The organism is Microcystis sp. M015S2 (genome assembly GCF_020245945.1).
Taxonomy (GTDB): Bacteria; Cyanobacteriota; Cyanobacteriia; order Cyanobacteriales; family Microcystaceae; genus Microcystis.
The window spans coordinates 1-56,274 of sequence record NZ_JADBTX010000096.1; the positions used below are offsets into that span (position 1 = coordinate 1).

Sequence of the window (56,274 nt, forward strand, 5' to 3'; positions counted from 1 at the left end):
AGACATGGCTTTTTTTCTCCCCTCGCTCTACGGCACTCACTGCTTTCTGTCTTAAATCATCACTATAGGGTGCTGCCATGAAAGCTTCTCCTCATTTCTTTTTCTCTATTATGTCCTAACTATCCCGCTCTTTGCTATAGAAGCGATCAATCTTTGTGTCCTCTGTGTCTGGAGTGGTTCCTTCCACTCCCTCGCCAGCAGGACTGTATCTTAGAATACATTTTACCCACCAAACCTAAGAGAGCAATAATAATCCCCCTTTTATCTGAAAAAGAGGGATTTATTTAGTCCAAATTGGTTAGATTGTCAGGAAAGTTTTCACCCTTCTTAGTCTAAAGACAAGAGGTTTTCTGCTGATGTCTTCCCACTACCAAAGTCCGCGGATAGGAGATACACTAGGATCGGGAGCGGGTTGGGGAGCAACTTCAGTAAAAGTTCTGGTTTCCGGGGGTAAAGCGGGAAGTCCCCAAGCGGGTTGTTTTTCGTTGATTTCTCTTAAAAGTTGCGAGCGAGTGGTACTGACGGCGATTTCTGATTTTAGTTTCAAGCGGGAAACCCAATAGGGATGAGCTTTACCCACATAAATTAACTTGCCATCTACCACTTGCAATAGTACATCGTCGCCACCAGTGCCATCCCCAGTAATACGAGCGGTGGTTCCGTCAGCAAAGTCGCCGTTGAAAATTTCTTTGCCATCCACTGTTACAAGTCTAATCAATTGGATGGACATAATGCCACCCACGGTTCCCCGGACGCGACCGAGTATATAGTCACCGGGGTTGAGTTGCGGCTCACCTCTGTAGGTCTCATGGCCGCGCAGTTGACTGATCAGGATTTCGTTATTTTGCGGTTCTGCTTGTACGGGTACAGCACCAACGGTAGTTAGGGCAACTAAACCGGCAAAACCAGCGACAAGGGAAATTTTGTTAAACACAATTACCTCAAGCAAAAAGTTAGTAAATCATCTATAGACGTTTTAGATTATAACTTAGTTCCTGATTTTGTCCATATTGCGAAATATTTGTTTAATAATTTCTCGATCGAGGGGTTGGAGGTTGGGGTTTTAGAGTGTTGGGGTTTTAGGGTGTTAGTTGAAATTCCCCCATTCTCCCGCTCCCTACCTCCCTACCTCCCTACCTCCCCACTTCCCCTGAAAACTGGATTAAGCTAGGCTCTAAGACCGCTCGACATTGCTGAATAATTGAGGATCGAGGGTGGGTAGTTCGATATCTTTTTCTGCTGGGGAAGAGGCCAACTGGAAGCGGTTTAAGGTTTGTTGAACGCGATCAAAAATGGTGATTTTTTGCTCGCTATTGTTCTGGGGTTCGGGAATAGGTTCCACTTCTAGCGGAGGCTGAATACCGGGGGCAGGTTCGTTAATCTCCTTTGTCTCTGGTATGGTGGTTAGGGGAGATTCGATCGCTTCAGGGGTTTCCTCTACCTTTTCGATTGTTTCTGTCTCTACTGGTTTTTCTTCCACGATTGGGCTTTCTGGCTCAATAACGGGTTTTTCTTCTACGATTGGGCTTTCTGGCTCAATAACAGGAGTTTCTTCCACTATTGGGCTTTCTGGCTCAATAACAGGAGTTTCTTCCACTATTGGGCTTTCTGGCTCAATAACAGGAGTTTCTTCCACTATTGGGCTTTCTGGCTCAATAACGGGGGTCTCTTCCACTATAGGGGTTTCTGGCTCAATAACAGGAGTTTCTTCCACTATTGGGCTTTCTGGCTCAATAACGGGAGTTTCTTCCTCTAGACTGGGAATGGTTTTATAGTTGGGATCAACAATGCTACGGGCAATTGTAGGGGATAAATCGCCACGGACTAATTGACTGAGGCCGTCTTGGTAAGAGGGATCAAAGCTAATCACGCGCACGCTGGTATTAAACTCGTTTTCGACTTTATTTCCCTTACCATCGATGAATTCTAGTTGTACCCAGTTATTGCCCTTGGCAAAACCCTTGAGATAGATTGGTTCCCAAGTATCAAGCAGAAAACTTTCACCGTTGACAGTGACACGAATGCGCCAATCTTGAAGATTATTATCCCCGTTGGCAGTATTGGACAGACGTAGAGGAGCATTACTCAGATAAAAATCGAGCAGGATCGGTTCTGCACCGTAGATTCCTTGCGGACTACTGTAGGTTAACAGGGGTAAGTTATGATCAGGGGCATTTTTGCCTGTTTTTGTCAGAATATGAAAGGTTGTTTCAGCAAATGCCCCATCATTTTTAAAACTTTCCTGCCAAGGACGCAGGGCCAAGACGCGCAGGGTATGAGTACCGGGGGCAAGATTTTCTAGGATAATCGGTTGCTTGAGGTCGTAAATGGCTGCTGCTGGTTCATTATCGACAATTAGACTCAAGTGGGGTCCTAATTTCAGGGTATCGTCTTGGAAAATTGGCAGATCTGACACTTGTAGTTTAACTGTCACCTGAGTGTCATCGAAAACTTGTTCGGCCAGAGGACTGAGAATCGTTACTTGGGGAGCGTAACGCTCTAAACTGGGGCGCAGTTCCTGAATTAGGACCGGGGGGGCAACCTCAGAAATGCGGCCCTGGACGACGGGAAGATTAGAGGTTTCGGAAGTGGGGAGATTGGTGGCTGTCAAGCGATCGCCACAGGCAGTTAACAGGGTGGTCAGTAAACCGATCACAAGACATATATGAAGGGTTTTGACTGGGATTAATTTATGTAGTAGGGATAGCACGTTCCTCCTAGAGCCAAGGCCAAAATCTATACAAACCATTGATTTTTGCTAGAGTCATTGAATGCTCTGGTGTCAGCAAAAGCGCGAGAAGATCAGGTTATGGCCTCAATTTTACAGAATTGTTTGATTGTTTTTTGAGAATCTATCTATTGAATTTTCTATATGGTCTGGTGGGGGAGAAAAGGGGGAAATTGGCTTCTGGAGCGACAATTAATAAACTTTTGTAAAGAAAAATCACCGGTCTGAGGCTGACTAAGACCGTCCATAGCAGAAAATGTCTCTCCTATCAAGGATTGAGAGAATTTTAATTATTGTTAAGCATAACGAACAGACAAGAGAACAAAGACTTATCATCTACTATTGATGCTTTCGACTGGAATCTCACCCAAGAGGAAAGTCAAGCGACATTAACAAAAGGTGGGTCAGATTTCAACTTGCCTTTTTTAGGTTAAAAAATCTATCCTCAAATAAAACGCTAAGTCTATTGTCGAGAGAGGAGAATCCTCATGGCACTCCCCCCCAAAGAGGCGGTAGCTAAAGTGATTGTAGATAAAGACCCAGTACCTACTTCCTTTGAGAAGTGGGGTCAACCGGGGCATTTTGATCGCACTTTAGCCAAAGGACCCAAAACCACTACCTGGATTTGGAACCTACACGCCAACGTCCACGATTTTGATAGTCAAACCAGCGATCTCGAAGATATTTCTCGGAAAATCTTCAGCGCCCACTTCGGACATCTCGCCGTTGTCTTCGTTTGGCTGAGTGGAATGTACTTCCACGGCGCGAAATTTTCTAACTATGAAGCTTGGTTAACCAACCCGCTCGCCATCAAACCCAGCGCCCAAGTGGTCTGGCCGATCGTCGGTCAAGGCATCCTCAACGGCGATGTGGGCGGTGGTTTCCACGGTATTCAGATCACCTCTGGTCTGTTCTACCTCTGGCGCGCCTCCGGGTTCACCAACAGCTATCAGCTATACTGCACCGCTATCGGTGGTTTAGTTATGGCGGGTCTGATGCTGTTTGCCGGTTGGTTCCATTACCACAAAAGCGCACCGAAACTGGAATGGTTCCAAAACGTGGAATCGATGATGAACCACCACTTGGCGGGTTTACTCGGCTTAGGTTCCCTAGGTTGGGCTGGTCATCAGATTCACGTTTCTTTACCGGTGAACAAACTCCTCGATGCTGGAGTCGCTCCCCAAGACATCCCCTTGCCCCACGAGTTCATCCTCGAACCGAGCAAGATGGCGGAGTTATATCCCAGTTTCGCCCAGGGTTTGACCCCCTTCTTTACCCTTAACTGGGGTGCTTACTCGGATTTCCTCACCTTCAAAGGTGGCTTGAACCCCGTCACCGGTGGTCTCTGGCTTTCCGATACCGCTCACCATCACTTGGCGATCGCTGTATTATTCATCATTGCTGGTCATATGTACCGTACCAACTGGGGTATCGGTCACAGCATGAAGGAAATCCTCGAAAACCACAAAGGTCCCTTCACCGGTCAAGGTCACAAAGGACTGTACGAAATCCTGACCACCTCTTGGCACGCCCAGTTAGCGATTAACCTTGCTCTCTTAGGTTCGCTAACCATCATCGTGGCCCACCATATGTACGCCATGCCGCCCTATCCCTATCAGGCGACTGACTACGCCACCCAACTATCCTTGTTTACTCACCACACTTGGATCGGTGGCTTCTTAATCGTCGGTGCGGGAGCGCACGGAGCGATCTTCATGGTACGCGACTACGATCCGGCCAAAAACGTGGATAACCTGCTCGATCGGATGATCCGTCATCGCGACGCAATTATCTCCCACCTGAACTGGGTATGTATTTTCCTCGGCTTCCATAGCTTCGGTTTATACATTCACAACGACACCATGCGGGCTTTTGGTCGTCCCCAAGATATGTTCTCGGATACGGGAATTCAACTACAACCCATCTTTGCCCAATGGGTACAAAGTCTCCACACCCTAGCCCCCGGCAACACCGCTCCTAACGCTCTCACTACCGCTAGTTATGCTTTCGGTGGCGACGTAGTAGCAGTGGGTGGCAAAGTGGCCATGATGCCGATCACTCTCGGTACTGCCGATTTCCTCGTGCATCACATCCACGCCTTCACCATCCATGTCACCGTGTTGATTCTCCTCAAAGGGGTTCTCTACGCTCGCGGTTCTCGTCTGATTCCCGATAAAGCGAATCTCGGTTTCCGTTTCCCCTGCGATGGTCCCGGTCGCGGCGGTACCTGCCAAGTTTCGGGTTGGGATCACGTCTTCCTCGGCCTGTTCTGGATGTACAACTCCATCTCGGTCGTAATCTTCCACTTTAGCTGGAAAATGCAGTCCGATGTCTGGGGAACCGTCGCCCCTGATGGCACTGTCACCCACGTTACCCTCGGTAACTTCGCCCAAAGTGCCATCACCATCAACGGTTGGTTACGCGATTTCCTCTGGGCGCAAGCAGCGCAAGTCATTAATTCCTATGGCTCTGCCCTGTCTGCCTATGGAATCATGTTCCTAGCCGGTCACTTCGTCTTCGCGTTTAGCTTGATGTTCCTGTTCAGTGGTCGCGGCTACTGGCAAGAATTAATCGAGTCGATCGTCTGGGCGCACAACAAGTTAAGAGTTGCCCCCGCTATCCAACCTCGCGCCCTGAGCATCATTCAAGGTCGTGCCGTTGGTGTGGCTCACTACCTCTTAGGCGGTATTGTCACCACTTGGGCATTCTTCTTGGCCAGAAGTCTCTCGATTGGCTAAACTTGCCTATAAGGGCTTGCCAGTCCCCCGGGGATTGGCAAGACTAGGCTGAACCAGCGTCGATTGACCGATACCTCTGTAAGCGTTTCCTATTACAGTGGGTGAATTTAAAAAAGGAAATAACCAGCACTCGTGTAAGAGCCTCAGTTATTTAGAGAGGAGAATTTCCTAAACAGCTATGGCAACTAAATTCCCTAAATTTAGCCAAGATCTAGCCCAAGATCCGACCACCCGTCGGATTTGGTACGGGATCGCCACAGCCCACGACTTTGAAAGTCATGATGGCATGACGGAAGAGAATCTCTACCAAAAGATTTTCGCGTCGCACTTCGGCCACATTGCAATCATTTTCCTGTGGACTTCCGGCACTATATTCCACGTCGCTTGGCAAGGTAACTTCGAGCAGTGGATCAAAGATCCCTTAAACATCCGTCCCATCGCCCATGCGATTTGGGATCCCCAGTTCGGTAAAGGCGCGGTAGATGCCTTCACCCAAGCTGGTGCTTCTAATCCGGTTAACATCGCCTATTCCGGGGTTTACCACTGGTTCTACACCATCGGTATGACCTCCAACCAAGACCTATACCAAGGTGCGGTGTTCCTGCTGATTCTCTCGGCGATTTTCCTCTTTGCTGGCTGGTTACACTTACAACCTAAGTTCCGTCCTAGCCTCGCTTGGTTCAAAAACGCTGAATCTCGCCTGAACCACCACCTCGCCGCTCTGTTCGGTGTTAGCTCCTTAGCTTGGACCGGACACCTCGTTCACGTTGCTATCCCCGAATCCCGCGGTCAGCACGTTGGTTGGGACAACTTCCTCTCCACTCCCCCCCACCCGGCGGGTTTACTACCCTTCTTCACCGGTGACTGGGGTGTGTATGCGGAAAACCCCGACACTGCTAACCACATTTTCGGTACTGCCCAAGGCGCGGGAACTGCGATTCTCACCTTCTTAGGTGGTTTCCATCCCCAAACCGAGTCCCTCTGGTTAACCGATATGGCTCACCACCACTTGGCGATCGCTGTGATCTTCATTGTGGCTGGTCATATGTACCGCACCAACTGGGGCATCGGTCACAGCATTAAGGACATCCTCAATGCACACAGACCCCCCAGTGGTAAGTTAGGAGCCGGTCACAAAAATCTTTATGACACGGTTAACAACTCTCTCCACTTCCAACTCGGTTTGGCTCTCGCTTCTTTAGGCGTGATCACCTCTCTGGTGGCGCAGCATATGTACGCGCTACCCCCTTATGCCTTTATCGCTAAGGACTACACTACCCAAGCGGCTCTTTATACCCACCACCAATACATCGCTGGTTTCCTAGCGGTGGGTGCTTTCGCTCACGGTGCTATCTTCTTCGTGCGTGACTATGATCCCGAAGCGAACAAAGATAACGTGCTGGCGCGGATGCTGGAGCATAAAGAAGCGATCATCTCTCACCTAAGCTGGGTTTCCCTTTTCTTAGGTTTCCACACCCTCGGCCTCTACGTTCATAACGATGTCGTCGTCGCTTTCGGTACTCCCGAAAAACAAATCCTGATCGAACCTGTGTTCGCTCAATTCGTGCAAGCAGCTTCGGGTAAAACCCTGTACGGCATGAACGTACTGTTGTCTAACCCCGATAGTATCGCTTACACCGCCTATCCTAACTACGGTGATGTTTGGTTACCCGGTTGGCTAGACGCGATCAATAGCGGCACTAACTCCCTATTCTTAACCATCGGTCCTGGCGACTTCCTCGTTCACCATGCGATCGCTCTTGGTTTACACACCACCGTTCTAATCCTGGTTAAAGGTGCTTTAGACGCTCGTGGTTCCAAATTAATGCCCGATAAAAAAGACTTCGGGTATTCCTTCCCTTGCGACGGTCCCGGCCGTGGCGGTACTTGCGACATCTCTGCTTGGGATTCCTTCTATCTAGCCATGTTCTGGATGTTGAACACCCTGGGTTGGTTAACCTTCTACTGGCACTGGAAACACCTCGGTGTCTGGTCGGGTAACGTGGCTCAGTTTAACGAAAACTCCACCTACCTGATGGGCTGGTTCCGCGATTACCTCTGGGCTAACTCGGCTCAGTTAATCAACGGTTACAACCCCTACGGTGTTAATAACCTTTCTGTCTGGGCCTGGATGTTCCTCTTTGGACACCTCGTTTGGGCAACCGGTTTCATGTTCCTGATCTCTTGGCGTGGTTACTGGCAAGAGTTGATCGAAACTATCGTTTGGGCCCACGAACGTACTCCTCTGGCGAACCTCGTTCGTTGGAAAGACAAACCCGTGGCTCTCTCGATCGTTCAGGCTCGTTTGGTTGGTTTAGCTCACTTCACCGTTGGCTATATCTTCACCTACGCCGCCTTCTTGATCGCCTCCACTGCTGGCAAGTTCGGCTAAACCTTGAATTAGGTGACTAAAAAACCCCCCGCCCATTGGTGGGGGGTTTTGTTGATGATTGATCATAAAAACACGGCTCAATCCCAAAAATCTATGCAGGTGGAAGAATTAAAACAACTTTATGATCAGGACTTTGTTTTGTGGATTGAGCGAACCACCGAACAAATTCGACGCGGGGAGATGAAAAATTTAGATTGGGAACATCTTTTAACGGAGATAGAAGATTTGGGGAGAGAACAAAGAAACCAAGTGGAAAGCTATCTAATTCAAACCGTTAAACATTTATTGATGTATCAGTATTGGCTGACTGAAAAAGGCAATTGTGGCTGGGGATGGGCCGATAAAATCGATAATTTTCGTCTAGAACTAGAAATTTTATTCCAGTCAAAAACCCTCTACAATTATGGGGCTTCTAGGTTAGATATAATTTATGATAAAGCCAAGCGATCGGTGATCAAAAAAACTGGTTTATCTGTTGATACGTTTCCGCAAGTTTGTCCTTATACCTTTGCGGAAATTATAGATTTTGATTTTTTGCCAGTTTAGAACACGAGAATTAAAGGCAAGAAAAAAAATTATCGTTATAATGAAGTTGTGGCTTATTCTTGAATCAGCTTATTCTGTCAGCGATAGAGTATTATGGGTCAAAAATCTTACGAAGTTTTCCAAGCAGTGGAAAATAAAGCTAACCTTCTAGCGGGTTATTGGGGTGACTTCAAAACGGAGATTATTCAGCATTTGCCTGAATCCTATCATGGTGAAATCCACGAACTTTCTAGTAACCTAGAGAAAGCTTTAGAAGTGTTAATCAATGAATTGCGCCATCCTAGCCTGATTTTAGCGACGACTGGCACGACGAGCAGTGGGAAGAGTACCCTAGTGAATTTCCTCTGTGGTGCTAATATTGTACCGATGGCACAGCGAGAAATGAGTGCAGGAACAGTTACCATTGAGTATAGCGAAGAAAAGACTTTAATTATTGAAGAAACGCCAGGGGCGTTGTGGGAATGCGGGAAATGGGAAAAGATTAGCGATGAAGATATTTATAGTCGCTTAAAACAGTTAATGAAGGCTTATATTAAAGCCAGAAAAAAACAACCTGATTTAGCTTACCCTCGCTCTATTATTTATTATCCTTTTAGACTGGTTAAAGATGAAAGTTTCTTAGAATTGCCTAAAGGGTTTAGAGTTAAATTATTAGATTTACCCGGGTTATCTTATGTAGGAGATGAGGGAAATCTTGGGATTATCAAACAATGTCGTGAAGCTTTATGTTTAGTAACATATAACAGCGCAGAAACAGATGCTTATAAAGTTGATAAACTGTTATCAGAAGTTGTTGATCAAGTTAAAGATTTAGGCGGCTCTCCTGCAAGAATGCTATTTATTTTAAATCGAATTGATATATTCAGATCAGATGATGATTGGCAAGAAAGTGAAAGTGAGTTTGTTGAAGAAACGACTGAAAACATTAAGGAAAAACTGATCGAGAATTTAAGAGAATATACAAAAGATATTGAAAATTTGAGAATTGTAAAACTGAGTACATGGCCAGCCTTATTAGCTTTACAAATTCAGGATAATAAGAAATTGCTTCAGGATCTGTTAGAGGAATTACCTACAAGAGAGGAAAATTGGTCAGAGCATGATCAAACCAGACTTGAGAAAGTATTAAAACCCTATGAGCAAGCCAGAGATAACTTTCAAGTTTTAATTAAGGAAATCATGAAGCGAGGAAACTTAAGTCTTGATCCTAAACAATGGACTATCTCTCAACAAGAACAAATTGCCAAAGAGTTATTCAAACAATCCTATGCAGAAGAATTTGAAAAGAAACTAAGCAAGCATATAGCAGAACATTTTCCTAAATTAGTTATTCCCCAAGCTATAGAAAAATTTAATGTAGCGGCAGGAAATAGTATTGCACAATGGGCAGTACAAACTACCACGGCAATTCTAAATAGTTCGGAAGAAAATTATCAACAGGAAATAGAAAAAATCTCATGGATTAAATCTTCCTTAGATCAATTTCTGCAAGTGAGTGATGCTAATTTACGAAAGCCTTTTGAAAAAATTAATCAAACCTGTAAGGAGTATATAAACCAACAAACAGAAGATGATCCCCTTTCTATATTAACAGAAGCTATTACCGATCTTCAATTTACTGAACCTTATAATGAAATTGAAGAAAAATTAGTCCCTCTCTATGATTGGAGAAATGCTCTGGGGAGAGGAGTTGACCAGATTTTAGAAGCAGTAGCAGAATCTTTAGAAAATGGCAGAGTTACCCTAGATCATCCTAATTTTAAAAAAGCTAATATTGTCAATGTTAACTTGCTAGAGGGTAATCTGAGAAGATTAATCCAACTGGGCTATAGTCATTATTTCGCCAAAAATGGACAAAATGTGGTGGCAAAAACTCAGGAAGAAAAAGAGAAGCTTAAGCAAACAAATGATGCACTTAACGAACTGTCTATTCATCTTAGTCTGATTATAGCGCAAGTGTTGGATAAAATTTCTACCCAAGAGATTCAGCGAATGTATGAAGCGGTAAATGAATTATTCATCTGTCATCTTGCTTATTTAGAAAAAGGTTCTAATGAACGCGCTCCTGATATTGTGATTAGATTTCCAGAATCAGAGTTAAACAAAGTTACAGATAATCTAAAATTTGATTTTGTTAAGTTTGACTCGGACTTTGAAATTAAAAAAGAAAAATATATTGAAGAATATAGAACTTGGAAACATTGGTTATGGATAATTCCCAAAAAGGAAAAACGCTTTAGCGATAATGCAAAAATTCCAAGTATAGGAGAAATTTTAGCCGACTGGAAAAAACAGTTAAAAGAAGTTGAACCTGAGATGTTAAAGCAAGTAATAGAATGGCTATTAGCACAAATTGACGATTTAAAAAAAAGTGTAGATAAAACTCAAAATGATATTTTTGATCAGTATCGGGATAGACTAGAAAAGGCTAGACAGGAGATTACTTTTGATTATGAAAAACAGCAAAATGTGTGGCAACCTATGCAACAAAGAGCGAAAAGATTAGAGGAAGAATTTTCTCGACTAGGTAATTTTGAAAAGGAGGCTGATTCCAGTGGTAGTTGAATACTTTGAAACCAGATATAAGCAAATTTTTGAACAAGTTTTTCCTCACATTAAAAGACAGGAAGTAGGTACTTTAAGTTCTGTCATTTATTTGATTTTAGATACAAGCCAAGCCCAGGAACTTTGTCAAGAATATGGTGTTAAAAAAAATGCTTCTTTAGATGATGATTTAGATTTATCTGATGATATTATATATACAATTTCTATCAATAAACAAAAACCTGTTAAAGAATCCCCTATCCTTAAAACGGGGGGAGAAATTTTTAAAAATGTCTCCAGACCATTTCGCAAATCCCTAGATGATAATGAGGACAAAATGGAATTAATTGTACTCGCTGCTGTTATCTTAATCGGAATATATTCTACTCAAAAATTGTTAAGGAAGTCCCACGAACAAAACACACGTCCTCCTGTACCTCCTAGCCAACCTATTCCTACAGCGATTTGTCTAGCTGTTCCTGCATCAGCAGTTTATGACTTAATTGTAGGAATGCGGATAAATAGAGAGAAAATCATTCAACTAATTGAATCTGCTCCAGAATTTTTATGTATTAGAAAAGAGGAAGCTGATGAAAAAATTATAGAGACAATTGTTCAAGAAATTTCACCAGACAGTCAACTTAAATTTTATATTAGGATTGACATACCCAATGGACAAGATATCATTGGTGCAGAAACTAAATATGTTATTAAAAGGGATATACCTAAGAATACAGAGGGTGAAATTATCGATCTAGGTCGCTTGAAAGATGCGTCTGTTCTCAGAAAATTCAACCGTATTTAAGGAGTTAACTGAATGGATTGGAAATCTGCCTCATCCTACTATGAAACCCGTCTCAGTGATGTCTTAAATATCCAACATTTTGCCGTTGACTTAGCTAAACTTCCCCAAGCTGAAGTTCCTTCTCAATTAACAGAAATCCTCATGCAAGAGGCAATACCTGCTAACCGTCAACTCGAAAGACTGAGAAAAAGAGAATTTCGCATTGCTGTGGTTGGCTTAGAAAAGGCAGGAAAAAGTACCTTTATTAACGCATGGTTAGAATGTGATTTACTTCCTGCCAAAGGAGGAAGATGTACCTTTACCACCACTCAAATTTATTCCGTTAAAAGCGAATCTGAACAAAGATTAGAAGTGCAAACCCGCAGCGAAGAACAATTTATTCATCTCCTCAAAGAATTAGAAACCGTTGGCGCAAAAGAAGACTTAAACACCATTAGAGAAAACGAAATCACCCTACAACAAGTCAGACGAGAAGGTAATTTAGTTATTCCTTTTACTCGACTAGAAGACATCCGAGAACAACTAAAAAAATACGTTGCTGATGAAAAATACGCCCATGCGGTCTTAGAAGCACGACTTTATACCAATAAACTCGCTCAAGCAGAAGGAATCGTCTTTTATGATGTCCCTGGTTCAGATTCTGGGTTAGCCAAGCACGTTGATGAAGCCCAACAAATGTTATCCGACTGTGATGCAGTCATCGTGATTCAGCGTTTTCGCAGTATTCGAGAAGCCGAATTAGAAATTATTAAATTTACAGAACAAGGTGATAAGAATGTCACCATTGCTGATAAATTATTTGTCTTTTTAAGTCATATTGACTCTCTTGGTAGTCCAGAAGCCCTGAAAACTCATATTACAGAAGCCTCTCAGGATTGGTCAAAACGCGCTAATTTACCGGTTAATCGCATTGTTTCTGGTTCAGCAGGAGCTTATTTAATCTTAAATAATCTGGCGGAAGAACATACTCAATTAGAAATCGGAAAAGCCAGCAATATTCAAGATAAATTAAAAACTTTAACTGAAATTATAGATGATGAAATGTTAAAAACTCAAGCTACAGGAATCCCTGAAATTAAACAAAAAATCTTTAATTATATTAATACTGAGCGAGTGGCAATTCTCAAGAAACGCTGTGAAGCTTCCATAGATAAAATTCTCAGCACCTCAGAGGATATTCATCATCTTGTCAGTCAAAGATTTCCCGAAAATCCTGAAGAAGCACAACGCTTTGAAGAAGAGAGAAGAAGAATTGATTTTTCAGAATGGTGGCATAGAAAATGGGAACAGATAAAAGCTGATTTACAAAACTTTTATGAAACATCTGCCATTAACAAACCCTTAGAAAAAGTTAATAACGAATCTTCTAGTAGTATCGAAAAGTTTAAAGAACGCTACGGGCAACTTTTAGCCAGTGAAATGGCAAAATTAAGACAGGAAACTTTAAGAAAAAAAGAAATTATTTTTGACGCAAATTCTTTTCCAGACTTCGACAAAGTAAGAGCTAATTATGCTTGGCGGGATGACTTGTATGGGGATGTTAGAACATTTTTGGCTGCCCTTGCTCGACAATTAGCGGCAGAATTAAAAGATGAAGCCTTAAAATTAGTCGATTATATGTCCTCTTTATTATGGGGAAGTTCTCAAGTAAAAGAACGACTTATTGGTTATTCAGAACAGGAGTTTTTAACTCGCTTAGAAAATAGCTTATCAGTGTTATTTTTAAGATTTGCTCGTCCCGTTGCTGAAGCATTAATTCGCGGTCCTGTTAACAGTGATACCCGCAGCCAAATTGTCAAATCCTTAGGGGCTGATGTGGAACTGATTGATAACTATTATCAAGGAGATGAACCTGCTTTTAGAGTCTTAAAAAAATACGTTAAATATGGTTCTGATTTACTCTTTAATCCTAGTCTTCGTCAACAGGTGTTAGGTGTAACAGAAATTGCCAAAAACGTTATCGGAATGACAGTAGATACAGTTGGGGTTAATTGGATCGATTTGGCTGACCAATTAACCCCACCCAGAGAGGTTGTTACCTTTGAAGTAACTAATGATATTAACGCTTTTGAAGAATATCTACGCCATGGTATTTTTGAAGCTGCAGGATTTGAGTCCTACTGTATTCAAGAATTAAGAGGATTAGTGGATATTTTTCGAGAAAAAGAAGGAACATGGGCAGGTGTCGCTCAAAACGAATGGTATAAAGAGAATCCTCAGCTTGTAGCAGAATTACCCGCTAATTTGCAATCTCGAGAATTTAATTTAGAAGTTAGTGAACGACTGAGACAATTAGCAATTGCCTTGAAAAGAAATAGTTCCTCTCAGTAGCGTTAGCTATAGCAAAGCACCGCTATTATTGCGACGATGGCGGTGAATTACGGTGATTTGGGGATGTGGATTAAGCTTCGCTAGTCTCTAATTAGGGTTTGCGGCAAAAAGTTTGTTGGTGGGGTTAGGAGTCGGTCGTCAGTAGCCGGTCGTCGGGAGGGGAAGTCAGAATAACAGAATGACCTCGCGTGCCTGGAAGTGGAACCCTTCCCAATCGAAGAGCGAAAGTGCAAGGGTTTTGAGTCCCCATTGCCATTTCTCAACGTTTGTTTTTTGCAATTTTTTGGCGAAAAAAAGCGCAAAACCCTTTTCTAGCAAAGCTTCTACGGATATTCAGCAAATCCTATATAGAAAAAGTTCCTAACCGTAATTCTCCTCGGCAACAAAAGGCGTTAGATTTATTGGGGGTTTCCTTAAATTTGTACCCAGTAACGGCACATCAGATACAGCACGGGTTATGGCCTTTTGTCAACGGGGAAGTCCAGTTATTTTTTCTTAGATGAGTTTATGCTACAGTGGGTCGAAAATGGCTCAATTCGATTGTTTGAGCGAAACCCAACAACCCCAACGGTTACTGTGTTCATTCCAGGGAAGTACAGGTTTTTGCTCTCATAGTAGGTTGATTCATGTCAACCTACAAAGCACGACGTTTTGAAAAATTTTCAGATATTTATTCCGAGAAATCGACTAAAAACGTTGCCAGATAAGGATTTGAGAGAATGAAACGAACCTAGTGTTCATTCCATGAGATTGTCGGCCATGCTTAAGAATTAAGACGATCACCTTCTTGTCGATGAGAAGCACGGCATAACTTAGCCGTTAGCTGGACTAAAAAGCTATCGCGATCGAGTTCTGCGTATTTCCTGTTCCGAAGTTCTTAATGAGAGTAGACGAACTCGGAAACTTGAAGGCATAACTGCTTACATAGTATTCTTAGGTAGAAGAATAATGCCAAATAATTTTTCGACGCAAAAAAATAAAATTCAGGAAAGATGACTGCTCAATCTCTGTGGAAACCCCAAAAAGTTCACGTAAACTTACTAAGCCGCATATCTGTGCTTCCCACATCATTAACTTGGTTTCAGACAAACTTTACTGGAATTTGGTTTGGCTGTTTCGAGTCTGACCATGAAATCCAGGATCATCCAGTAACAATGCTGACTCGATTCTATCCGGGTGGTTTTTTTCCGCTGCACGGACATCCCGGTGGTGAAGAGATTTTGGTGCTTGAAGGCAATTTTGCAGATGAAACAGGGGTGCATCCACCGGGTACTTATATGCTTAACCCCGAAGGCTTTATCCATCGCCCCTATAGCGAGGAAGGATGCCTGACTTTTGTTAAATTGCGGCAACATGGTGGTAAAACTCGCCAACAAGTGAGAACCAACATTTTTAATGGCTCCTGGCAAGCAGGTATAGTGCCTGAAATTAAGGTTCAACACCTCTATGAGCAAGCAGATTTCTCAGAAAAAGTCTGGATTGAGCGTTGGCTGCCCAACACTCAGTTGGTGAATGTTGTCGAAACTGAGATTAAAGAAATCTTTGTCATTGAAGGTACCTGGAGTGATGAATTAGGTAGCTATCCAGTAGGCAGTTGGCTAAGATATCCCCCCAATTGCCCCTACAGTCCTTCCTCAACAACAGGTTGTCTCATTTACGTTAAAACCTATCCTGTTACTGATACAACCGCAAGATTTGTGGTGGGTGATGATTTCCAACATCCTCAAACAATCTGAAGCAACCATACTATGGGATTGAGGGTAGGACGTAGAGTTAAAAAAGACAGGCATTGAGCCTGTCTAGAAAACCAAACAAATCACCTATCAGTTGGCCATAAATAGGGAGTTTTTTGCGTCAAATTTCCAAGCAATACCATCGGGATCTCTGATGCGACTCCAATCGGCAAATTCTGCTTCCGATTTATTTTTCTTGTTTCTACCCAAAACGGCTGGGGTAACTCCTAAACGTTTAGCCAAATCCGCCAAACTCATTGATGAGATGGTTTCAGAAACAGAGGTCAGTGATTCTTCCCTAACCTCTGTTTCTGACTGGAACAAAGAACTGGCAGAACTGTTCAAACTAGGATTAATTATCTCCTCCGGTTCTTGAATTACCGTTTCTTGAACAGAGATTGCTGCGGTATTTTCTTCCTCTTTTTCCTCAAATAATTTACCTAAATTAGTCAGGGGTTGGGAGGAGGAAATAACAGCAACCTCCGGGACAGAATTTTCGCTTTTCTCGGCGACAATCAGGGGGGATTTAGCCTCCTGCGATTGCTCTAAATTGGTCAGGGGAGATCTCGAAGCAGTAATCGCAGGAACTTGTTTTTCCTCTATTTCTTCTAAAGAGAGGTCACTCTCATCAAAAATACTACCCAGGGTACTGGCGGTGATAAAGTAATAGGCCATACCCTTATCGCCTACAGCTTTTTTTTGCGCCCCAAATTCCTCAGCTTTTTTGTCTAAAAATTGTCTGGCTAATTTGGCCGTGAGATTGGCTTTTGCCGATAGGTCAATCGGGGTGAGACAACCTTGATTGTCCTGTAAAAGTTGATTGAAATAGGGGTTAATCACCGTCGATAATTTTGACCAGCGATAGTCTTGCCACACCTTGACTGCCAGAGTTAAGAGGAAGACAAGTAGGATCAATGGCCAAGCGGTAAAAACAAGGATGATTAGCACCGCTAGGGGAATGATGAGGACGAGAAACCCCGCCGTTTGACGATCGATAATTTTTCCAGTCATAATTTCATAAGCTGCCAGAATTAAAATTCTTAATGGCTAGTTTGACTATCTCCTGCCATAAGTGTATATGACCAGTTTAGGCTTTATTGGTCACGCCGGTTAGTTCTAGTCGTTCAAACATGGCAAATCTTGCTTTCAGAGCCAGAGAATCATCAAGTTTTGTTAAAAAAATCGGTTTTTGATACTTTTGTTCTAAAGCTTTTTGGATTAACCAATCGGCTAAAAAGGGATTTTTGGGTAGTAGGGGACCGTGGGCATAGGTAGCGATCGCATTGTGGTAAAATGCTCCTTCATAACCGTCCTCTCCGTTATTTCCGTAGCCAGTAATCACCTTTCCCAAGGGAGAAACGGTTTGTAAATAGGTACGACCCCCGTGATTTTCAAAGCCAATTACTAGCGGTTTTTCCCCAGTCATAGCTTTTATTTCCTCCGCTAAGGGAGAGGCCGTAATTTCAAAAACCACGTTACCGATACAGCGTTTTGCATTGGGGCCGGGATGTTTACTTACTAGGTCTAATAATCCTAATCCTTCGATTCTTTGACCGAAAGCTGGTTCGTAATAATGCCCTAATAATTGTGGGGAACCACAGGTAAAAACCCCCGGTATTCCTGCCGATAATTGTTCTTTCATCGCCGCCGCTTTTTTCCCCTGTAAATCCCGCATAACGATCTCCTGTTGCCGATCCTGCGCCCCACCCCCAACAATTATATCTACTTGATAAAATGTCTCGGCTTCTGTTTGAGCATCTAGGGGAATAATTGTCACAGCAATATCACGCCATTGACATCTTCTTTGAATAGTAATAACATTACCTCGATCGCCGTAGGTACTCATTAAGGTCGGATATAACCAGCCGATTTTTAGTTCTAGTTCTTGCATAATTTTTTAGGGGATTAGGGAATGGGGAAATGGGGAAATGGGGGAATGGGGAAATGGGGGAATTCAACTAACACCCTAACACCCCAACACCTAACACTAATCTTCACTCTTTTCTAATTTCTACAAAATCTTTCGACCCGTGAGAATCTCTCGTACTTCTAACATAGCAGAATAGGTGGGTAAAATATGTAAAGTTTCCTCATTTTTGGTGTTATTAAGCGCAATTTGAATCGCCTTTTTTAGATCGGATTCAACAATTAAATTAACCGGATAAGCGAGACTATCCTGACTATATTGTAAGCGTAAAGCCATGTCATAAAGTCGATCGCCCGTTACTACTAAAGTTGTTCCCAAACGGGTTAATTTTTCCGTATCCACATCCCAAATCCAAGAAACATCCGTCCCGTCGGGGATGCGATCATTGAGAACTAAGAGAGTAGTAGAAGACTTTTCTTTCTGTAAAATATCAGCCACTGCGCGAATTGTTTCATTCATACCCACAGGATTTTTAGACAGTAAAATTCTAACTTTTTTACCCTCAATTTCTAATTCTTCCGCTCGACCAAAAGCCGCTTTAAAACCCTGAACTGTCTCAAAAATTTCTCGATCTTTAATCCCCAATTCTTGGGCTACTAAACCCGCCGCCAAAGTATTATATTTATTATAAACACCGATTAAAATCTGCGGCCAATCGTGACTATGAAAAGCAGGATTACTCTTTTTAAAGCCACAACTAGGACAACTAAAATCCCCTAAATGGGAGAGATAAACCCCGCGATAATCCAAAGAAGCACCACATTGAGGACAGTAAATAGAATCGACAGCGTGGGGAATTTCTTCTAGATATAATTCTGGTTCACTTAAGCCAAAATATACAACTCTTTGGGGCAGTTGTTGACCCAAATGGGAAAGGGTCGGATCATCAGCATTGAGAATCACTAAAGTATTGGTGGGTAGGGGAGATATGGCCCCTTGCCAACGGCGACTAATTGTATCCACTTCCCCATAGCGATCAAGTTGATCGCGAAACAAATTGAGAGCTAAAATAGCGCGAGGACGACAATCTTTTAAAACCAAAGGGAGAATATTTTCATCCACTTCTAAAATGGCATAATCAGCCTTTAAAGTGCCGAATAAATTGGCATCGGCTAATAAAGCAGTGATTAAACCATTAATTAAATTCGCCCCGGTGGTATTATGGGTGACTTTTGCCCCCTGACGCTCTAGAATAGTTCTTAGGAGTAGGGAAGTGGTAGTTTTTCCATTCGTGCCAACCACCAAGATTACCCCCCGTCGGACTTGCCCACAGAGTAGGGGCAACAAACGGGGATGGAGACGACGGGCAATTTCCCCTGGCAAGACGCTGGCAGCCCCTAAACGGAGTCCTTTAACCACAGCAGTAACGGTTTTAGCCACCGCTACGGCTATCCCTAAACGGATGCGATCAAACAATTGCATGAACTGAGATTCTCATAGCTGTTTCGTGATTTTACCGCTAAAAGAAGACCGGTAAACGGGGTAAGTTCCCATTGATTCTTCCCTACCGACAAAAAAGACAGCCTATAATTGTAGGTAAGTTTGGCGCTGATTCTACCGCACACGACATTTTAGGGCTAGAGCTTATGGGTTTATTGACAAGATTGGGGATTTCACTGGGATTAATCGCCCTAGGTGGTACTGTGGGTGTGCTAGGAAATCAGTATTTAAGCAGAAAAGCGCCCCTAGAGGTAAATAAACCGCCGGCAATTCTCCCCGCTTCCCTCTCTCTCCCTGTTATTCCCCAAACCGACGGTAATGTTAATTTTATCGCCCAGGCCGTGCAGAAAGTCGGGCCGGCGGTGGTGCGGATTGACTCGGCCCGGGAAGTGGCCGACCAAATTCCCGAAGAATTTAAACAGCCCTTTTTTCGGCGCTTTTTTGGTAATGAAGTGCCGATTCCCAGGGAGCATTTGGAACGGGGAACCGGTTCTGGGTTTATCATTAGTACAGATGGACTACTTTTAACTAATGCCCATGTGGTGGAAGGGACAACCCAAGTAAAAGTGACTTTGAAAAACGGTCAAACTCATCAGGGTAAAGTCCTGGGGGTTGACAATATGACCGATGTGGCCCTGGTGAAAATCGAGGCGAAAAATTTACCGACGGTGACTTTTGGCAAGGCCGAAACTTTAATACCAGGAGAGTGGGCGATCGCAATTGGCAATCCCCTAGGCTTAGATAATACTGTTACGGTGGGCATTATTAGCGCCTTGGGCCGGACTAGCAGCGAAGTGGGGGTTCCCGATAAACGGGTTCGTTTTATCCAAACCGATGCCGCTATTAACCCCGGCAATTCCGGCGGCCCGTTGCTGAACGCCAAGGGGGAAGTTATCGGCATTAATACGGCAATTCGGGCCGATGCCCAGGGTTTAGGGTTTGCTATTCCCATCGAAACCGCCCAAAAAGTGGCGGGACAGCTATCTAGCAAGGGTAAAGCGGAACATCCCTACATCGGTATCCACATGGTGACGCTAAACCCAGAATTACGGCAGCAATTGAACGAAACTAAAGAATTAAACTTTAATATTGACCAAAATGAAGGGGTAATCGTCCTGCGAGTGGTGGAAAATTCCCCCGCCCAAAAAGCCGGAATGCAAGCGGGTGATATCATCGAAACTGTGGCAGGAAACCCCGTTAAAACCGCTGCGGATGTGCAGCAAGGTGTAGAAACCAGTGCGATCGGTGGTAATCTGGAAATCGAGATTAACCGCAGGGGTAAACAACAAACTCTCACCGTACAACCGGGGGTTTTTCCCAGCAAGACTAGCGATTAAACTACTTTCAACCGGTCAAGGGGCGACCCCTTACCCTAAACTGGGAGGAGAGAAAATAGCACGGAGCGATCGAAATTGAGGCAGCGGTTACAATTAAAATTATCAATTGGGCGCGGGGCTGCCCTTCTAATCGGTTTGCTGGGATTAACAGCCTGTCAACCGCCTGATCCGCCGACAATTTCGCCGACAGAATCGCCTAAAATCGAGGAAACTGGCCGATTAATTCTCAATAATGCCACGTTAGAACAGGCTAACCCCTCGGGACAACCCCTTTGGAAAATTCAAGTCAAAAAAGCTACCTACACCCAAGACCAAAAAATTGCCCGTCTGGAAAATATCAAGGGTAATATCTATCAAGATGGGAAAGTGGTTTTACAGGTTAGTGCTGACCGCGGTGAAGTTTACAAGGAAGGCCAGGAAATTCTCCTCAAAGATAATATTGTGGCTGTAGATCCCCGCAATAAAGCCATTATTAACGCGCCTGAATTGCGTTGGCTACCCAAGGAAGGTATTTTAATCTCCTCCAAAGGGATCAAAGGTAGTCATCTACAACTAGAAGCCAAGGCCCGCCAAGGACGCTACGACACGCGCCAAGAAAAACTAGAATTACAAGGTCAAGTGGTGGCTACCGCTAAGGAATCTCGTGTCGTCCTGCAAACCGAGCGCCTGTACTGGGAAATTCCGCAACAGGTCATTAGTACCGATCAAAAAGTCGCTTTTGATCGCTATATTGATAAAACTATTATCGATCGCCTGACTGCTATCGGCGGTCGTTGGGAAAGAAAAAATAATCAGGTTATCCTCCAAGAAAACCTCGAATATCGCTCTTTAGAACCACCTTTACAGATTTCTGGTTCTCAGGCAATTTGGAACTATCAAAATCGTACCCTAACTTCCGATCGCCCCACGGAAATTTTTCAATATCAAGATCAAATCACTATTACCGGTAATCGTGTAGTGGTGGAATTAGGCAATCGTATCGCTTATCTCAAGGACGGGGTTAAGGGAATTAATCAGAAAACTGGGGCGCAATTGTATAGTCATATCTTAACGTGGAAAATGTCGGAAAAAATTGTCGAGGCCGAGGGGAATATTATCTATGAACAACAGGAACCAAAATTTAATCTCACTGGCGATAAAGCGATCGGCACTTTAGAAGATAATAACATTGTTGTTACCAGTAGCTCCCCCGATCGAGTTGTCACCGAGATTTATCCCCGTTAACAGGGAAAAATTAACCAAAAAAAACTCTCCCCAGAAAAGGGAGAGAGGGGGGGTAAATATTTAAAAGCTTACCATTTGAGCAGGTTAAACTGTTCCATATCGATCGTGTCGCGGTTACGATAGATAGTCAGGATAATCGCTAAACCCACGGCTGCCTCGGCTGCCGCTACGGTAATCACGAAAATAGTAAAAATTTGGCCTCTGATATTAGCGGGGTCAAGATAGTTGGAAAAACCCATTAAGTTAATGTTAACAGAATTGAGCATCAATTCGATCGACATTAAAACCCGGACAGCATTGCGACTGGTGACTAAACCGTAAATTCCGATACAAAATAAGGCCGCCGCTAATAACAAATAATACTCTAACTGAATCTGCATGATACCTCTTTTTTTGGTCTTATTTAGGGGCGGTTAATTCTCTAGGTCGTTCGGGTAATGTTAAGGCTGTGGCCGTAGGTTCTTCAGCTTTTAGGGTAGGGATAAGGTCGCGACGAGCTAAAATAATTGCTCCGACCATGGCCATTAATAATAGCACGGAAGCTAATTCAAAGGGTAGCAAGAAATCACTAAAGAAATGCTTACCGATTTCTACTAAAGTATTAGTCACTACTGCGGGAGAAGTGCTAGAAATTGACCAAGGTGTGATTAAAACCATGGTCGATAACAGCACAAATAAACCCACACAAACTAGAGCAGTAGATGCCTGACGAATCCAACGTTTAGGAATATCAGAAAAGTCCTCTTGCTTGTTAACAAGCATAATGGCAAAGAGAATTAAAACGTTAATTGCACCCACATAAATTAGAATTTGTGCCGCCGCTACAAAATCAGCATTTAGTAAGAGATATAAACCCGAAATGCTGATAAAAACACCGCCCAATAAAAAGGCGGAATAAACGATATTAGATAATAGTACCACGCCTAAAGCTGTCCCGATTACTAGGGCTGCTAAAATGCCAAAAGATACTATTTGAACGCCCTCGGCTAAATTCACAGTAGTTTCATCTCCTTTTATGTTTGAGAGTTATTAATTATTAGTTATCAGCTTCTGAAGGCTGACGGCTGACGGCTGATAGCTAACTGCTAATTAATCAGTAATTTCTTCCGGACGTTTACCAGCGCGTTGACTACCGGCGGGTAAATCGTGGGGTTCGATGACACCTTTAGGCAGATAACCTAATTCCCTCAGAGGTGTCACCATCGGATCTTGGGTGACTTTGTAGGGTAAACGGCCTAGGGCGACGTTATCATAGTTTAATTCATGACGATCATAGGTCGCTAGTTCGTATTCTTCGGTCATGGACAAACAATTAGTCGGACAGTATTCCACACAATTACCGCAGAAAATACAGACCCCAAAATCGATACTGTAGTGTTTGAGTTCTTTCTTTTTAATTTCCTTGTTAAAAGTCCAATCCACTACCGGTAAATTAATCGGACAAACTCGCACACAAACTTCACAGGCGATACATTTATCGAACTCAAAGTGAATTCTACCCCGATAACGTTCCGAGGGAATTAACTTTTCGTAGGGATACTGGACGGTAATCGGACGACGACGCATATGGTCGAAGGTAACGGATAAACCTTCGCCAATGTATTTCGCCGCTTGAATGCTACCTTTGGCGTAATCGCTGACTTGTTTGAGAATGTTAAACATGATGGTCAGAGGGATAGTAGGTTAACAGGGCAAAAACGGAAATTAACCGCCAAAAGCAAAGGGAAAAGCTAGTTTTAGGGCGGCGGTAAGTAGTAGGTTAACTAAAGATACCGGTAAGAGGAATTTCCAGCCTAAATCGAGTAATTGGTCAATGCGAACCCGGGGTACAGTCCAACGCAAGAGAATAGCGATGAAGATGAGAAAATAGGCTTTTAATACCGTCATCGTAATCCCGAGGGAAGCGGTGATAATTTGTAGCCAGGGATTGGTTTCACTCACTCCCAACCAGCCGGCCACAGCATTGACGGGGATAGGAAATTCCCAACCACCAAGATAGAGGACGGCGAAAACTAGGGCCGACAGCACGAGGTTAACGTAGGAACCCACATAAAAGAGAGCGAATTTCATCCCCGCGTATTCGGTTTGATAACCAGCGACTAATTCCTCCTCCGCTTCCGGTAAATCGAAAGGCAGACGTTCACACTCGGCTAAAGCGGCAATCCAGAAAATCAGAAAACCCACCGGTTGGCGCCAGATATTCCAGCCTAAAATGCCATAACCGGATTGTTGTTCGACAATATCAATGGTACTGAGACTATTAGACATCATCACAATCGCTAATACCGATAAAGCCAAGGGAATTTCATAACTAATCGATTGCGCCGCCGCCCGCAGGCCTCCCAGCAAGGAATACTTATTATTCGAGGCATAACCCGCCATTAATAAACCAATGGGGGCAATACTGGACAAGGAAATCCATAAAAAGATCCCCACGTTTAGGTCGGTAATCAGCAGATTTTGACCGAAGGGGACGATGAGATAGGAGACAAACACCGGCATCACCACCAAAATTGGCCCAAAGAGGAATAACCAAGGGTCAGCCTTAGCGGGGACGACATCTTCTTTAAAGACTAATTTCAGACCGTCGGCGACCGGTTGTAAAACGCCCAAGGGTCCCGCGTATTCCGGCCCGATACGCTGTTGGACGGCGGCGGAAATTTTTCTTTCTAACCAGACGCAGACTAAAACCCCCACTGTGGCGGCAATAATCATCAGGAACATGGGTAAAGGCATCCAAATCGCTTTAGCCAGTCCTCCACTTAATCCCAAGTCTGTTAGGGATTTAATGAAACTTTCTTGTAAATCTATGCCTTGATTCATATTTGGCGATCGCTGTACTGTCGATAGTTCGGCATGGTTTGAAGATTTTTAAGCAAATCTTATAGCCTAGTATACAGTTAGTCGGTCTGAGGGTTATCAGTAAAGTGACAAAGGCTTCAACTCATTAGCAGCCAAGAGAGTCAAGGAATCTTGATTCCCCGTCCGAGAATAGGTATTAGTCAATAGTTAGACTCTGAATCTATCAATGTTCTTATCTGTTTCTTAGCGCCGACAACCTCAGTTAGTTACCAATTATTCACAGGAAAAAAATGGAGATAACTTACCGTTTAGGCAGTTAAAGCAGCTCTCCAGTCCCTTGTGCGATAAGTTTTACCGACTTTTAAAACCCAGTTATCGAGCGTTTCTGGCCCATCGCCGCTATTTTTTCTGATAAGCCGCCTGTAGATCCCGAATCGAAAACAAAGCTTGAAACTGTATTCCCTGAGATTGGTAAAATTCCGCCCCTCCTTGCTCTCTATCCACCAAAGCAATGATTAAATCTACTTGATAACCGGCATCGCGTAATCTTTCTACCGCTACCATGGCACTTTTCCCCGTTGTCACCACATCTTCGAGGACAACCACCGCAGCCCCGGGGTTTAAAGTCGGCCCCTCGATATAAGCCATGGTTCCGTGACCTTTTGCCTCTTTGCGGACGATTAAAGCTGGAATCGGGCGATTTTCGTAGGCAGATACCACACTAACGGCACTGACAATCGGATCCGCCCCTAGGGTTAATCCTGCCACCGCTTGGGTATCTGGAGGCAGTAGAGACAGCAATAAACGCCCCACGGCTAAAGCTCCCTCCGCAGTGAGGGTAACTTGTTTGCCGTTGATATAGTAGCTGCTTTTTTGTCCTGAAGACAGGGTGAAATCTCCCTCTCGATAGGCAAGACGGACAAGAGCATTGAGGAGAAATTGACGCAGGGAAGCAGTATCGAGAGTCGCTACCGAGGAATTAGCCATATTTTCAGGATTGGGAGCCTAACCGACTCCAAAATTTCGGTTACAATTAAGCCAAATGTCATTATATATTGACTCGATCTCTAGTATTGATTTCTTTCTCATCCCATTGAAGAAATTTTTTAATTAACCCTACCCCTGTGAGGAGATTTTTGCCCATGCGCGCTAAGTTTTTACTTCCTTCCCTGTTTTGTTTAACCGGTTTAGTCTGGTTGAGTCCGCCTAGTGCGATCGCCCAACGTTCACCCGCCACCAATCCCCCACCGGTAAAAACCCAACAATTGCGACTTATTCCCTCTCCCCATACGGCGGTGGGATTTAATAATATCCCCGGTTTGTTTAACCGCGCTGTTAATAACAATACCGGTCGTTTCTACTACTACACCAACATTTTAGGACAGTTAAACTCTCTTTTGGGTTGGCGTACTTTTCCCCAAGGTTCCTATTTCGATAATATGATTACCCGGGATGCTAAATTGACCGAAGCTTTATACTATGATGTCATGCAACAGCAACAGTCTGGTCCTTTAATTCGCACCCGAGATTTACCCAATCCCTTCGATACTTCCCTACAGGAAAATCCCAGTTATTTAAGTCCAGGCGGATTTTAATCTCTTCTTAACCGAAATATCCTGTAATTTTCCTTGAGAAATCAGATAGTTTAAGGTTTGTTCGCTACTGGTTGCTTTTGTCCCCAAAGTGCCAACGGTTAAACCTTTGACCCCAGGCTGGAGATAAGACAATTCCATTGAAAACTTTAACATGGTTTTAAGGCTCCTGAAATTTTAAGGGCGGATAAATTAGGATTTCCGGTACAAAATAAAACAATTTCAAGTTCAGCAATTAAAAATTTTACCAACTCATCAACGGCGGCTTCTGATTCAATCGCTGCTACCAGAAACGGTCGAGCCAACCCTGCTAAATCGGCTCCTAAAGCCATGGATTTGGCAAGATCTAAGCCATTTTTTAAGCCTCCAGAAGCAATTAAAGGAATGGTTGAATTCACGGACCGAATGGCGGTAATACATTCAGCCGTAGGCAAACCCCAATCGGCAAAAACTTGTCCGAGATGCCGTTGTCTGTTGTCTTTGGCTCTTTGACTTTCGACTTTGGCCCAGGACGTGCCTCCGGCTCCCGCCACATCAATCGCGGCGACGCCGGCTTCAATTAATTTTTTGGCCATCGGCGCAGAGATGCCATTTCCGACTTCCTTGGCGATGACGGGAACGGGTAATTGAGCGCAAATTTGCTGAATTTTAGCGAGTAAACCTTTAAAATTAGAATCGCCTCCCGATTGCACCCATTCTTGTAAAGGATTGAGATGCAGAATTAAGGCATCAGCTTCTAATAATTCCACCAGTTTTAAACAGTCTTCTAAACCGCAGCCGTAATTTAACTGTACAGCCCCTAAATTCGCTAACAGGAGAATATCTGGCGCCAGAGAACGGACTGCAAAGGTCGGCGCTAATTCCGGTTGTTCGAGTGCAATGCGTTGAGAACCCACCCCCATCGCTAAACCATAGCGTTGAGCGACCGTTGCCAATCGAGTATTGACTAAATGGGCTAATTCTGTTCCTCCGGTCATGGAAGAGATGAGAATTGGAGCTTTTAAAGATTTGCCCAAAAAGGTTGTCCCTAGTTCAATATCGCTACGGTCAAGTTCAGGAAGACAACAATGGGTAAAACGATATTTTTCTAAACCGCTTGTAAGTTGTTGAAATTCTACATCTTCTTCGATACAAACTCGCAGATGTTCGCTTTTACGATTTTCAATTTCACTGGGAAGATTAGGCGATGACATAGTTGTTATCAAGCATGAGGGTTAAACATTAAATTGAGTTTAAAAATCGAGTTCTGAAAGCAGTTCATCTAGTTCTGCTTGATTAATATCCGCATCGGGAAAATCCGATGGCGTATAACCTCCTTCTGCCGATAAACAATGGTTAATCAGCCTTTCTAAAGAATCTCGATAAGCAGCGGCTAAATTTTTGATCGTTGGGCTAATTCAAGTCTGAATTGCATCACTATCTGATCTACCTTTATAGAATACCTCATTGGGGGTCTGATAGTCAAGACATTTTCGAGGACGATTGTTAATCAAGTTTACGGCTCTTTCTACCTGCTCTGGTTTAACAATTTTAAAATTCGTTCCCTTGGGAAAAAATTGTCTTAACAGTCCATTAGTATGCTCGTTTAATCCCCTCTCCCAAGAAATTTTGTAGATGGTTTCTTGACATCCTGACGGCCGTAAAACGGACGGCGATTCCCAAAACTCACAATTTGGGTTTCTGCTTCATAGATGACATCCGAGCCAGACGGCTATTTGCCGTTAAGATAAATTTCCCTTTTGACCAAGTTGGTAGAGCAAGTTTCTTTGTTCTATGTTAGGATGTTAAGGGCTTCGTTTTTGGGTCTGATTTGTTGTTGTTAAAGATCAGAATATACCTGATGAGCCTTTCTCTGTCAACTCTTAAGGCTGATGTGTTTCCTTTTTGAATTGGCGTTTTTGTTGGTAACGAAGCTGATAAGCTGTAGGGTAAATAAAAAATGACAGAACAAGCTTGGTGGGTACAAAAATGGCTAGAACTACTCGATTCCTATCGCTTTAAAAAACGCTTGGAACGAGCTAGACTTTACGCCAGAGAAGGCAATGTTTTAAGTATTGACTTTGAAGACTCGCAAGTTATTGCCAGAGTACAAGGCAGTGAATCCGAACCTTATCTAGTGGATTTATCCCTAGTCGCTTTTAGTGATGAAGAATGGGATTATATTATTAAGCTTCTCTCCAAAAAGGCCATTTATTCCGCTCAATTGCTCACAGGACAAATGCCCGATCATATCGAGCGTGTTTTTATCGATAGTGGGGTGAATTTGTTTCCCTTTTCCCTAGCTGATATTCGCTCTCGTTGTACCTGTCCCGATCAAGCCAACCCCTGCAAACATATAGGAGCAGTATACTATCAATTGGGCGATCGTTTTAGCGTCGATCCCTTCCTGCTTTTGCAACTGCGCGGCCGAAGCAAAAGCCAAATTCTGGAAGCTTTACGAGAAAAACGCTCCTATTCCTCTGATAATCAACCTTTAGCAGTCAGTGAACCCCCCACAGTAGTTGAAAAAACTGCCCCCGACAGCACTATCGATCACTTTTGGCAGTACGATGAGGAGCTAGATCCCTCCCTAGTTGTGATTACGCCGGGGAATGAAAATCAAACCATTCTCGACATTTTAGGCAATTTTCCCCTGGCTGCCCCCGAATCGGATGCGATAGAACAATTTTTAAAACCAATTTACCGGCAAATTCCCCAAGAAGCGATGGCGATTGCTTTACAGTAGGGAATTTGGTATATGGGATCAGGCCGGTCAAAGTGGTGCCAAGGACAAAAAAGCCAACTGGATTTGTCCCCGCATCAGGGTGAGGAATTGACCAGGGAGAAAATTGCCTCACCACTAACCGCTAAACCGTCTTACTTTTGCCGGTTTTACTACCTGGGGAAGTAGTTTTTTTGGTGGTGCTAGAAGTAGTTTTTTTGGTGGTGGTTTTCTTGGCAGTGGTTGTCTTGGCTGCTAGGGCCGATAAAGCCTGTTCTAGGGTGAGGGTTTCGGCGGTTTCTCCTTCGGGAATTTTGGCGTTGGTCTTACCGTGTTTGATATAAATTCCGTAGGGACCTTCGTATAATGCCACGGATTCCCCGTCGTCGGGATGTTGACCCAATTCTTTGAGGGGTGGTTTGGTGGAACTACGGGCGCTGCGAGTTTTTTTCGGTTCGGCTAATAAGGCTAAAGCTCGATCGAGGGTTATGGTTAGGATATCATCGCCGGCTTTTAAGGAACGATATTCTTTTTCCTTGCCCTGTTCCTGAACTACATAGGGGCCAAAACGACCTAAGCTGGCTTTAATTTTGCCTCCGGTGAGGGGATGGGTTCCCAGTAGTCGTGGCAGTGCCAATAAACCGACTGCTTGTTCGAGGGTGACATCCTCTGGTTTGACTCCTTTGGGTAGGGAGGCGCGTTTCGGTTTGGGGTTGTCATCGCTGACATCTCCTAACTGGACGTAGGGGCCGTAACTACCCACGAGCAGATAAATTGGCTCTCCGCTGTCGGGATGAAGACCTAATTTATCGGGACCCTCGGTTTTTTGTCGCAGCAGGGTTTCTACCTGTTCGGGGTTGAGGTCGGCGGGGGTTAAATCGGCGGGGATGGAGGCGGTGAGGATTTCATCGCCTCGGGGGACTTCCAGATAGGGACCGTATTTGCCGATCTTGATAGTTGCCTGTAAATCCTCTAAAATCACCGATTTGGCGGTGCTAGAGTTAATTTGACTCTCGCGCTCTTTTACTTGGCTTTCTAGCCCTTTTTCGCCGCGATAGAAGCGATCGAGATAGGGCAACCATTGGGCGGAACCGGTGGCGATATCGTCGAGGGTTTCCTCCATTTTCGAGGTAAATTTGGGATCTACCAGGTCGGGGAAATGATTTTCTAATAGACCGACGACGGCAAAAGCGGTGAAGGTGGGAATGAGGGTTTTATTCCGCATTTGGGCATAACCGCGATCGATAATGGTGCCGAGAATGGTGGCGTAGGTGCTGGGTCGCCCGATTCCTTCACTTTCGAGGGTTTTTACGAGGGAGGCTTCGCTATAACGGGCGGGGGGTTGGGTATCGTGGCTAATGGCTTCTAGTTGGCGACAATTGGGGGTATCACCGACGCTGAGGGCGGGTAAGATTATTTCTTGGTCGTCGATGGCGGCTTCGGGATCGTCGGAACCTTCCACATAGGCGCGGAAAAAGCCGGGGAAGTCGATTCTTTTGCCAGAGGAGCGAAATCCGGCATTTTCTACCTGAATATTGACGGCGATCTGGGTAATGCGGGCATCGGCCATCTGTGAGGCGACGGTACGTTTCCAGATTAGGTCGTAGAGGGCGAATTCTAGTCCGCTCAGGCCGGTTTCCCGGGGCAGGCGAAAGCTACTACCGGCGGGACGGATGGCTTCGTGGGCTTCCTGTGCGCCTTTGCTTTTGGTGGTGTACTGCCGGGGTTGGGGACTGAGGTAATTTTTTCCGTACATTTGTTCTACACAATTGCGGGCGGCGGTGATGGCCTGATCGGAAAGATGGACGGAATCGGTCCGCATATAGGTGATGTAGCCCTGTTCGTAGAGATTTTGGGCGATTCGCATGGTGTCGCGGGCGGATATGCCCAGTTTCCGGTTAGCCTCTTGCTGTAGGGTGGAGGTGGTGAAGGGGGGGGAAGGTTTGCGAGTGGTGGGTTTTTCTTCGGTGTGGCTAACGCGCCAGATTTTGTCTTCGATGCGTTCTTTTAAGGCGGCGGCGGTGGCTTGATCCAAAAGTGTCACCTGGCGACCGGGGAGCAGTCTGCCGGTGTCGGCATCGAAATCGCTCCCATTTGCCACTTTTTGACCGTTTAAGGTGACTAATTTCGAGTCGAATTGATTTTTGTCTTTTTCTAAAGTCGCTTTTAGGTCCCAATAATTGGCGGTTTTAAAAGCCCGTCGTTCCCGTTCCCGTTGCACGAGCAGACGCACGGCGACGGATTGCACCCGGCCGGCGGATAAACCTTTGGAGATTTTTTTCCAGAGTAGGGGGGAGAGGGTATAGCCGTAGAGGCGATCGAGTATGCGGCGGGTTTCTTGGGCGTGAACTAAATTTTCGTCGATGGAGCGACAATTTTTGAGGGCGGCTTGGATTGCTTCTTTGGTGATTTCGTGAAATACCATTCTTTTGATGGGTATTTTCGGGTTGAGTACCTGCAAGAGATGCCAACTGATGCTTTCGCCTTCCCGATCTTCGTCGGTGGCGAGGATCAGTTCGCTGGCCCCTTTGAGGGCTTCTTTTAATTCTTTGACGACTTTACTTTTGGTTTTGGGGACGACGTAGAGGGGGTCGAAATCGTTCTCCACATCTACGCCCAAATTGGCCCAGGATTTGTCTTTGTGGGTGGGGGGAATTTCTTCGGCGGAGGCGGGCAGATCGCGGATGTGGCCCATGGAGGCTTGGACTCGATAGCCGCTAGGCAGATAATTGCTGATCGTCCGAGCTTTGGTGGGGGATTCGACAATAACCAGGGTTGACATAGGAATTGATCACGAGGGCATCGCCACAGCGACTGTTTTAGTTAGACTGACAATCGTTGTTTGATGATGGGCAAAAGTTACTATTTATCTTGACCGGCTTGATTCCGGTCAAAAGCCACTTACTACGATAATAGAGATTAAAGCTGGTCTTTTGTCACTAACTTCTTAACAAAACTTAATATTTTTCTGGAGCGGCGATCGGACTCAAGGCACTGCCGGCGGCCGCAGGGTAATATAATCCGTTTGAGGAGTGGGAATTATGAATTATGAATTGGGGGGTGGGGAGTGCCTATCGCTTACAGGTGTAGGTTTATTACAAAGAGGTGAATCGGGCCAAAGCCTTGTCTGTTCTAATTTAGGTTCAAATACACGGCATCCGTCGTCGACATGACAGAAAAGAGCTTCTAGACTGAACATAGATGGGTTGAGGGTGCTGAGTTTATATATTTTTCAGCTTACTAGCCTCCGCCTTTTCTTTCCACCCTTATCCCGAACTGACGTTAAAATTATGCAATCAATTAAATTTTTTAGTAGTATGCGTCCCCAAAATCGTCAATTTGCCGTCATCGGATTAGGCAGATTTGGGCGCGCTGTCTGTGAAACCTTACGCAAACAAGGTTATCAAGTGGTAGCGACAGATATTGACGAAGGATTAGTAGCACAAGCGTTATCTGATCGAATAGTAGATAATGCGATCGAGCTTGATTCTACCAAACCTAACGCCCTGCGAGAAGCGGGAATTTTTGAAACCGATACGGTGATTGTCGCTATTGGTAAATACGTTGAAGAAAGTATCATTACTACTCTCAATTGTAAGGAAGCCGGAGTTAATTTTGTTGCCGCTAAAGCCTCCACAGAAATCCATGGAAAATTACTAAAAAAAGTTGGTGCAGATTTAGTAGTTTTTCCCGAATACGATGCCGGTTGTGAGTTAGCGCACCGTTTAACTAGACCATCAATTTTAGAACGATTTGATCTCGATCCCGAACATAGTATTGTCGAGTTAAAAGTCCCGGAAGCTTTTCACGGTAAAACCCTAGCAGAGTTAGAAATTCGTAATCGTTATGGGTTAAATATTGTCGCTGTTGGTAATGCAGAAAAATTCAAGATTAACCCCAATCCCCAAGAAAGATTATACAAGGATTTAGCCATGGTGGTAATTGGTTCTAACCGAGATATTCAGCGTTTACCAATGTAGAATTTAGTCAAATATTTGCTCTACTTAGTTTCTAACCCTCTTTTTAGGTAGGAGAATTGTCAGAGCCTTTCTCTTGCCTATTGCCTCTTGCCTCTTGCCTCTTGCCTTCAGAAACTGATAACTGATGACTGATAACTGATTAATTTCCTCGCCAAAAGACAATCGAATTATTGAGAGGTTGGATGATGGTGCCGGGATAATAGAAAGCGAGAATTTGTTCAGGAGACCAACCCAAACGGGCTAAATTATAGGAACCAAATTGACTTAATCCTACCCCGTGGCCGAAACCGCCACCAATAAAGTTATAACCCTGGATCTGTCGATTGGTATCGTAGATAGGATCGATGTAGAATAGGGTACTGCGAGGCGGTCCCAAAGCACTACGCACCTCATTTTTATGCAGTTCCAAAATCCCCTTATCGGTTTGAATGGTCATAGTCAGAATCCGACCAGAAGGAGAGCGCTTAGTCACTTCCATCCATTGGATTTTCTGGAAGTCGGCAAGGGGATGTTTTCGCCGTGTTAGATAGGTTTCTAGGTCTTGACTCAAATCAGCTAAAGAAGCTTGTTTTTGCCAGCGAAAAACCCGTCGTCCCGTCTCATTAAAACCATCTTTAAGATTAATAAACTGGCGAAAAGTTGTCTCATTAGCGAGAGATTGTTTCGACAGGTCCCAGACTCGATTGGGGGAGTCCACCACTGCCCGGAGATAAGGTCTTTCTTCCCCATCCCAAACATCACTAAAGAGGGCAGTTACTCCGCCGGTGGTAGAGGAATAAAGGGCATCCACTAACTCATTTTGGTAGGTTAAAACTAGGCCTCGCGTGGCCGTGATCGCTTGATCAGCCCGGGGATTAGTTCCCGTCAATCCATAATAAACTTGACAATGGGTATCGGCACAGAGTTCGTAATTATCGGCTTGAAAACGGCGGAGATTGCGGAGGGCGTAGGTACGGGCGATAATAGTTTGCGCTTGGGTGGCACTTTCTGGGGCATCATGACCGATTTCGTGGGGTACAACCCCACGCAGGTAGGTTTCGAGGGGAACGTTATTAACTAGGGTAAAAGTGCCGTAGGCGTTGGGCTGTAGGCGCATGGTTCCCCCGTACAAACGTACTTGCTCGGGGCTATGGGTGACTTGAATCAGGTTTTTTTGGCTCTCGATTTCTAATTCTTTGGGAAAATAGCGCACCCCGTTGATCTGGAAAGAAACTTGCGGCTTTTCTTTGAGTAAAACACTATTAATATAGGGTTGATTGTGGCCTTTGGTTTGCAAACTGGTCAGCAACCAACGTCGCACTAGGGGATTTTCATAAACTTCTCGCTTTGCCCAAACCTGCCAGCGTCCGGGTTGGGTAATTTCTACTTTAATGCCCATTTTTGCCCAATTTTTGGCGCTATTTTCGGCGGTTTCAAAAGTGGCGTGGTCGCTCAAAATGACTTTTTCTTGGAGGATGGGAGAAGCGAGGGGACGGGGAATAACTTCTAATTGTAGGCGATTGGTTTGCAGAGTTTGGGATTGGCCATCTTCTCCCACCATGCGGAGGGCGAGATTATCACCACTGGTACTACTCAGGGTTAATTTTTCCTTGGCTTCATCGCCAAAACGTTGGACAATGCCCACTCTCAGAAGGACATCCTTGGCTATAGCGGCAGGAATTAGGGTTAAACTGAGCAAGATCGCCGCAGTTATGGAACCGATGCTAATTATTGGTTTTTTTTCCTTTATCTTTAGCATAAAGTCAAGTATCTGTTAATAAGTTTTCATAAAAGTTGAGGATATTCAGAGATTATAGCAGCAAGCTATCAGCTTTTTAGCCATCAGACTTCGGCGTGAGCTTTTGTCGAACGCTTTTTGCTCCTCACTTCCCACTGATAACTGATTACTGCTCACTGAAAAGTCTCCCCACTTGCCAATTCATAATTCATAATTCATAATTCCCATCTAACTTCCCCCATCGCTGATAATGCGTAAACGTACCATTTTCTGGCCACCTTCATCCAGTTCCACTTCGATCACTTCACTGGTTAAACTTTCCAAACAGGTTAACATCGATCGCAGATGGGGATTACTTGCTCCCGTATCCACATAGAGGCGATCGGACAAACTACCTAAACGTTTCCAAGTAGTATAAAGTTTAGCCACGGCTTGCTCTAATTGTGTGGCTTGTTTAACCAGATCCGCCGCCGTATTGAGGCAATCGACGCGCAAAGCTTCTTCTAGAGCCATCTCAATATCTAAATTACCCCGTCGGAGAGTTTGTACTTGGGCCGCCGCATCGAGATATTTGGCTAAACTGCGTGCTTCCGAGGTGATTAATTTTACCGTATCTACATCGGGATTAGCGGCGATTTCTTGACGGAGAGTGTCGATATGAGTATCGGGTAACTTTTCTAATTCTTTCACTAGGGGAGCGAGATGACGCGCCGGTAAACTACCATCGCTGGCTTTTTCTTTCACTTCATCGGGTAGTAAGTCTGAACTCATCGCCGTCCATTCATCGGCCAATTGTTTCACCTCCCGACGAGTAATTCTCTCCCCTTGTCGGGCTGCATCACTGACTAATTTTTGAATTTCGGGGGCAGATTTGGCCGTTTCTACGAAGGCCCGTTTACTAAAATTATTGATACTATCGGGATCTAGTTGTCCTTCCGCCAGGAGAGTATCAGCACTATTAGCCAATTGAATCAGAGCATAAGCTTGACTTTTAGTGATTTCTCGCTGTTTTAACCAGTTTAAAAAGCCTGTACCGCGACTATCACCGCCTTGCTTCTCCCGGTCGCGAATAGCTCGCAAAATTCGCCCCCGCCAGATTTCCGTTTGCAAATCAAAGCGATCGCAGACTTTCCAAAAAGAATCCAGTTGCTGCTGAAAATCATGATCTTGGATGGTTTCATCTTCGGGATCCGGCAGTTGAAAGTTAAACTCTAGAGGCGTTTCAAAGGCATCAATGATCGCGGAGGTGTCGGAGGAGAACGTGGCAGCATCAACCATAGGATAGACTCGGCAGTTAATCGGGCATTTTATCTTAACTCGCTCTGGCAACCCCCGACAAGCCGATTAATCATCAGCCACAGTTAATAGTAAATCCTGTTTAAAAGGTGTAGGAGAGTGGGAATTATGAATTATGAATTAGGAAGTGGGGAAGTGGGGAAGTGGTGAAGTGGGAATTATGAATTATGAATTATGAATTAGGAAGTGGGGGAAGTGGCTCTTCTGGTTTCTGTGTGGAAACGGGGTCTATACTGATAGAATATCCGCAAAATAGTCCTAAAAGTCTTGCCCAATAAGCACTTCAGGATTCCATAAGCAAAAATTATCACACAAAGTCGAGAAGAGCCGGGAAGTGGGAAGTGGGAATTATGAATTATGAATTAGGGATTGGGGGGACTCGGACTGGTGACAGGTGCGGGAGAAATCGATGGATTGGAAGCGGGATGACGACCCAAGAATTGCCAAGCGATCGCAGCCAGCAAACCGAGAACACCGACAGCGATCGCTACCACGACTAGGGGTGAAACCCTAGTGAGCGCGGGGGGAGAGGTAGGACTAGGAACAGAAGAAGATGGGGGGGTGGGAGTGGGTATTGCTGTCACCACTTCTTCTCCGGAGTAGGTGTCTCCGCTGTGATCAAAATCTTGGTCATTAAGATCGGGAATAATCCGTTCTTTGGCCTCAGCATAAATTAAAGGCCTGACAGGTTCAGCCGCAGGAACTACCCGACAATAAACTAGGGCGATGGTGGAGTTATCGTGACCGTTTTTCTGGTTAGCTAGTTGTAATAAACTTTCCCCCACGGCGGTTACATTTTTCTCTCCTCGCAAAAGAGGCACAATTTCACTGTCCCAGTATTGTTCTACCCGATCGTAATCACTTAAACCATCGGAACAGAGGAGAAAAACACAGTCTTGATCAACAATCAGCCTCTGAACGGTGGGATAGAGATTAGTGGCGCTACTCATGCCCAAAGCTTGCACCAAGGCCCCGGCGTTGGGATACTGTATGGCATCACGATAGAGGAGATAGCCTAATTTCACTTCCCTAGAAGCGAGATCATCATCCACCGTCACTTGATGACAACTGTGGGCAGTAATCCAATAGATGCGGGAATCCCCCACATGGGCCGCGTACATTTCCTGGGCCTGGGCAAAAGCCATAACTAGAGTCGTACCCATGCGCTGACGATCTTGTCTTGACTCCTGATCATTGCGTTGACTGATCAGATCATTGGTGACACGAATCGCCTGTTCGAGGACAAGACTGTAACTATCGGGATAGATTTCAATATCACTGGTGGGACTGGGATTAATTTCCCTAGGCAGGGTTTCGATCGCCAATTGAGCAGCGATTTCGCCCCCTTCCTGACCGCCGATGCCATCACAGACAATCGCCAGGGGCTTGCCCTGAGCTTTGTCGAAGGGATTTTGACCATGAGCGAGGGTTATGGCCTGATTAGCTGGGGGATAACAGGCATCCTCGTTGTGTTCCCGCAGCGGACCGGTATCGGTGCAGGTGAAAATCTCATAGCTGCGTTCTTGACCTGCACCGTAGTGCTGTAGTGCATAATCGAGGATAGCGATCAGGGATTCCGGGCGATCGAGATCACCGGATTCTAGCTCTTGGGTCAGGGATGCGAGAAAATCTTGAATATTAGCGGCTGCCGTCGGCATCAGACCGGCCCACAGGGCCCCTAAATCTCGTAAATTGGGAGCGGCAGCCTCGTCTTTGCTTAATTCTAGCAATTGCAGCAGCTGATTATTCACTCTCGTCAGAAAAGGGTTAAGCAGACTGGAAACCACAGCTTTTTTCTGGAGGGGATGCCAGAGTTTGGCCATTTGCCATAACCAGTGAATTTGTCTTAAATCGGAAGCTTGCGACCAAACCTCGGCCAAAGTGGGCAATAGTTCTGGATAAATTAATTCTCCCGTTTCGTCGAGGGGAATAGTGCCGTATTCCAACAGCCAGATGTCCATATTTAGGCGTTCATCGGGACTGGGAATATAGCCATAGACTTGGGGAATATGGAGATGGAAGGGTAACAATTTTAGGTAGAGGGAAATCCAGCTAGGAGGTTCGTCCGGCGCTTGGGGTGCTTGAGCGGGTTTAGTATCAAGAACAATTTGTGGTTGTTTGACCAAATAACGATTATCAATTAGCTCGCCAACATGATAATAGGTTCTCACCCAATCACCCATCATCCATAAATAGCGCTTAACTAAAGGAGTACCGCATTTTTCACAGAATCTATTAGTGAGAGCGTTCGGGGATAGACAGGTTAAGTTTTGACATTGGAGGGTTGTCAGGGAGTCCATGAAAACTGCTTACTCCTAAAGCGCGGTTAGTATAGGTTAATAAAATAGCGTGTTTTTATCCACGATGACTGCCAGTATATTGCAGTGTTTCCCAAATTTTACCCTTTGTCGCTCGATCAGGAATAATTAATGCTGACAGTGCCATCTCTAGGGGTATGTCTGGGGTTGGGGAAGTGGGAATTATAAATTATGAATTATGAATTGGGGAGGTGGGGAAGTGGGGGAGTGGGAATTATGAATTATCAATTATCAATTATGAATTATGAATTGGGGAAGTGGGGTGTGGGGGAGTGGGAATTATGAATTATCAATTATGAATTATGAATTGGGGAGGTGGGGAAGTGGGGTGTGGGGGAGTGGGAATTATGAATTATCAATTATGAATTGGGGAGGTGGGGAGACCACTTCATGCGCTTTGCGGGGGGAAGTGGGGAAATTGAACTAAAACCCCAAAACCCCAAAACCCGAAAACCCTATCACCCCAAAACCCGAAAACCCTATCTCCTGTCTCCTGACAGTTTCTAAATATTTTTCAACATCAGCAAAGAGCGAGTTTGAAAGCCGAGATTTTGGTAGAGAGTGAGAGCATTGTCGTTATTGATGAAGACTTGTAAACCGATGCGGGTTTGTCCGCGACTTTTTGCCCAATCCTTAGCTCGATCGATTAGTGCGCTGGCGATACCTTGGCGACGATGCTGGGGATCGACGTAAATTAGAAAAATATGACCATAGCGATCGCCTGTCACCTGATCGACGGCGCTCCCCATCCAGAGACAAGCGATCGCCGTTTGTTGTCCTTCGACGATCCACAGGGGAGTATCGGAGCAAAAAAACTGTCTGACTGTATCAGCTAGATGGGAGAGGTTTTTTTGTTCGGGAAAAAATTCTTCATAGGTGCGGGTGAGAAAATTAATTAGTAGATAGCGATCGCCAGTTTTTCCCAGTCGCAGCCGATAATCTTCGGGAAGGTTAGCCATGCCAAGGATAAGAGAAAATTATGCCCAGGGATGGCTCGATCGGAGCGGGTGCCGCTAAATCTGCCGGTAAAAAAATCCGGATGCCAGTGGCAACCAGAGCCACTAAAAACACGAAGATAGTCAGGAGGGGAGCGATATATTGCCGAAAAAAAGCCATAATTATTTGATCTCTAAACTGCTGTTCTTTCTATTTTAGGGATTGCCAGTTAAGATATCAGCAATTAAAAAAAAATTCGCCCAAAAAAAAGTGACCGGCATACCGATCACTAGAAACCGACAACTAGACTATGACTAAACACCGATTAAATCTAACGAAGGTGCAAATAGGCCGCCTCTGCTTCTAATTGACGCACTAAAGCTTCATTTCCCTGCGCTCTAGCTACTTCCAGTCGGTGTTGCAAATTTCTGCGAAGTGTTTCTCTATGAGCGACGGTGGCCTGTGTTAGGACTTGCTGACGATTTTTGTTCATGATGGACAGACTTTTGAGCGACTTAACTTACCTTATATCTAAATCATAACATTCTCCTTGGTAAACTGTATCTTTAGTTACTGAATTTGGCGTTAAGATTTATTAAAGCCATTGGCCACCCTAGGGACAAGTCGATGACGGAACAGGCACTAATAACCCTTACTAGCGATTTTGGACTACAGGACGGTTATGTGGGCATGATCAAGGGAGTAATCGCGGGAATTGCCCCCCATGCTCGCACGATCGATCTTAATCATCAAATTTCGCCCCAAGACCTTTACGCTGGTCGTTTTATCCTCCTGAATGCCTATCAATATTTTCCCCAAGGCACTATTCATCTGGCAGTCATAGATCCGGGGGTAGGAAGCAAAAGACGCGGGGTAGGGATTCGTTTTGCCGGTGGTTATTTAGTTGGTCCAGATAATGGTTTATTTAGTGGCATTTTAAGCCAATCTCCCGCTATATCCGCCGTTAATCTCAATAATTCTTCCTATTGGCGCACCCCTAACCCTAGCACTACTTTTCACGGTCGTGATATTTTTGCTCCTGTGGCCGCTTATTTGTCCCGGGGAGTACCCCTAGAAATGTTAGGTGAGATTATTGATCCCGATAGCTTGCAACAATTAGCGATCGCTGTTCCCCAGATCGAGGAAGATAAAATTAGGGGTCAAATTCAATATATTGACATTTTCGGCAATTTAATCAGCAATATCCCCAATTATCTCCTAGAAGGAAAAAATTGGTCAGTGCAGTTGGGACCAAAAATTATCCCCGCAAAAAACACCTACAGTGATGTTCCTTCGGGGGAAATAGTCGCTTTTATCGGTAGTCACGGGGGGTTAGAAATTGCTGTCAATAGTGGTAGCGCTCAAAAGCAATTACACCTAAATATTGGCGATGCGATCGAGGTTAGAATAGATAGGAGTCAGTGATCAAAACTGATAACTGATAACTGATAACTGATATAGCCTTTTAATCAATTCTCATACTGATATCTAACCAAGTAGAACGGGTAATTGGGGCGCTAGTGGAAATATAATCTACTCCTGTTTCGGCAACGTTGCGAATGCGATCGAGGGTAATATTTCCCGATGCTTCTATTTTGGTTTTACTATTAAAATTGCGGATCATCTCCACAGCAGTTTGCATCATCTCTAAATCCATATTATCTAACATAATGATCTCTACTTGCTGCTGCAGGGCCTGATTCACTTCTTCTAATTGGCTGGTTTCTACTTCAATTGTGAGAGGATAGGGCATATTTTGCCGTACACGACGCACTGCTTCCTCAATGCTGCCCGCTGCTTGAATATGATTGTCTTTAATCATAATTGCATCATCTAACCCCAAACGATGGTTAATAGCGCCACCGATCCCGGAGGCATATTTTTCTAAAATTCGCAATCCGGGGGTAGTTTTGCGAGTATCGACCAATCTTGTCGATAAATCGGCAATTTTCTCCACATACTGACGAGTGGCAGTAGCAATCCCACTCAAACGCATGGCAAGATTTAAAGCGACTCTTTCCCCGATTAACAGCGCATCGAAGGAACCTTCTATCTCGGCAATAACTTTAGACTTGGGGCAGAATTCTCCTTCGGCAACGGTGGGGGTAAAGTGAATAGTGGGGTTAAGCAGTTGAAAAACTCGTTCAGCTACGGGTAAACCAGCAATAACTCCCGCTTCCTTGGCAATCCAAGTAGCTTGACCGATTTTAGCATGACCGAAGAAAATTGCTTGGGTGGTGCGATCGCCTCTACCGAGATCTTCTCGTAACCAGTTTTCTAACAAGGGATCAAGAACTAATAGGGGCGGTAACATAGAATTTATCGAAAAAATCGGGACGTATTTATTTTAAGTCTAGGAATGTTTGACCTTTTTGTAAACTTTCTTTAATTGAAACTTATCCCTTCATAGATTAACTCGATCGCACAGTGAAAATCGAGACTAGATAGAATAATTTCTTCCCCCTGACTATAAGCGCAGTAAAACCAAATTTTATCTTCACCGCGACGATAAACCTCAACACTGATCGATTCGGGATCGACTAAAACGTATTCTTGTAAACTAGCAATCTGACGATAATATTGTAACTTTTTGCTGCGATCATAGTTGCCTGTGCTGGGTGAAAGCACTTCAATAATTACTTGTGGATGTTGAATAAAATTACGAGATTCTCTATCCCTAAAATCGCAACTAATCACCAAATCGGGATAAAAATAACGACTATTATTAGCTTGTACTTTTGCATCAGATACATTCACCCGACAGCCTCGCGGACGGAGATGAGAATATAAAGTTCTGTAAAAATTCAAGGTAATATCATTATGGGGCAGACTACCCCCAGTCATGGCGATAATTTCCCCATCAATGTATTCATGGCGCAATTCCTGGGTAGCTTCCCATTCTAGATACTCTTCCGGGGTCATTCTTTCTGGGTATTGAGGTTGAGCGATCATTTTTATTTTTCCTTGTCAACTAACTAAATTAATATCCCATTTCCTTTTTATGTTATGGCATTTTCTCGCCCGAAGATTGAAGAATAGTCATAATTAAGCGGTGACTGATTACCCTAATGATAAGATGGAGAGAGAAAGCATTATTATCGCAGGTCGCTAAGATGACAAAAACAATTGCCGATATCATGACTCCCAATCCCATCACCGTCACCGCTAACACTTCTCTGTCGGAAGCAGTGAAGATTTTGGCCGAAAAGCGGTTTAGTGGTTTACCCGTGGTGGATGACAATATGCGACTGATTGGGGTTATCTCCGAAACTGACCTTATGTGGCAGGAAACGGGAGTAGAAACTCCCCCTTACATTATGCTCCTCGATAGCGTCATCTATCTACAAAATCCTAGCCGTCACGAGAAATTACTCCATAAAGCTCTCGGTCAAACCGTGGGGGAAGTAATGACCGATAAACCGATTAGTATCACAGCTGATCGCCCTTTGAAAGAAGCGGCCTCGTTAATGTATGATCGTCATGTGCGTCGTTTACCGGTGATTGAGGAAGAAACCCACAAAGTAATTGGTATTGTCACTCGCGGCGATATCATTCGCGATATGGCAAAATCGGAAGCATAATGGCTTTTCTAGGGCAACAATTAACTAAAAGATCTTGAACAAATGAATCAATCTCAGGAAACGGTTACTTATTCCCTAGAAACTATCTTGACGCGGATTGAGGGAAAAATCGATTCGTTACAAAAAGATGTGACGGATTTAAAGGTAGGACAAGCGGTGTTAACGGGAAAAGTTGAGGGAATGGAAAATCGACTAAACTCATTAGAAGGAAACCAAAAATATCAGGCTTGGGCATTAATTGTCCTCTTAGCTGGCGCAATTGTGAAACCTTTTTTTCTGAGCAGTAATCCCTAAATTCTTATTTCCCTTGCAATTTCTCTAAAAACTATCAGGATGAAGCGCCGTCAATTTCTCACTACTACTGCCCTAACTGTTGTTAGTTTTTCCCTAATTCCTAGAAAAGTTGTTAGTAATAATTTTCCTCTAATTAAACCGCCACATCTACAACCCGGGGACGGAGTGGGTATTATTAGTCCGGCAGGGGCAACTTTTAAAGAAGATGATTTAAATATAGTTATCGAAGCAGTTAAAGCCCTAAAATTAGTCCCAAAAGTTGGTGAATACGCTTTAGATCGTTATGGTTATCTAGCCGGTAAAGATGGCGAGCGAGCGTCGGATATAAATCAATTTTTTGCCGATGATAATATTGCCCTAATTTTACCAATTCGTGGCGGTTGGGGCAGCGCTCGTTTATTACCTTATCTTGACTACGATTTAATTCGTCGTCATCCTAAAATCATCTGTGGTTTTAGTGATATAACTTCTTTATTATTAGCTATTTATGCCAAAACTGGTTTAGTTACTTTCCATGCTCCCAATGCCTTTTCTAGTTGGCGCACTGCTCAAACTGAAAGCTTTCGACAAGTTTTATTTTCTGGGGAAAAGTTAACTTTTAGAAATGTTCCCGATCCTGATGATGCTAATCGTTTAATGCAGGTAAAAAATCGCATTCAAACTATTACTAAAGGTCAAGCAAAAGGTAAATTAATCGGCGGTAATTTAACCACTTTAGCATCAATAGTTGGTTCTCCCTATCTACCAGATTTTACCGGAGCTATCCTATTTTTAGAAGATATTGGTGAAGATGTTTATGAAATTGATCGCCTGTTAAATCAATTAAAATTAGCGGGAATTTTTGATAATTTAGCTGGATTTATCTTCGGTCAATGTAGCAATTGTAGTGCCAATAGTGACTATGGTTCCTTGACGTTAGAAGAAGTGATCCGAGAATATATCCAACCCTTAAAAATTCCCGCTTGTTTAGGTTTAATGATTGGACATTTGGAAATTATTGAAACTATTCCCATCGGTATTGAGGTAGAATTTGATGCTAATCGGGGAACAATTACCATGTTAGAATCGGCGGTTAGTAAACCCTAAAATAGCTGACTGTTGCTATTCCCTTTTTTAACTGATAAAGGAATATTTAGACTGGCGAAGTTACACTAAATCCGTTGAGTATAGGCTAGTTATGAGGAGAGGCACTCATGCAAGAGGCAAAAGCTTCAGAAACTGATTACTGATTACTGATAAGTACCTAAGCAAAATTAATTACACATATCTAACCACCTCTTGCCTCTTGTCTCTTGCCTCTTGCCTATCTTCACTAGGAAATTAATTTTGCACGACTACTTAACTGATAACTGAAAAAGCTGATTACTGTCGCGGTTGTACGGGGAACCCTTGACGCTGCAACACTTCCGCCGCGTCTTGGCCCGGTTGATAGTTGATGCCGAGGGTAGAGGTGGCCGTATCCTCGATAATTTTAGGAGTGAGGAGAATAATCACCTCCGAGCGATCGTTGCGATTGGTACGACTGCGGAATAAAGCCCCTAAAATGGGAATATCGCCTAAAACTGGCACTTTTGTCTCAGAACTCTGTTGGCGCTCTTGGATAATCCCCGAAAGAATTAAACTCTGTCCATCCCGCAGACGAACTAAACCAGAAGTTAATTCCCGACGAATCAGAGGGGTAAGGGTGTTACCAGAGTTGATACCACCACTGTTAAATTCAATTGGCGGACCGGGAGAAGCCACGGTAGGGCTAACGGAGAGGGAAATAAAGCCGTTATCATCCACCTGATCGACGTTTACCGCTAAAGTTAAGCCCGCATCAGCCAACACAGGAGTGATAGTCCGCACCCCACTGAGCGGATCCACTTCCGTCTGCACACTTTCTAAAACTTTCTGAGTTAGCTTAACGGTGGCCTGTTGACCTTCCTGCACTACCAGCGAGGGATCGGTGAGAATCTTGGCATTTCCTGTCTGAATTGAGGCTTGCAGGGTCATCAGGAATTTTTGGGGATATTGGAATAGGGTCGGGGGTTCGTAGGTGAAGACAGGTGGTTTACCCGGTGTAGTGACTCCGGTGATGGGATCGAACGTGGCTGGCTCGCCTGGTGTAAATTCACTCAATCCGGGCTGAAAAGGGTTATTAAAGCGGCCAAAGCTGGGGCGGGTGTAAGGACTTATACTTTGGCTAAATTGATTAAAACCTTGGACAATATTGCTAAAGGGTGCATTCTGAATGTCAAGAAAAGGTTGAATTTCTGCTGTCCCCGTACCCGATATGATATCGAAAATCGGCACAACAGGCTGTGCGAAAGCCCCCGGTTTGGATACAGTTGAGCTACTAGGTGGGTTCATGTTACCAAAGTTCAGCACTGCCGCCCCGTTATCCTGAACGAAGAAACCATCGTTAAAACCGAAGGAAAAACTACTGCTAAAACTGTCGGTATTGATCAGGTTAACATCGATAACTTTGACATTAACCACCACCTGACGGCGACGGGCATCCAGTTGGGTTAATAAAGAGGTGGCGATCTGGACTTGCCGGGGTTCGCCGATTAAATTGATAGAATTAAGGCGATCATCGGCGGCAATTCTTAAACCAGTTAAAAGTAGGGCTGCTTTTGAGCCTTCTGTGTTTTGGGGTTCCAGTGCCTCTAGGGTGGGAGGAATATCCCGGCGACCGATGACTCGTCCAGTGAGGGGATCGACGATATCCTCGGTTTTGGTAACTAAACGCTGGTATTCTGCCCCTTGGGTGGCGAGGAAAGTGGCGGCACCAACGGCTTTAACTTGATTGAGACGCAGGGTGCGGCTAATCAGATTACGAGCGCCCTGGGGTAATTGCGCTCCGACAAAGATGGTTTTACCCTGACGGTTGGCCTGGAGTCCAGAAATTAACAAGACGGCGTTAAAAATGTTTTCCACCGATTCGTCAGTAAATTCCAAGGAAACTGTCTGAGTGGTGGCGTTAGCTTCCCCCTGGGCGCTGGTGAAAACGACGTTATAACCGGCAATGTTAGCAAGGGTCATTAAAACTTCTCTAGCAGAAGCTTCCCGCAGTAAAATGCGAGGTACAGTGATATTACGCTCGAATTTGACTTTTTCGGCACTAGCATCGACATTAGAGATGGCAATATCTCCCACTGGTGGGGCGACGGCCCGGGGTAGGGTGGGGGTGCCTGGGGCTTGGGGTACGCCTTGAATGATAATTTCGGGATTGGGGACAAGGGGCGCACTTTGAGCGAGCAGTTTTTCACTGGCTAAAATGCGATCGCTAATTTCCTTTTGTACAGCTGCGCTGGAAGGGACAAGCTGATTTGGCGATTTTTGTAAAGTTTCTTTACTAAACTCTTGCCAAAATTCAATTTTTGATGTACCGGATTTTAACTCTGAACCATGGAAGGAAATGGGGGTTTCGGCCAAGACGCTCAGGGGAGCCATCAATAAAAACGAGGCAATTTGCGGGATAAACAGGACATAACGGGACAGATTCACTTTAACTTCACTCCTCAACAATTACGCGATTCAACGGACAAAAAAGGCAATACTCACACCGGATTGAAGACTATTATTGGGACGGACTAGCGGGGGGTTGACCCTCGGCGGGGGGTGGTGGTGCTAATTTCGCCAATTCTTCAGCACTGAGAGGAATAATCACATCGAGAAGAAAGGTGGTAGTCACGGGTTTATCGCCTTGGGTAACGATAGTGGCTTTATTTTTGCCGGTACTAACCACTTTAACCGTCGATCCTTCCTTATCCACTTGGGTATTGAGACTGTTCAGCAAAATGAGCGGCTGTAATCTTTCTAAATCCCGAATAACCTCGTGAGTTTTAGCATAGCTCCCTTCCATCTTGACGTTAAAAGTGTGACGTTTGAGCTTATTATTAACCTCACTACCGAGGGAACCATCGGAGACCACCACCGGTTCTAGTCCTTGGGGTTGAAAACTAACCAGCTTAACATCGCGAGACTTAAAGATATTACTAACATCTAAGAGAATAGTGCTTAAGTCCCTTTCTTTAGCAAAAAGCGAGAGAATTTTCTGTTCAATAGCTTTTTGTTGTTGTAACTGACTCTCGATTTTTTGGAATTCTGAAAATTCGAGACGGCTTTTTTGTTGATCTAGCAGTTGTTTTTTGTCGGCTGCATCGGTTTGCAGTTGCTGCAAGATATTATAAGCGGGCATCACCCAGTTAAAAAGCAGATAGAGGGAGCCAAGTAAACCTAGCATAGCGGCAGCGATGCCACTATTACGGGGAGTAAAAGTTATCCCGAAAGCGATAGGATACTCCTCAAATTCCTCTAATTTCAGTTTCTCAAATTCTTCGTTAAAGGTCATGGTTGAATGGCTCCTTGGCTTTTGAGAGTATTAATCCTGGTGATAACTCCGATCGCTCCATTCCTGGCGAGATTGGGCAGTTGTTGAGTAGCGGGAGTATCACTTAATTGGGCGGTGATCACAAATTGAACCACTTGGGGGAAAGTAATATTAATATTTTTGTACTGATTGTCCACCTCTACGGGTAAATCGGCCAGGGCAGCACTTTCGATCACCGTTTGCTTACCCTGTAAAAAAGGAGAAGCTTGTAGGGTTAAGAGATAATCATTGACTGCTTCGTAATTACTGGCAAAACCACTGATTTTTAAGCGAGTAGCTGGATTGGGTTGCCCTTGATTGGGGTTCGCGGGAACCTCCACCTGTTGCACACTATTTAACTGCACAGTAGGAGGAGTTTGTTGGCGAATTTCTTGGAGAAGGGCTGACCAAGGCCTAATCTGATTGAATACACCCACCAGAGCTTTATTTTCTGCTTCTACCGCTTTTAGTTCCCCTCTGATGTCTTCTAGTTTTTTACTTTCGACTTGTACTTGACCTAATTCCCTGTCCAGTTGCTGAATTTTGGCCTGAGTTTCGCCAGTTTTCCAACCGACGGTTACACCGAGTAATCCCGTCAGTGCCAATAATCCGGCCCCCACTCCCCCACCGATGAACAGGGGTACTTGTTTACTCAGGTTAATAACGGTGGAAATCTCGAAGTTAGAGGTTGTTTGGACTGTTCGGTTAAGATGGCGATCTTTGAGAAAATTAACGTCAAGACTATACATAATTTTTGTCTATACCTCCCGCAATCCTAAACCGAGAACTGTTCCTAAACCAGGTCTTTGGGTATTAGGAATCTCTTGATTGATATCTAAGTTCAGGGCTGCGATCGGATCGATGGGCATGGTAGGGATGCTGAGACGTTGAGTAAAATATTCATCTAGTTGTGCTAAACCGCCCCCGGGACCGGCTAAAAGTAACTGGACAATTTCCATTTCCAGTTCATCACTTTGGTTAAGATAGAAATTAATTGATCGCCGCAATTCATCGGTTAATTCCCCTAAAACCCGCATCAGTGCCGCCATCCCGGCGGTAGTAAAGGTTCTGGAAGCACTAGTATTGGTGCCAAGACTATCAAAGGCAGTAGTCGGGATTGTCATCCCCAAAAGAATCTCAGGACTGCGGGAACTGGGCAAATTCATCGCCCTGGAAATGGCATTTTGTAACTGGAAAGTGCCGATGGGGACAGTGCGGGAAAATTGGGGAACGCCGTCCACCACGATGGCAATTTCCGTGTTATCAAATTCTATATCGACAATAACGGTAGCTTCATTGGAACTAAACTGTCGCAACTGATCGCGAATCGTCCGAATTAGGGCAAAACTATTAATTTCTAGTACATCTACCTGTAATCCTGCCCGTTGCAGGGTTTCCATATAGGAATCGGTGATCTCCCGACGAGTAGCTACCAGCAAAACCTGCACCTTTTCGATGCCGTCTTCATCCTCAAAGTAGCCCAGTTTTTGGTAGTCGATATCCACTTCCTCGCGCGGATAGGGAAGGTATAAATTAGCTTCATGATTTAAGACCAGATCGCGCAATTCCTCCTCGTCCAATTCCGAGGGAATGGCGATAATCCGGATAATTGACTCGCGCATGGGGACAGCAGTAGCGACTCGTTTGCTGTTAATTTTATTTTCCTTGAGGACTTCCTGGATTAATTCCGCTAAAGCGACGGAATCGACGATTTTTCCCTCCTCAAAGATGCCTTCTGGGATATCCGACGAACAATATTTAACTAATTTATAATTTTGTTTCTGTTTGGCGATCTGAACCACGTTAATGCGCTCTGGGGTAATCTCTAACCCAATACCTTGAGTTTTTTTTGTCAATAGCTTCTTAAAAAAACTTACCATAGATTTTCTGGGGCAGCTCTAAGGGAATTAGTGATTAACAAAGCCAATAATTTTTTGACCTGATTTTATCTAGTCTCGATCAAGGCAGTAAATTAGTCTATAAACGATCCTGACTGGGTAAATTACCCAGAAAAGGTAAAAATCGAGAAGGAGAGAAGCTATTTCGGCACTGAACACTAACCCGATTATCTGTGTTCAGAGCGAGGTTAATCTTGACTGGGTGAGGGGAGAGGAAGCACCTATTGATGATGATATTGTAATCAATTTTGGTGAAAGAACCAAGTCCAAGCTAAAAATTGGCCATTACCCCCCCTTCTGCTCCACTAGATCAAGTCAGCTTTCCCTAGTTAGATTACCCAAATATCTCAAGAAAATTTCAATTTTTCTAGGCACTATTTTTTCTTGACTCTGGGAAACCGGCGCTCAAATGCTTCTGACGGGCGTGATTTTCGCGTATAATTAGGAGTTTGCACAGTGACAAAAGAAGTTAAGGAGCGAGTTCGATGGCACGAATGTACTATGATGAGGATGCCAATTTAGATTTATTAGCGGGAAAAACGATCGCTATTATTGGTTATGGTTCCCAGGGTCATGCCCACGCATTAAATCTCAAGGATAGTGGCGTTAATGTGATTGTTGGTCTATATCCCGGCAGTAAATCGGCCATCAAAGCCAAAGAAGCCGGTATTCCGGTTTATGATGTGGCCGAAGCCGCTAAAATTGCCGACTGGATCATGATCCTCTTACCGGATGAAGTGCAGAAAACGATTTATCTCAACGAAATTGCCCCGAATTTAAGCGCAGGTAAGGTGTTATCTTTTGCCCACGGCTTTAATATTCATTTTGGGCAAGTGGTTCCCCCAGATAATGTCGATGTGGTTATGGTCGCCCCCAAAGGACCGGGCCATCTCGTCCGTCGCACCTACGAACAAGGTCAAGGAGTCCCCTGTTTATTCGCCGTCTATCAAGATGCTACTGGCCAAGCACGCGATCGGGCAATGGCCTACGCTAAAGGTATCGGTGGCACTCGGGCCGGGGTTTTGGAAACCACTTTCCGCGAGGAAACAGAAACCGATCTTTTTGGCGAACAGGCAGTATTATGCGGCGGTTTAAGCGCTTTAATTAAAGCTGGCTTTGAAGCCCTCGTGGAAGCTGGTTATCAGCCCGAATTAGCCTATTTTGAGTGTTTACACGAGGTAAAACTGATCGTCGATCTGATCGTCGAGGGCGGTTTAGCGAAAATGCGCGATAGTATTTCCAATACAGCCGAGTACGGTGACTATACTCGCGGTCCGCGGGTGGTGACGGAAGCGACTAAGGCCGAAATGCGGAAAATCCTCCGGGAAATTCAATCGGGACAATTCGCCAGAGAGTTTGTCCTCGAAAATCAAGCAGGTAAACCGGGGTTCACCGCTATGCGTCGTCAAGAAGCAGAACATTCGATCGAAGAAGTCGGCCAAGATCTACGAGCGATGATGAGTTGGCTAAAACGCTAGTTCTCTTTTTTTTTCGGTGGGGGGTTGGACGCAACCTGGCAATTCTTGCCCTTGCGTCCGCCCCGACACCCTACTCCCCACTCCCCAAAAGGAAAACTTCCTATTTAGTAGATCGCCTCTCTTGATTTAACCAGACCGATCGCCCGTAAACCGGCAATGACACCACAACCGATCACCATACCGACGAGGGAACGAATCAGATTTTCTATGGGAACGATCGGAATTAAAGCGATCCAGACTTCTTCGGGCCAGTTAAAAATCGAGTAGGTGATGGCGACGGCTCCTAAATGGGAGAGTCCGCTGGCGGTCCAGGTCCCGCCAAAAATTCCCGCAGCCACTAGGGCCAAATTGCTACCTTTGATCCAATAAGGAAAAAGAGTCCGGGTTGGCAGGATAAATAATACCAAAGCCGACCAATCGACGAAAGCGCCAGCAATAAAGACTTGTGGCGAAATGCCGTTCAGTCCGATCGCCCGGTTAGCGTAGATGAATAGGGGAATCAGAAAAATTAACGTCAATCCTAACCACCAATAACGGCGTTTTTTGCCTAAAACCATCGTTCCTGCCACAAAACTGGACAAAATCGCCCCAAAGACCGAAATAGCGGGAATTCCTGCCGTGTAGGGGGCAAGGAAAGTCCCAATTAAGGCCCCAATGCCACTAGCGATCGCTCCAGCGATCGGGCCGAGTAACCAACCCAAAAGGGGAAAAACTGCTTGACTGAGGGGCATACTACCGCCAGAAGCGAGGACAATGGAGAAGGGAATAAAAGAAAGGGTAGTGACAATGGCCGCTAAGACGACAATATAGGCGATCGGCGCACCATCAATAGCGGCACTACTAACAGCTTCCACTTTGCGTTCTTCCCCTTCGGGGATAATATCTAGGGTCATAGTTGCAAGGGTAATTCTAACTTTTCTATCATCCTCTGGTTTTATGTGCTTCGGGCAGTTAATGACCAACGTTATAGCAGCGGATTTGAGCAAGCGGAAAGGAGGCAGTCGCTGCATCCCCACCGGTGTACGCTCCTGTGGGGACTTCCTCTGCTATATTTTTCTTAACCAAGAATCTTAATGATATTTTAAGATTTTTTAAAAAACCGTCCCTATCGGAGATGAACGTATATCCTAGAGGGGAGCGAGTATAAATTCTTATTCCCGTTCGATCGCCCCCCAATTCTCTGGAGATCAGCACCCATGCTTACTTTGCTCCGTTCTCTGCTATTTTCCACCCTATTAAGTTTTGTTGCCCCCGTCCTCCTGGTGGGTTCGATTTTAACTGCTTTATTGGCCACCAGTCACGTCCCCGGCTTTACTTGGGTTTCTCAGACTGTTTTTAGCCAAATTCTGCAATTTTTAACCATTTTCGGTGGCGGTTATCCCCTACAAGGAATGTTAACCATCGCTGTTACTTTTGCTTTTGTTGGCAGTTTATTCGATTTATTTAACTTTTACGTCTATCAAACCAATCGGGGACAGTAACAGACAAAGGGTGATAGGGACTGTCTAGAATGGGAATGAGGTTTTTATGGGATCGAATCGTCTATGCGCCCTATTTTCTACCGTTTTTGGCTATTAACAATCATTTCTCTGCTGCTGAGCCTGAGTATCGGGATTATCAATCCCCAAACCAGTTTCGCGCTCTCGTGGATGGATTTACTTTTTCGGGGTGTGCAAGTTATTCAACTCTCCACTATTTCTCCTCAGCAGGAAGTCGCCATCGGTAGGCAGATTAATCAAGGTTTATTAGAATCAGGTAAGGTGAAACTGTCCAAAGATGCCAGAATTAACCAATATGTCCAAGAAATCGGGCAGCGATTAGCCACAACTAGCGATCGCCCTGACCTTCCCTACACTTTTCAAGTGGTGCGCGACAATAGCATTAACGCCTTCGCAACTATGGGCGGATTTGTCTATTTACACACGGGATTGATTAAAACTACTGATAATGAGGCAGAATTAGCCAGCGTCATTGCCCATGAAATCGGCCATATCGTCGGTCGTCATTCTATCACCCAATTACGCAATACTGCCCTCGCTCAAGGACTTCTCAGTGCGGCGGGATTAGAGACAAAAACTTGGGTACAATTGGGGGTTAATCTCGCCTACAGTTTGCCAAACAGTCGCAAGGATGAATTAGAAGCGGACCGACTGGGTTTAAAAAATTTGGCCAGGGCTGGTTATGAACCCACGGCGATGATCTCCTTTATGCGAAAATTAGCACAACAGGGGGGTTCTACCCCGACAATTCTCAGCACCCATCCGGCTACAAGCGATCGCATTGTGGCACTGCAAAAACAGCTTAATTCGGTTAATAACTGAACTTCCCCCAGACATTATTCTTCTCCCGACTGGCGATCGCTATTCCCCTGCTCTCATGACTTTTTGTTGGGTTTCCTTGGGTCAACCCAACCGGTTTGGGGGTGGGCGTTCCACAGAGGCTAAAATCGATATATTTCTCCACAAAAATTTAGTTAGAGATGCAATTAAAGTTATTTCTGATAATTCCTATGTGCAGTCTCACCTAATTTGACGGATAATGGATGCGGCTGCTACCGTCGATCCTAACTGGGTGATCGATCATGCACGTCCTGCTGCGGAAAAGATACTCGACGAAAAAAGGGCTGATCCCTACGAAGAAGCAATTAAATGGCTGATTATATATCGGGAAGACGGAAAGAATGGCAAACTTATCGAGAAAGTTTAATTAAGGAACATGGACGCAAATCGAAATTTATGGGGTTATTTAAATATCAGGATTTACAATGATTTAAGCTTGTAGCCGTCAGTTATCGGCTAGAATCAGGCTGTTTTTAGCTTGTAGAGTGGAAATTGTCCTAATCTTAGGCCTAGTCATATTTTGGGGCAAAGTAGAGTATAATGGAAGATTGGTCTAAACTTATCTCCAGACTACTTATACTGAATATTCATTGTCAAAAAATATGACTGAAACTATTCGCTTTTTGATGTGTTCTCCCGATCATTACGATGTGGATTATGTGATTAATCCGTGGATGGAGGGCAACATTCACAAATCTTCCCAAGAAAAAGCTAGGCAACAATGGCAGCAGCTTTATCATGTTCTCAAAGATCGGGCGCTTGTGGATTTAGTCCCACCAGAAAAAGGCTGGCCCGACATGGTTTTTACCGCTAATGCAGGTTTAGTTCTGGAAAAAATAGTCGTTCTCAGTCGCTTTTTACACAAAGAAAGACAGGGAGAAGAACCCTATTTTAAACAGTGGTTTGAAGATAACGGTTTTACAGTTCACGAACTGCCCAAAGATTTACCCTTTGAAGGTGCAGGAGACGCATTATTAGATCGGGAAGGACGTTGGTTATGGGCAGGATATGGCTTCAGAACCGAGTTAGATTCCCACCCTTTAATCGCTAAATGGCTCGATATCGAGGTTTTATCCCTACGTTTAATCGATGAACGTTTTTATCACCTTGATACCTGTTTTTGTCCCCTTAGTGGTGGTTATCTACTCTACTATCCCGATGCTTTTGATGCCTATTCTAATCGGTTAATTGAGTTAAAAATCCCCGAAGAAAAACGCATTATCGTTGAAGAAGCCGATGCGGTTAACTTTGCTTGTAATGCAGTAAATATCGGTCAAGTAATCGTCATGAATAAAATTAGTGACGATTTACAACATAACTTAGCTGCAAAAGGTTTTGAAGTGGTACAAACTCCCCTGACGGAGTTCTTAAAAGCAGGAGGAGCCGCTAAATGTTTAACCCTGCGTACCACCGAACCCTTAATTCCAGACCATCACGCTAATGTCACCATTGAAAGTCGCATTCTCCAGCTAGAAGGTCATCTGCTCGACGCGGGAATTATGAATAAAGCTCTCGATGTTGTGGTGGGAAATGGGGGCAGCTTCAAGGTTTTAAACTTCACCTTAGGGATTGAGCGCCAAAGTACCTCTTCAGCAGAAGTGCGCGTTTCTGCACCCTCTCACGAGGTAATGGAGGAGATCATGGTACAATTGATCGACCTCGGTGCGGCCGCTCGTCCCCAAGAAATCTGTGATGTCAATACCGCCATTGTCGCTCAAGATGGGGTCGCTCCCGATGATTTTTATGTCAGCACCATCTATCCCACGGAAGTGCGGGTTAACTGTGAATGGGTGCGGGTGGAAAATCAACGCATGGATGCAGCCATCGTCGTCACTGAAGGTCCGGAAGGCAAAACGGCGAAATGTACTCTGCTACGGGATTTAAAAGCTGGCGATCGCGTTATGGTGGGAGTTGAGGGCATCCGTACTATCCGACAGGCGGAATCCAGGGAACAACGGAACAGCACCCAGGAATTTACCTTTATGGGTGCGGGAGTTTCCAGCGAGCGCCGAGTCGAGTTAACCGTGGAGCAGATTGCCTGGGAAATGCGCCAAATTCGCGACCAGGGCGGTAAAGTGGTAGTAACGGCAGGTCCGGTGGTCATTCACACTGGAGGAGCGCAACATCTCTCCCGTTTAATCCGCGATGGTTACGTTCACGCTTTACTGGGGGGAAATGCGATCGCAGTTCACGACATGGAACAGGCGATCATGGGTACTTCTTTAGGGGTAGATATGCAGAAAGGCATCCCCGTGCGCGGTGGCCATCGTCACCACCTCAAGATTATCAACCTCATCCGTCGCCACGGCAGCATCGCCAAAGCTGTATCGGCCGGGGTATTGACAAAAGGCGTAATGTATGAATGCGTCAAGAATAATGTCCCCTTCAGTTTGGCCGGTTCAATTCGCGATGATGGTCCGCTTCCGGATACGGAGATGGATTTAATTAAAGCACAGGAAGAATATTCCCGCTTAATTCAAGGTGCAGACATGATTCTCATGCTCTCTAGTATGCTCCATTCCATCGGTGTGGGCAATATGACACCGGCGGGGGTGAAAATGGTCTGTGTTGATATTAACCCGGCCGTGGTGACAAAATTAAGCGATCGAGGTTCCGTAGAATCCGTCGGTATCGTCACCGATGTGGGTTTATTCCTGAGTCTGTTAACCCAACAGTTGGATAAGTTAACCCGTCCCTTGGTAGAAACGGTTTAAAACCAATACTCTAAAACATAAAACTTATGAGCTTTGGGGGTATTTAAACCCCCTTTTTTGGGACTATTAACCCCTATCTCTATAGGTGAGTTAGCAATGGGTAACTAGAATAATAAAGGAGAACCATTGCCGAAAAACGAGAGCGCTATGCCAGAAGAAACTATTTGGATTATCACCGCAGAAGATACCCCCGTCACCCCCGATAAAGATGCCAAAGGAAACGACACCTATCGCAATCCCTGGGACACAAGGAAAACTATCACCGAAGCGGCGACTCGCGGCGTAAAAGTGAGCATAGAGAAGCTAGAGACAGAACTATCCCATTTTCTCCAGCTTATCGGCAAAGTCTTCAATCAAGCACAGAAACAGGTCAACCAACAAACCAGTTTTAAACTCGATGAAGTAGAGCTTTGCGTAGAGATTACCGGGGAAGGTGAAGTAAAATTATTAGGGACGGGGATTAAGACCGGCACCAAAGGCGGATTAACCCTAAAATTTAAGCGAGACGAGAAAAACACACCGACTG

The 56,274-nt window shown here is 44.6% G+C and carries 47 protein-coding genes and 2 pseudogenes; 22 read left to right on the forward strand and 27 right to left on the reverse strand.

Annotated elements, in window-relative coordinates; genetic code table 11:
• Positions 1-367: 367 nt before the first annotated feature.
• A complete protein-coding gene (locus IM473_RS16810) occupies positions 368-934 on the reverse strand; it encodes a hypothetical protein (protein ID WP_287657424.1) in 567 nt (188 codons plus the stop codon).
• Positions 935-1,174: 240 nt separating this feature from the next.
• Entirely contained in the window at positions 1,175-2,749 is a 1,575-nt protein-coding gene (locus tag IM473_RS16815) for a hypothetical protein (RefSeq protein ID WP_287657425.1), read from the reverse strand.
• Between the two features lie 467 nt (positions 2,750-3,216).
• On the opposite strand from IM473_RS16815, the gene psaA reads away from it, so the two are divergent.
• From psaA to IM473_RS16850, 7 genes are all read left to right on the forward strand, one after another.
• The gene (psaA, locus tag IM473_RS16820) at positions 3,217-5,466 is read left to right on the forward strand and encodes a photosystem I core protein PsaA (protein WP_407069681.1); all 2,250 of its coding nucleotides are present in this window, start codon (positions 3,217-3,219) and stop codon (positions 5,464-5,466) included.
• Between the two features lie 178 nt (positions 5,467-5,644).
• The gene (gene psaB, locus IM473_RS16825) at positions 5,645-7,858 is read left to right on the forward strand and encodes a photosystem I core protein PsaB (RefSeq protein WP_002770787.1); all 2,214 of its coding nucleotides are present in this window, start codon (positions 5,645-5,647) and stop codon (positions 7,856-7,858) included.
• Positions 7,859-7,912: 54 nt separating this feature from the next.
• Positions 7,913-8,404, forward strand: a complete 492-nt coding sequence (locus IM473_RS16830; RefSeq protein WP_287657427.1) for a DUF29 domain-containing protein — start codon at positions 7,913-7,915, stop codon at positions 8,402-8,404.
• A 93-nt stretch (positions 8,405-8,497) separates the two neighbouring features.
• Positions 8,498-10,969 (forward strand): dynamin family protein, encoded by a 2,472-nt coding sequence (locus tag IM473_RS16835; RefSeq protein ID WP_287657429.1) that lies wholly within the window; start codon positions 8,498-8,500, stop codon positions 10,967-10,969.
• Positions 10,959-11,753, forward strand: coding sequence for a hypothetical protein (locus tag IM473_RS16840; protein WP_287657430.1), 795 nt, complete (start codon positions 10,959-10,961; stop codon positions 11,751-11,753). Before IM473_RS16835 ends, IM473_RS16840 begins: the two co-directional genes overlap by 11 nt.
• A gap of 12 nt (positions 11,754-11,765) precedes the next feature.
• Positions 11,766-14,084 carry a dynamin family protein gene (locus tag IM473_RS16845; protein ID WP_287657431.1) on the forward strand — a complete coding sequence of 773 codons (2,319 nt, stop codon included), beginning with the start codon at positions 11,766-11,768 and terminating at the stop codon, positions 14,082-14,084.
• Positions 14,085-15,076: 992 nt separating this feature from the next.
• On the forward strand, positions 15,077-15,820 hold the full coding sequence (locus tag IM473_RS16850) for a cupin domain-containing protein (RefSeq protein ID WP_287657432.1): 744 nt from the start codon (positions 15,077-15,079) through the stop codon (positions 15,818-15,820).
• An 87-nt stretch (positions 15,821-15,907) separates the two neighbouring features.
• Here IM473_RS16850 and IM473_RS16855 read toward each other — a convergent pair whose 3' ends face one another.
• The 3 genes from IM473_RS16855 to IM473_RS16865 all read right to left on the reverse strand — a co-directional run bounded on the left by IM473_RS16855 (position 15,908) and on the right by IM473_RS16865 (position 19,166).
• Positions 15,908-16,828 carry a hypothetical protein gene (locus IM473_RS16855; protein ID WP_287657433.1) on the reverse strand — a complete coding sequence of 307 codons (921 nt, stop codon included), beginning with the start codon at positions 16,826-16,828 and terminating at the stop codon, positions 15,908-15,910.
• Between the two features lie 76 nt (positions 16,829-16,904).
• Positions 16,905-17,708 carry a type 1 glutamine amidotransferase gene (locus tag IM473_RS16860; protein WP_008203505.1) on the reverse strand — a complete coding sequence of 268 codons (804 nt, stop codon included), beginning with the start codon at positions 17,706-17,708 and terminating at the stop codon, positions 16,905-16,907.
• A 120-nt stretch (positions 17,709-17,828) separates the two neighbouring features.
• Entirely contained in the window at positions 17,829-19,166 is a 1,338-nt protein-coding gene (locus tag IM473_RS16865; protein ID WP_287657435.1) for a Mur ligase family protein, read from the reverse strand.
• A 164-nt stretch (positions 19,167-19,330) separates the two neighbouring features.
• On the opposite strand from IM473_RS16865, the gene IM473_RS16870 reads away from it, so the two are divergent.
• Positions 19,331-20,521, forward strand: a complete 1,191-nt coding sequence (locus tag IM473_RS16870; protein WP_287657436.1) for an HhoA/HhoB/HtrA family serine endopeptidase — start codon at positions 19,331-19,333, stop codon at positions 20,519-20,521.
• A gap of 75 nt (positions 20,522-20,596) precedes the next feature.
• Positions 20,597-21,745 (forward strand): LPS export ABC transporter periplasmic protein LptC, encoded by a 1,149-nt coding sequence (lptC, locus tag IM473_RS16875; RefSeq protein ID WP_287657438.1) that lies wholly within the window; start codon positions 20,597-20,599, stop codon positions 21,743-21,745.
• Positions 21,746-21,813: 68 nt separating this feature from the next.
• Here the strand turns inward: lptC and nuoK are convergent, their stop codons facing one another.
• From nuoK to pyrE, 5 genes are all read right to left on the reverse strand, one after another.
• Positions 21,814-22,119 (reverse strand): NADH-quinone oxidoreductase subunit NuoK, encoded by a 306-nt coding sequence (nuoK, locus tag IM473_RS16880; RefSeq protein ID WP_197533180.1) that lies wholly within the window; start codon positions 22,117-22,119, stop codon positions 21,814-21,816.
• 25 nt (positions 22,120-22,144) lie between these two features.
• Positions 22,145-22,741, reverse strand: a complete 597-nt coding sequence (locus tag IM473_RS16885; protein WP_002734810.1) for an NADH-quinone oxidoreductase subunit J — start codon at positions 22,739-22,741, stop codon at positions 22,145-22,147.
• Between the two features lie 93 nt (positions 22,742-22,834).
• Positions 22,835-23,407 (reverse strand): NAD(P)H-quinone oxidoreductase subunit I, encoded by a 573-nt coding sequence (gene ndhI / locus IM473_RS16890; RefSeq protein WP_002733194.1) that lies wholly within the window; start codon positions 23,405-23,407, stop codon positions 22,835-22,837.
• 42 nt (positions 23,408-23,449) lie between these two features.
• Positions 23,450-24,568, reverse strand: coding sequence for an NADH-quinone oxidoreductase subunit NuoH (nuoH, locus tag IM473_RS16895; RefSeq protein ID WP_002753735.1), 1,119 nt, complete (start codon positions 24,566-24,568; stop codon positions 23,450-23,452).
• 378 nt (positions 24,569-24,946) lie between these two features.
• Positions 24,947-25,534, reverse strand: a complete 588-nt coding sequence (gene pyrE, locus IM473_RS16900; RefSeq protein WP_287657440.1) for an orotate phosphoribosyltransferase — start codon at positions 25,532-25,534, stop codon at positions 24,947-24,949.
• Positions 25,535-25,689: 155 nt separating this feature from the next.
• Here pyrE and IM473_RS16905 point away from each other — a divergent pair, with 155 nt between their 5' ends.
• A complete protein-coding gene (locus tag IM473_RS16905; protein WP_287657442.1) occupies positions 25,690-26,142 on the forward strand; it encodes a porin in 453 nt (150 codons plus the stop codon).
• A gap of 146 nt (positions 26,143-26,288) precedes the next feature.
• Here IM473_RS16905 and fni read toward each other — a convergent pair whose 3' ends face one another.
• Both fni and IM473_RS16915 read right to left on the reverse strand, forming a co-directional pair.
• Positions 26,289-27,332 (reverse strand): type 2 isopentenyl-diphosphate Delta-isomerase, encoded by a 1,044-nt coding sequence (gene fni, locus IM473_RS16910; RefSeq protein ID WP_287657443.1) that lies wholly within the window; start codon positions 27,330-27,332, stop codon positions 26,289-26,291.
• 204 nt (positions 27,333-27,536) lie between these two features.
• Positions 27,537-27,743 (reverse strand): annotated as a pseudogene (locus tag IM473_RS16915) (transposase); the annotation flags it as partial.
• 335 nt (positions 27,744-28,078) lie between these two features.
• On the opposite strand from IM473_RS16915, the gene IM473_RS16920 reads away from it, so the two are divergent.
• Entirely contained in the window at positions 28,079-28,864 is a 786-nt protein-coding gene (locus tag IM473_RS16920; protein WP_287657445.1) for an SWIM zinc finger family protein, read from the forward strand.
• A 121-nt stretch (positions 28,865-28,985) separates the two neighbouring features.
• Here the strand turns inward: IM473_RS16920 and topA are convergent, their stop codons facing one another.
• Together topA and IM473_RS22785 are read right to left on the reverse strand one after the other, a co-directional pair.
• A complete protein-coding gene (gene topA / locus IM473_RS16925; RefSeq protein ID WP_287657446.1) occupies positions 28,986-31,622 on the reverse strand; it encodes a type I DNA topoisomerase in 2,637 nt (878 codons plus the stop codon).
• A 324-nt stretch (positions 31,623-31,946) separates the two neighbouring features.
• A pseudogene (locus IM473_RS22785) lies at positions 31,947-32,039 on the reverse strand (IS982 family transposase); the annotation flags it as partial.
• 91 nt (positions 32,040-32,130) lie between these two features.
• Between IM473_RS22785 and IM473_RS16930 the strand changes: the two are divergent.
• Positions 32,131-32,820: a potassium channel family protein gene (locus IM473_RS16930; RefSeq protein WP_002798291.1), complete on the forward strand. Its 690-nt coding sequence runs from the start codon at positions 32,131-32,133 to the stop codon at positions 32,818-32,820.
• Between the two features lie 139 nt (positions 32,821-32,959).
• Here IM473_RS16930 and IM473_RS16935 read toward each other — a convergent pair whose 3' ends face one another.
• From IM473_RS16935 to pirA, 6 genes are all read right to left on the reverse strand, one after another.
• Positions 32,960-34,558 carry a SpoIID/LytB domain-containing protein gene (locus tag IM473_RS16935; protein ID WP_287657448.1) on the reverse strand — a complete coding sequence of 533 codons (1,599 nt, stop codon included), beginning with the start codon at positions 34,556-34,558 and terminating at the stop codon, positions 32,960-32,962.
• A 207-nt stretch (positions 34,559-34,765) separates the two neighbouring features.
• Positions 34,766-35,815, reverse strand: coding sequence for a hypothetical protein (locus tag IM473_RS16940; RefSeq protein ID WP_002798288.1), 1,050 nt, complete (start codon positions 35,813-35,815; stop codon positions 34,766-34,768).
• A gap of 380 nt (positions 35,816-36,195) precedes the next feature.
• Positions 36,196-38,133 carry a PP2C family protein-serine/threonine phosphatase gene (locus tag IM473_RS16945; RefSeq protein ID WP_287657449.1) on the reverse strand — a complete coding sequence of 646 codons (1,938 nt, stop codon included), beginning with the start codon at positions 38,131-38,133 and terminating at the stop codon, positions 36,196-36,198.
• A gap of 521 nt (positions 38,134-38,654) precedes the next feature.
• Positions 38,655-39,110 (reverse strand): GNAT family N-acetyltransferase, encoded by a 456-nt coding sequence (locus IM473_RS16950; protein ID WP_287657451.1) that lies wholly within the window; start codon positions 39,108-39,110, stop codon positions 38,655-38,657.
• Positions 39,103-39,267, reverse strand: coding sequence for a DUF8624 family small hydrophobic protein (locus tag IM473_RS16955; RefSeq protein ID WP_002760035.1), 165 nt, complete (start codon positions 39,265-39,267; stop codon positions 39,103-39,105). Before IM473_RS16955 ends, IM473_RS16950 begins: the two co-directional genes overlap by 8 nt.
• A 151-nt stretch (positions 39,268-39,418) precedes the next feature.
• The gene (gene pirA / locus IM473_RS16960; RefSeq protein ID WP_002733724.1) at positions 39,419-39,580 is read right to left on the reverse strand and encodes an arginine synthesis PII-interacting regulator PirA; all 162 of its coding nucleotides are present in this window, start codon (positions 39,578-39,580) and stop codon (positions 39,419-39,421) included.
• A 134-nt stretch (positions 39,581-39,714) separates the two neighbouring features.
• Between pirA and IM473_RS16965 the strand changes: the two genes are divergently transcribed.
• Positions 39,715-40,512, forward strand: a complete 798-nt coding sequence (locus tag IM473_RS16965) for an SAM hydrolase/SAM-dependent halogenase family protein (protein ID WP_287657452.1) — start codon at positions 39,715-39,717, stop codon at positions 40,510-40,512.
• A 40-nt stretch (positions 40,513-40,552) separates the two neighbouring features.
• On the opposite strand, the gene nadC is transcribed toward IM473_RS16965, so the two are convergent.
• Together nadC and IM473_RS16975 are read right to left on the reverse strand one after the other, a co-directional pair.
• Complete coding sequence (nadC, locus tag IM473_RS16970) at positions 40,553-41,401, reverse strand: carboxylating nicotinate-nucleotide diphosphorylase (protein ID WP_287657453.1); 849 nt, start codon at positions 41,399-41,401, stop codon at positions 40,553-40,555.
• Between the two features lie 71 nt (positions 41,402-41,472).
• A complete protein-coding gene (locus tag IM473_RS16975) occupies positions 41,473-42,039 on the reverse strand; it encodes a Uma2 family endonuclease (RefSeq protein ID WP_287657454.1) in 567 nt (188 codons plus the stop codon).
• Between the two features lie 161 nt (positions 42,040-42,200).
• Here IM473_RS16975 and IM473_RS16980 point away from each other — a divergent pair, with 161 nt between their 5' ends.
• The 3 genes from IM473_RS16980 to IM473_RS16990 are packed head-to-tail and all read left to right on the forward strand — an operon-like array spanning position 42,201 to position 44,048.
• On the forward strand, positions 42,201-42,668 hold the full coding sequence (locus IM473_RS16980; protein ID WP_287657456.1) for a CBS domain-containing protein: 468 nt from the start codon (positions 42,201-42,203) through the stop codon (positions 42,666-42,668).
• 42 nt (positions 42,669-42,710) lie between these two features.
• Positions 42,711-42,962: a hemolysin XhlA family protein gene (locus tag IM473_RS16985; protein WP_287657457.1), complete on the forward strand. Its 252-nt coding sequence runs from the start codon at positions 42,711-42,713 to the stop codon at positions 42,960-42,962.
• Between the two features lie 39 nt (positions 42,963-43,001).
• Positions 43,002-44,048, forward strand: a complete 1,047-nt coding sequence (locus tag IM473_RS16990; protein WP_287657458.1) for a S66 peptidase family protein — start codon at positions 43,002-43,004, stop codon at positions 44,046-44,048.
• A 276-nt stretch (positions 44,049-44,324) separates the two neighbouring features.
• Here IM473_RS16990 and IM473_RS16995 read toward each other — a convergent pair whose 3' ends face one another.
• The 4 genes from IM473_RS16995 to pilM form a co-directional block, all read right to left on the reverse strand.
• On the reverse strand, positions 44,325-46,454 hold the full coding sequence (locus IM473_RS16995) for a secretin GspD/PilQ domain-containing protein (protein WP_287657460.1): 2,130 nt from the start codon (positions 46,452-46,454) through the stop codon (positions 44,325-44,327).
• A gap of 73 nt (positions 46,455-46,527) precedes the next feature.
• Complete coding sequence (locus IM473_RS17000) at positions 46,528-47,301, reverse strand: pilus assembly protein (protein ID WP_287657462.1); 774 nt, start codon at positions 47,299-47,301, stop codon at positions 46,528-46,530.
• Positions 47,298-48,068 carry a PilN domain-containing protein gene (locus IM473_RS17005; RefSeq protein WP_287657463.1) on the reverse strand — a complete coding sequence of 257 codons (771 nt, stop codon included), beginning with the start codon at positions 48,066-48,068 and terminating at the stop codon, positions 47,298-47,300. Before IM473_RS17005 ends, IM473_RS17000 begins: the two co-directional genes overlap by 4 nt.
• Positions 48,069-48,077: 9 nt before the next feature.
• Positions 48,078-49,199: a type IV pilus assembly protein PilM gene (pilM, locus tag IM473_RS17010; protein WP_287657465.1), complete on the reverse strand. Its 1,122-nt coding sequence runs from the start codon at positions 49,197-49,199 to the stop codon at positions 48,078-48,080.
• A gap of 503 nt (positions 49,200-49,702) precedes the next feature.
• On the opposite strand from pilM, the gene ilvC reads away from it, so the two are divergent.
• A complete protein-coding gene (gene ilvC / locus IM473_RS17015; RefSeq protein WP_287657467.1) occupies positions 49,703-50,695 on the forward strand; it encodes a ketol-acid reductoisomerase in 993 nt (330 codons plus the stop codon).
• Positions 50,696-50,799: 104 nt separating this feature from the next.
• On the opposite strand, the gene IM473_RS17020 is transcribed toward ilvC, so the two are convergent.
• Entirely contained in the window at positions 50,800-51,588 is a 789-nt protein-coding gene (locus IM473_RS17020; RefSeq protein ID WP_287657469.1) for an ECF transporter S component, read from the reverse strand.
• A gap of 303 nt (positions 51,589-51,891) precedes the next feature.
• Between IM473_RS17020 and IM473_RS17025 the strand changes: the two genes are divergently transcribed.
• The 5 genes from IM473_RS17025 to IM473_RS17045 all read left to right on the forward strand — a co-directional run.
• On the forward strand, positions 51,892-52,176 hold the full coding sequence (locus tag IM473_RS17025; protein ID WP_287657470.1) for a hypothetical protein: 285 nt from the start codon (positions 51,892-51,894) through the stop codon (positions 52,174-52,176).
• Positions 52,177-52,239: 63 nt separating this feature from the next.
• Positions 52,240-53,016 (forward strand): M48 family metallopeptidase, encoded by a 777-nt coding sequence (locus IM473_RS17030; protein ID WP_287657471.1) that lies wholly within the window; start codon positions 52,240-52,242, stop codon positions 53,014-53,016.
• Positions 53,017-53,233: 217 nt separating this feature from the next.
• Positions 53,234-53,401, forward strand: coding sequence for a hypothetical protein (locus tag IM473_RS17035; protein ID WP_287657475.1), 168 nt, complete (start codon positions 53,234-53,236; stop codon positions 53,399-53,401).
• 235 nt (positions 53,402-53,636) lie between these two features.
• Positions 53,637-55,748: a bifunctional arginine dihydrolase/ornithine cyclodeaminase gene (argZ, locus tag IM473_RS17040; RefSeq protein ID WP_287657477.1), complete on the forward strand. Its 2,112-nt coding sequence runs from the start codon at positions 53,637-53,639 to the stop codon at positions 55,746-55,748.
• A gap of 126 nt (positions 55,749-55,874) precedes the next feature.
• On the forward strand, positions 55,875-56,274 hold a 400-nt coding region (locus IM473_RS17045), incomplete at its 3' end, for a Pepco domain-containing protein (protein WP_287657478.1).

Coding starts and splice junctions, on each gene's coding strand:
- IM473_RS16815 (WP_287657425.1), bottom strand. CDS start 2,749: ATGGTTTGTATAGATTTTGGCCTTGGCTCTAGGAGGAACGTGCTATCC.
- psaA (WP_407069681.1), top strand. CDS start 3,217: ATGGCACTCCCCCCCAAAGAGGCGGTAGCTAAAGTGATTGTAGATAAA.
- psaB (WP_002770787.1), top strand. CDS start 5,645: ATGGCAACTAAATTCCCTAAATTTAGCCAAGATCTAGCCCAAGATCCG.
- IM473_RS16830 (WP_287657427.1), top strand. CDS start 7,913: ATGATTGATCATAAAAACACGGCTCAATCCCAAAAATCTATGCAGGTG.
- IM473_RS16835 (WP_287657429.1), top strand. CDS start 8,498: ATGGGTCAAAAATCTTACGAAGTTTTCCAAGCAGTGGAAAATAAAGCT.
- IM473_RS16845 (WP_287657431.1), top strand. CDS start 11,766: ATGGATTGGAAATCTGCCTCATCCTACTATGAAACCCGTCTCAGTGAT.
- IM473_RS16850 (WP_287657432.1), top strand. CDS start 15,077: ATGACTGCTCAATCTCTGTGGAAACCCCAAAAAGTTCACGTAAACTTA.
- IM473_RS16855 (WP_287657433.1), bottom strand. CDS start 16,828: ATGACTGGAAAAATTATCGATCGTCAAACGGCGGGGTTTCTCGTCCTC.
- IM473_RS16860 (WP_008203505.1), bottom strand. CDS start 17,708: ATGCAAGAACTAGAACTAAAAATCGGCTGGTTATATCCGACCTTAATG.
- IM473_RS16865 (WP_287657435.1), bottom strand. CDS start 19,166: ATGCAATTGTTTGATCGCATCCGTTTAGGGATAGCCGTAGCGGTGGCT.
- IM473_RS16870 (WP_287657436.1), top strand. CDS start 19,331: ATGGGTTTATTGACAAGATTGGGGATTTCACTGGGATTAATCGCCCTA.
- ndhI (WP_002733194.1), bottom strand. CDS start 23,407: ATGTTTAACATTCTCAAACAAGTCAGCGATTACGCCAAAGGTAGCATT.
- nuoH (WP_002753735.1), bottom strand. CDS start 24,568: ATGAATCAAGGCATAGATTTACAAGAAAGTTTCATTAAATCCCTAACA.
- pyrE (WP_287657440.1), bottom strand. CDS start 25,534: ATGGCTAATTCCTCGGTAGCGACTCTCGATACTGCTTCCCTGCGTCAA.
- IM473_RS16905 (WP_287657442.1), top strand. CDS start 25,690: ATGCGCGCTAAGTTTTTACTTCCTTCCCTGTTTTGTTTAACCGGTTTA.
- fni (WP_287657443.1), bottom strand. CDS start 27,332: ATGTCATCGCCTAATCTTCCCAGTGAAATTGAAAATCGTAAAAGCGAA.
- IM473_RS16920 (WP_287657445.1), top strand. CDS start 28,079: ATGACAGAACAAGCTTGGTGGGTACAAAAATGGCTAGAACTACTCGAT.
- topA (WP_287657446.1), bottom strand. CDS start 31,622: ATGTCAACCCTGGTTATTGTCGAATCCCCCACCAAAGCTCGGACGATC.
- IM473_RS16930 (WP_002798291.1), top strand. CDS start 32,131: ATGCAATCAATTAAATTTTTTAGTAGTATGCGTCCCCAAAATCGTCAA.
- IM473_RS16935 (WP_287657448.1), bottom strand. CDS start 34,558: ATGCTAAAGATAAAGGAAAAAAAACCAATAATTAGCATCGGTTCCATA.
- IM473_RS16940 (WP_002798288.1), bottom strand. CDS start 35,815: ATGGTTGATGCTGCCACGTTCTCCTCCGACACCTCCGCGATCATTGAT.
- IM473_RS16945 (WP_287657449.1), bottom strand. CDS start 38,133: ATGGACTCCCTGACAACCCTCCAATGTCAAAACTTAACCTGTCTATCC.
- IM473_RS16950 (WP_287657451.1), bottom strand. CDS start 39,110: ATGGCTAACCTTCCCGAAGATTATCGGCTGCGACTGGGAAAAACTGGC.
- IM473_RS16955 (WP_002760035.1), bottom strand. CDS start 39,267: ATGGCTTTTTTTCGGCAATATATCGCTCCCCTCCTGACTATCTTCGTG.
- pirA (WP_002733724.1), bottom strand. CDS start 39,580: ATGAACAAAAATCGTCAGCAAGTCCTAACACAGGCCACCGTCGCTCAT.
- IM473_RS16965 (WP_287657452.1), top strand. CDS start 39,715: ATGACGGAACAGGCACTAATAACCCTTACTAGCGATTTTGGACTACAG.
- nadC (WP_287657453.1), bottom strand. CDS start 41,401: ATGTTACCGCCCCTATTAGTTCTTGATCCCTTGTTAGAAAACTGGTTA.
- IM473_RS16975 (WP_287657454.1), bottom strand. CDS start 42,039: ATGATCGCTCAACCTCAATACCCAGAAAGAATGACCCCGGAAGAGTAT.
- IM473_RS16980 (WP_287657456.1), top strand. CDS start 42,201: ATGACAAAAACAATTGCCGATATCATGACTCCCAATCCCATCACCGTC.
- IM473_RS16985 (WP_287657457.1), top strand. CDS start 42,711: ATGAATCAATCTCAGGAAACGGTTACTTATTCCCTAGAAACTATCTTG.
- IM473_RS16990 (WP_287657458.1), top strand. CDS start 43,002: ATGAAGCGCCGTCAATTTCTCACTACTACTGCCCTAACTGTTGTTAGT.
- IM473_RS17000 (WP_287657462.1), bottom strand. CDS start 47,301: ATGACCTTTAACGAAGAATTTGAGAAACTGAAATTAGAGGAATTTGAG.
- IM473_RS17005 (WP_287657463.1), bottom strand. CDS start 48,068: ATGTATAGTCTTGACGTTAATTTTCTCAAAGATCGCCATCTTAACCGA.
- pilM (WP_287657465.1), bottom strand. CDS start 49,199: ATGGTAAGTTTTTTTAAGAAGCTATTGACAAAAAAAACTCAAGGTATT.
- ilvC (WP_287657467.1), top strand. CDS start 49,703: ATGGCACGAATGTACTATGATGAGGATGCCAATTTAGATTTATTAGCG.
- IM473_RS17020 (WP_287657469.1), bottom strand. CDS start 51,588: ATGACCCTAGATATTATCCCCGAAGGGGAAGAACGCAAAGTGGAAGCT.
- IM473_RS17025 (WP_287657470.1), top strand. CDS start 51,892: ATGCTTACTTTGCTCCGTTCTCTGCTATTTTCCACCCTATTAAGTTTT.
- IM473_RS17030 (WP_287657471.1), top strand. CDS start 52,240: ATGCGCCCTATTTTCTACCGTTTTTGGCTATTAACAATCATTTCTCTG.
- IM473_RS17035 (WP_287657475.1), top strand. CDS start 53,234: ATGGATGCGGCTGCTACCGTCGATCCTAACTGGGTGATCGATCATGCA.
- argZ (WP_287657477.1), top strand. CDS start 53,637: ATGACTGAAACTATTCGCTTTTTGATGTGTTCTCCCGATCATTACGAT.